Annotated in this window: 47 protein-coding genes, 1 pseudogene and 2 riboswitches (1 of these 50 only partly in view); of the genes and pseudogenes, 15 read left to right on the top strand and 33 right to left on the bottom strand. The window is 53.2% G+C overall.

Going from position 1 to position 49,868, the window contains the following annotated elements; all coding sequences use genetic code 11:
* Positions 1-104: 104 nt before the first annotated feature.
* From J2Z49_RS07895 to J2Z49_RS07840, 12 genes are all read right to left on the bottom strand, one after another.
* A complete protein-coding gene (locus J2Z49_RS07895) occupies positions 105-1,337 on the bottom strand; it encodes a PucR family transcriptional regulator (RefSeq protein ID WP_307401738.1) in 1,233 nt (410 codons plus the stop codon).
* A gap of 121 nt (positions 1,338-1,458) precedes the next feature.
* Positions 1,459-3,201 carry a hydantoinase B/oxoprolinase family protein gene (locus tag J2Z49_RS07890; RefSeq protein WP_307401735.1) on the bottom strand — a complete coding sequence of 581 codons (1,743 nt, stop codon included), beginning with the start codon at positions 3,199-3,201 and terminating at the stop codon, positions 1,459-1,461.
* Positions 3,202-3,205: 4 nt separating this feature from the next.
* The gene (locus J2Z49_RS07885; protein ID WP_307401733.1) at positions 3,206-5,260 is read right to left on the bottom strand and encodes a hydantoinase/oxoprolinase family protein; all 2,055 of its coding nucleotides are present in this window, start codon (positions 5,258-5,260) and stop codon (positions 3,206-3,208) included.
* Between the two features lie 18 nt (positions 5,261-5,278).
* Positions 5,279-5,629, bottom strand: coding sequence for a cupin domain-containing protein (locus J2Z49_RS07880; RefSeq protein ID WP_307401732.1), 351 nt, complete (start codon positions 5,627-5,629; stop codon positions 5,279-5,281).
* Between the two features lie 28 nt (positions 5,630-5,657).
* Positions 5,658-6,749, bottom strand: coding sequence for a M24 family metallopeptidase (locus J2Z49_RS07875; protein ID WP_307401730.1), 1,092 nt, complete (start codon positions 6,747-6,749; stop codon positions 5,658-5,660).
* A gap of 127 nt (positions 6,750-6,876) precedes the next feature.
* A complete protein-coding gene (locus J2Z49_RS07870; RefSeq protein ID WP_307401727.1) occupies positions 6,877-7,662 on the bottom strand; it encodes an aspartate/glutamate racemase family protein in 786 nt (261 codons plus the stop codon).
* 73 nt (positions 7,663-7,735) lie between these two features.
* Positions 7,736-8,731 (bottom strand): ABC transporter ATP-binding protein, encoded by a 996-nt coding sequence (locus J2Z49_RS07865; RefSeq protein ID WP_307401725.1) that lies wholly within the window; start codon positions 8,729-8,731, stop codon positions 7,736-7,738.
* A gap of 14 nt (positions 8,732-8,745) precedes the next feature.
* Positions 8,746-9,720: an ABC transporter ATP-binding protein gene (locus tag J2Z49_RS07860; RefSeq protein WP_307401722.1), complete on the bottom strand. Its 975-nt coding sequence runs from the start codon at positions 9,718-9,720 to the stop codon at positions 8,746-8,748.
* A complete protein-coding gene (locus J2Z49_RS07855) occupies positions 9,713-10,630 on the bottom strand; it encodes an ABC transporter permease (protein WP_307401720.1) in 918 nt (305 codons plus the stop codon). Before J2Z49_RS07855 ends, J2Z49_RS07860 begins: the two co-directional genes overlap by 8 nt.
* Positions 10,630-11,652, bottom strand: a complete 1,023-nt coding sequence (locus tag J2Z49_RS07850; protein ID WP_307401717.1) for an ABC transporter permease — start codon at positions 11,650-11,652, stop codon at positions 10,630-10,632. Before J2Z49_RS07850 ends, J2Z49_RS07855 begins: the two co-directional genes overlap by 1 nt.
* Before the next feature lie 295 nt (positions 11,653-11,947).
* Positions 11,948-13,633: an ABC transporter substrate-binding protein gene (locus tag J2Z49_RS07845; RefSeq protein WP_307401715.1), complete on the bottom strand. Its 1,686-nt coding sequence runs from the start codon at positions 13,631-13,633 to the stop codon at positions 11,948-11,950.
* 528 nt (positions 13,634-14,161) lie between these two features.
* Complete coding sequence (locus J2Z49_RS07840) at positions 14,162-14,668, bottom strand: YhcN/YlaJ family sporulation lipoprotein (RefSeq protein ID WP_307401713.1); 507 nt, start codon at positions 14,666-14,668, stop codon at positions 14,162-14,164.
* 231 nt (positions 14,669-14,899) lie between these two features.
* Here J2Z49_RS07840 and J2Z49_RS07835 point away from each other — a divergent pair, with 231 nt between their 5' ends.
* The gene (locus J2Z49_RS07835) at positions 14,900-15,487 is read left to right on the top strand and encodes a UbiX family flavin prenyltransferase (RefSeq protein ID WP_307401711.1); all 588 of its coding nucleotides are present in this window, start codon (positions 14,900-14,902) and stop codon (positions 15,485-15,487) included.
* On the opposite strand, the gene mgtE is transcribed toward J2Z49_RS07835, so the two are convergent.
* From mgtE to yqfC, 10 genes are all read right to left on the bottom strand, one after another.
* Positions 15,471-16,823, bottom strand: a complete 1,353-nt coding sequence (mgtE, locus tag J2Z49_RS07830) for a magnesium transporter (RefSeq protein ID WP_307401707.1) — start codon at positions 16,821-16,823, stop codon at positions 15,471-15,473. The genes J2Z49_RS07835 and mgtE overlap by 17 nt on opposite strands.
* Positions 16,824-17,089: 266 nt before the next feature.
* Positions 17,090-18,052 (bottom strand): magnesium transporter CorA family protein, encoded by a 963-nt coding sequence (locus J2Z49_RS07825; RefSeq protein WP_307401704.1) that lies wholly within the window; start codon positions 18,050-18,052, stop codon positions 17,090-17,092.
* Positions 18,053-18,501: 449 nt separating this feature from the next.
* Entirely contained in the window at positions 18,502-19,407 is a 906-nt protein-coding gene (era, locus tag J2Z49_RS07820; protein ID WP_307401701.1) for a GTPase Era, read from the bottom strand.
* Between the two features lie 18 nt (positions 19,408-19,425).
* Positions 19,426-19,905 carry a cytidine deaminase gene (cdd, locus tag J2Z49_RS07815; RefSeq protein WP_307401698.1) on the bottom strand — a complete coding sequence of 160 codons (480 nt, stop codon included), beginning with the start codon at positions 19,903-19,905 and terminating at the stop codon, positions 19,426-19,428.
* Between the two features lies 1 nt (position 19,906).
* Positions 19,907-20,302 (bottom strand): diacylglycerol kinase family protein, encoded by a 396-nt coding sequence (locus tag J2Z49_RS07810; RefSeq protein WP_307401756.1) that lies wholly within the window; start codon positions 20,300-20,302, stop codon positions 19,907-19,909.
* A gap of 48 nt (positions 20,303-20,350) precedes the next feature.
* Positions 20,351-20,821, bottom strand: a complete 471-nt coding sequence (ybeY, locus tag J2Z49_RS07805; protein WP_307401695.1) for an rRNA maturation RNase YbeY — start codon at positions 20,819-20,821, stop codon at positions 20,351-20,353.
* Positions 20,775-22,961: an HD family phosphohydrolase gene (locus J2Z49_RS07800; protein ID WP_307401691.1), complete on the bottom strand. Its 2,187-nt coding sequence runs from the start codon at positions 22,959-22,961 to the stop codon at positions 20,775-20,777. The genes ybeY and J2Z49_RS07800 overlap by 47 nt, the downstream gene beginning before the upstream one ends.
* 27 nt (positions 22,962-22,988) lie before the next feature.
* Positions 22,989-23,945 (bottom strand): PhoH family protein, encoded by a 957-nt coding sequence (locus tag J2Z49_RS07795; protein WP_307401688.1) that lies wholly within the window; start codon positions 23,943-23,945, stop codon positions 22,989-22,991.
* 46 nt (positions 23,946-23,991) lie between these two features.
* Entirely contained in the window at positions 23,992-25,290 is a 1,299-nt protein-coding gene (gene yqfD, locus J2Z49_RS07790) for a sporulation protein YqfD (protein ID WP_307401685.1), read from the bottom strand.
* Between the two features lie 386 nt (positions 25,291-25,676).
* Positions 25,677-25,946 (bottom strand): sporulation protein YqfC, encoded by a 270-nt coding sequence (yqfC, locus tag J2Z49_RS07785; RefSeq protein ID WP_013823673.1) that lies wholly within the window; start codon positions 25,944-25,946, stop codon positions 25,677-25,679.
* A gap of 239 nt (positions 25,947-26,185) precedes the next feature.
* Between yqfC and selD the strand changes: the two genes are divergently transcribed.
* The 14 genes and pseudogenes from selD to J2Z49_RS07715 all read left to right on the top strand — a co-directional run bounded on the left by selD (position 26,186) and on the right by J2Z49_RS07715 (position 40,491).
* A complete protein-coding gene (gene selD / locus J2Z49_RS07780; protein ID WP_307401682.1) occupies positions 26,186-27,226 on the top strand; it encodes a selenide, water dikinase SelD in 1,041 nt (346 codons plus the stop codon).
* 19 nt (positions 27,227-27,245) lie between these two features.
* Positions 27,246-27,863: a sulfurtransferase-like selenium metabolism protein YedF gene (gene yedF / locus J2Z49_RS07775; RefSeq protein ID WP_307401679.1), complete on the top strand. Its 618-nt coding sequence runs from the start codon at positions 27,246-27,248 to the stop codon at positions 27,861-27,863.
* Between the two features lie 317 nt (positions 27,864-28,180).
* The gene (locus tag J2Z49_RS07770) at positions 28,181-28,453 is read left to right on the top strand and encodes a metal-sensitive transcriptional regulator (RefSeq protein ID WP_307401753.1); all 273 of its coding nucleotides are present in this window, start codon (positions 28,181-28,183) and stop codon (positions 28,451-28,453) included.
* 321 nt (positions 28,454-28,774) lie between these two features.
* Positions 28,775-31,279: a heavy metal translocating P-type ATPase gene (locus J2Z49_RS07765; RefSeq protein WP_307401676.1), complete on the top strand. Its 2,505-nt coding sequence runs from the start codon at positions 28,775-28,777 to the stop codon at positions 31,277-31,279.
* A 152-nt stretch (positions 31,280-31,431) separates the two neighbouring features.
* Positions 31,432-31,635, top strand: coding sequence for a hypothetical protein (locus J2Z49_RS07760; protein WP_307401673.1), 204 nt, complete (start codon positions 31,432-31,434; stop codon positions 31,633-31,635).
* Positions 31,636-31,651: 16 nt separating this feature from the next.
* A complete protein-coding gene (locus J2Z49_RS07755; protein WP_307401752.1) occupies positions 31,652-32,401 on the top strand; it encodes a heparan-alpha-glucosaminide N-acetyltransferase in 750 nt (249 codons plus the stop codon).
* 81 nt (positions 32,402-32,482) lie between these two features.
* Positions 32,483-32,546, top strand: a riboswitch (Fluoride riboswitch).
* Between the two features lie 62 nt (positions 32,547-32,608).
* Entirely contained in the window at positions 32,609-33,781 is a 1,173-nt protein-coding gene (locus J2Z49_RS07750; RefSeq protein ID WP_307401670.1) for a cation:proton antiporter, read from the top strand.
* A 126-nt stretch (positions 33,782-33,907) separates the two neighbouring features.
* Positions 33,908-34,339, top strand: coding sequence for a universal stress protein (locus J2Z49_RS07745; protein WP_121450671.1), 432 nt, complete (start codon positions 33,908-33,910; stop codon positions 34,337-34,339).
* Positions 34,340-34,348: 9 nt separating this feature from the next.
* Positions 34,349-34,410, top strand: a riboswitch (Fluoride riboswitch).
* An 82-nt stretch (positions 34,411-34,492) separates the two neighbouring features.
* Positions 34,493-36,265 (top strand): dynamin family protein, encoded by a 1,773-nt coding sequence (locus J2Z49_RS07740; protein WP_307401665.1) that lies wholly within the window; start codon positions 34,493-34,495, stop codon positions 36,263-36,265.
* 136 nt (positions 36,266-36,401) lie between these two features.
* A complete protein-coding gene (locus J2Z49_RS07735) occupies positions 36,402-36,875 on the top strand; it encodes a HEAT repeat domain-containing protein (RefSeq protein ID WP_307401663.1) in 474 nt (157 codons plus the stop codon).
* 84 nt (positions 36,876-36,959) lie between these two features.
* The gene (locus J2Z49_RS07730; RefSeq protein WP_307401661.1) at positions 36,960-37,523 is read left to right on the top strand and encodes a class I adenylate-forming enzyme family protein; all 564 of its coding nucleotides are present in this window, start codon (positions 36,960-36,962) and stop codon (positions 37,521-37,523) included.
* A gap of 132 nt (positions 37,524-37,655) precedes the next feature.
* Positions 37,656-37,952: pseudogene (locus J2Z49_RS14850) on the top strand (acyl-CoA thioesterase); the annotation flags it as partial.
* A gap of 49 nt (positions 37,953-38,001) precedes the next feature.
* Positions 38,002-38,769 carry a beta-ketoacyl-[acyl-carrier-protein] synthase family protein gene (locus J2Z49_RS07720; protein ID WP_307401655.1) on the top strand — a complete coding sequence of 256 codons (768 nt, stop codon included), beginning with the start codon at positions 38,002-38,004 and terminating at the stop codon, positions 38,767-38,769.
* Between the two features lie 522 nt (positions 38,770-39,291).
* Positions 39,292-40,491 carry an MFS transporter gene (locus tag J2Z49_RS07715; protein ID WP_307401651.1) on the top strand — a complete coding sequence of 400 codons (1,200 nt, stop codon included), beginning with the start codon at positions 39,292-39,294 and terminating at the stop codon, positions 40,489-40,491.
* 37 nt (positions 40,492-40,528) lie between these two features.
* Here J2Z49_RS07715 and J2Z49_RS07710 read toward each other — a convergent pair whose 3' ends face one another.
* The 11 genes from J2Z49_RS07710 to dnaK all read right to left on the bottom strand — a co-directional run.
* On the bottom strand, positions 40,529-41,083 hold the full coding sequence (locus tag J2Z49_RS07710; protein WP_207543833.1) for a Chromate resistance protein ChrB: 555 nt from the start codon (positions 41,081-41,083) through the stop codon (positions 40,529-40,531).
* A gap of 45 nt (positions 41,084-41,128) precedes the next feature.
* Positions 41,129-41,860: a chromosomal replication initiator protein DnaA gene (locus J2Z49_RS07705; protein WP_307401647.1), complete on the bottom strand. Its 732-nt coding sequence runs from the start codon at positions 41,858-41,860 to the stop codon at positions 41,129-41,131.
* Positions 41,861-41,863: 3 nt separating this feature from the next.
* Positions 41,864-42,880, bottom strand: coding sequence for a flotillin-like protein FloA (gene floA, locus J2Z49_RS07700; RefSeq protein ID WP_307401645.1), 1,017 nt, complete (start codon positions 42,878-42,880; stop codon positions 41,864-41,866).
* A gap of 123 nt (positions 42,881-43,003) precedes the next feature.
* Positions 43,004-43,636 carry an NfeD family protein gene (locus tag J2Z49_RS07695; protein ID WP_307401642.1) on the bottom strand — a complete coding sequence of 211 codons (633 nt, stop codon included), beginning with the start codon at positions 43,634-43,636 and terminating at the stop codon, positions 43,004-43,006.
* A gap of 41 nt (positions 43,637-43,677) precedes the next feature.
* The gene (rpsU, locus tag J2Z49_RS07690; protein ID WP_013823688.1) at positions 43,678-43,854 is read right to left on the bottom strand and encodes a 30S ribosomal protein S21; all 177 of its coding nucleotides are present in this window, start codon (positions 43,852-43,854) and stop codon (positions 43,678-43,680) included.
* A gap of 115 nt (positions 43,855-43,969) precedes the next feature.
* A complete protein-coding gene (locus J2Z49_RS07685) occupies positions 43,970-44,314 on the bottom strand; it encodes a histidine triad nucleotide-binding protein (protein WP_307401750.1) in 345 nt (114 codons plus the stop codon).
* A gap of 77 nt (positions 44,315-44,391) precedes the next feature.
* Positions 44,392-45,729, bottom strand: coding sequence for a tRNA (N(6)-L-threonylcarbamoyladenosine(37)-C(2))-methylthiotransferase MtaB (mtaB, locus tag J2Z49_RS07680; protein WP_307401637.1), 1,338 nt, complete (start codon positions 45,727-45,729; stop codon positions 44,392-44,394).
* Complete coding sequence (locus J2Z49_RS07675) at positions 45,726-46,487, bottom strand: 16S rRNA (uracil(1498)-N(3))-methyltransferase (protein ID WP_307401747.1); 762 nt, start codon at positions 46,485-46,487, stop codon at positions 45,726-45,728. The genes mtaB and J2Z49_RS07675 overlap by 4 nt, the downstream gene beginning before the upstream one ends.
* A complete protein-coding gene (prmA, locus tag J2Z49_RS07670) occupies positions 46,484-47,410 on the bottom strand; it encodes a 50S ribosomal protein L11 methyltransferase (RefSeq protein ID WP_307401634.1) in 927 nt (308 codons plus the stop codon). The genes J2Z49_RS07675 and prmA overlap by 4 nt, the downstream gene beginning before the upstream one ends.
* Positions 47,411-47,426: 16 nt before the next feature.
* Entirely contained in the window at positions 47,427-48,563 is a 1,137-nt protein-coding gene (dnaJ, locus tag J2Z49_RS07665) for a molecular chaperone DnaJ (RefSeq protein WP_307401633.1), read from the bottom strand.
* Between the two features lie 174 nt (positions 48,564-48,737).
* Positions 48,738-49,868: the 3' portion of a molecular chaperone DnaK gene (dnaK, locus tag J2Z49_RS07660; RefSeq protein ID WP_307401630.1), read on the bottom strand. Its footprint extends 696 nt past the window's final position; 1,131 of the gene's 1,827 nt are visible here — the last part of the coding sequence; its start codon lies beyond the right edge, outside the window — the gene reads right to left on this strand; the stop codon is at positions 48,738-48,740.

The following is a 49,868-nucleotide window of genomic DNA, read 5'->3' as shown; positions in this document are numbered from 1 at the left end:
AGATATTATACCATGTTAAGGCAGGTTAGAAAAACTAAATATTTACAGACGTGGCACTACACTTTCGCAATTTTTAAGTATTCCGCTAACTAAGACCCTTGATTTTACTGGGTTTCCAGCTTCGTTGGAAATGTATGGGGCGCTAAAGTTTCAAACTTGAGCCTAACTTCCCCGGCTATATGCGGCAAAACGATTATACCGTCGCTTTTAGGAATGACAATGCTTTTTTTACTCCGGGACATGGCAGATACTTCCACGATTTTGCATAACCGGTTCTTGAGTTCCTGAAAAAGAACCTCCCCTTCTTCCAAATAGTAATCTTCAAAGCGGTCAATAGCCACAACCATAACCGCCCGTTTCCCCTTTAGTTCAAAACCCAGGTGTTGAGCACGCTGGATAATGATTTCTTCAGAATCATAATGCCTGTTAAGTAAGTCTTCCCAAAACTCCATGGTTAACTTCTCTTCCGCTCTTTTGATTGCCCTTCGCTTCGATTCCTCCAGAGCAATTGCTGTGGCAGCATGAGTCAAGGCCACGGTTGATACATCGAACTCCTGATCCGTACTGCCGCCTGCCAGGGTAACCACATACCCGTATAGCTCCTGGCCGACCGCCACCCTGGTTAATAACAACTGCACATTAGGGATAGAGGTCGGCCTATGGTATGTCCTGACTCCCAGGTTTCCTTCCTGAAGGGACCCCTCATCAGTAGAAATAGATGAATGCAGCTGTCTCAAAACACTCAGGGCCTCCTGGGTAAAATTGCCAGCCGAAATTTTATTATTGCCTACCAGGGCCAAAACATTCAAAGTACTATCGGTAATCATAACCGGCTTGTTTGTTATTTTCTGTAATGATAGGGCTATTTTTTCAAAGCCCCCTCCGGTCAAAAGGATATCCGTCAAATAAGTATTTATCTGCAACGACTTTTCAAGCAAAAGCTTTTGCTTGTTAAGTATAGCACCCATGACAACGGAAAATACGGTGCTATAGGGTATGCTTCTGGGCAGGACAAGGACGGGAAGATTCATTTCTTCCGCAAGCTGATAGGCATAATCATCCATGGCTACTTCCAGGTTATGGCCCGGGTGCACTGCCAGGGCGGTCACACCTGCTCTGCTCAAGTCCCTTATGAGATCATAAACCTGCTCCCTGGTTGGGAAAGCACCCAGTGTAGTCAGGAAAAGCTCCCCCCCGCGTACCCAATCTTGATAGCGGGTTACTTCCAGCACGCTTACTGTTTCAATAATTTTGGCTAAACCGTTACGCCCCGCTTTAAGTATGACACCGTGGCCTTTTAACAGCTCCAGGGCCTCGTTGACAGTTATACCCTTCATTTGATTTCACTCCTGTCCGCCTCTTATTTATTAATTCTTGATTTATAAGTTTAACCCCTCCCCATGGGATAGAAAAGTTAAAAACAATAAGTGCGGCACCGGTGGCCGCACCTCATACCCTTTAATTCTGCCTGCTCATTTCTTCCCGCAGTTTCTCTGTTTTCCCCCGGTCAATTTCCAATGTCACCGGATCGATGATCACACCGTATTCCCTGGCTGCCGTTTCAATGGTAATGTATTCGTCTTTGACGTCCTGCCATACTTTTTCCACCGGACGCGCCAGGGGATCTCCATAACCACCGCCACAACCGCTAATAAATCTTACTAAATCACCTTTACGCATGGGATAATTGGAGAAAGTGGCACCTATAATGGGTTCTGAACCATCTGCAGGATGGATTTCCACCACATTGGGCGAGCCATCCTTTCCTCCGGCAAATCCCCAAGGTGGAATCCTGTGTCTGCTGACAATAGTTGTCAATTCGGCATTCGAGTTGAGCAAGCGGTAATCCCTGATCAACCCGCAACCACCTCTAAATTTACCGGCACCGGTACTGAGATTAAAAGCATATTGTTCGACTATAATGGGATACTTGTACTCCGCAACCTCAACAGGAATCATATACGTTTCTCCATCGGCGATGGCTACCAGACCGTTTTCACCGTCTTTGTTGTATCCGGCACCCCATCCTCCGGCCTGGGGTTCACACAGGACAAAGGGTTGCCCGGTATCATCTTCGATTCCGGCCAGGATGGTACCGATAATGCTTAAAAAGTGACCGGCCGTTATTCTCTCCGGTATCACCGGGGCCAGCGCCTTCGCCACCAGGTCTGTAATATGAGACAAAGCCTCCCAGTTGGTGGAAACCGGGGCCGGTCGCACGGCGGCAAAAACGCTGCCTTCACGCACAATTACTTTTAACGGGGAATAAAAACCTTCGTTGGGCTCGGCGTCTGGATTCAGCAGGGCATGGTAAATAATTCTTCCGGCAGAGTAGGCCCCAAATCTGGTACAGTTGATGGGAGCGGCAATCTGGTCCCCCGACTCCGTTAAGTCCACCACAAAATTGTCATCTGTAATGGTTACCTTAACTTTGATATAAACATCACCCAGACCGTTGGCATTGGCATCAATATAGCTTTCCGCTTCAAAGGTGCCCTTGGGCATTTTAGCCAGCTCTTTAAGAGCCAGCTTTCTGCCGTTCTCCAGCAATGTCTCTATACTTTCCATGACAGCGTCTTTACCATACTTGTCAAACAGCTCAAGCACCCTTTTTTCTGCGATACGCAGGGAAGCCGTCTGAGCATATAAATCGCCCAGAGTCATGTCGGGAGTACGACAATTGGCAGCAATCATATCCCTGACTGCCTCGTTTAATTTTCCTTCCTCATAAATTTTAATTACCGGGAATTGCAAGCCCTCCTGATAGATCTCGGTGGCATTTGTAGACCAGCTGCCCAGGTTTTTGCCGCCAATTTCATTCCAGTGCCCTTTATTGGCAGCAAACGCCACCAGTTCCCCGTCGTAAAAAATGGGTAAAACAGCTGATACGTCGCACAGGTGGGTGCCGCTGCCGGTAAAGGGATCATTGGTAAGAATGATATCCCCCGGCTTCAAATTCTCCAGGCCAAACTTTTCCAGCGTTGAGATCACCGAATAGGTAATTGCTCCCAAAAAACCGGTCACCCCGTTGGCCTGGGCGATGAGATTTCCTCGGGCATCGGTCAGACCACAGGCATAGTCAAGCACTTCGTAGATGATGGTACTCTGGCTGGTACGGCCCCAGGTCAGAAACATTTCTTCCGCTGCCGCAATCAAACCCTGAGCAATATTCTCCCTGGTGAATGGATCTACTTTTGCCATAAGTCTACACCCCCGTATAAATGATCAGGTTGCCGTAATCGTCTACTTCCAGCGTTTGACCGGGGTAAAGGATGGTTACCGACTTGGGTTCTTCTATGGCAGCCGGCCCCTGGATTTTATGACCCGGCCCCAGCATGCCCCTGGCGTATACCTTGCTCATCAACCGGCCGTGCTCATCAAAGTCGATAACCCTTTCTCCTTTAAGGGCATCATGCAAGGAACCGGCAGGAGGCATTTTCTTTATCTCCGGCTTTTTAACCATTCCAAAAGCGGTCAAGTTGAAATTGACAAACTCGGCCGGAGCATAATCCAGGCTAAAGGTGTATTGCTGATGATGGTTGCGATCAAAGGCCTTCCTGATGGTAATCAGGTCTTCTTCTCGAATAATGCCGTTACCAACCGGGGTCCTGACTGTGTGTTCCTGGCCAATATAGCGCAAATCGGCAGTCCTGACAAACACAATGTCCTCTGGGGATATACCCTGCTTTTCATAAACGGCCAGAGCCTCTTGTTCCATTTCCTGGTAAATAGCGTTCACTCTACCCAGGTCGCATCCGATCACAGGCATAATCTGGGTTTGAATGAAATCCTGCCTCAGGTCGGTCATCAACATTCCCCAGGCTGAGAAGGTAGCGGGCATATTTGGAACAATGAGCTTGCCTACCTTTAACTCGGCAGCCAGGAACGGGCCGTGAACCGCCCCGTTTCCGCCCATGGCCACCATAACAAAGTCCCTGGGATCATAACCCCTGCGCACGGAGATGAGCTTTAAGGCGTTCAGCATATTGTTATTGGCTGTTTTAATCACACCCAGCGCAGCTTCCTCAATGCTTATACCAAAGTGTCTGGCAATGGGTTCCATGGCCTTCCGGGCCAGGTCGAGGCTGACTTTAAACTCGCCACCGAGGAAGCTGTTGGGATCAATCCGACCGGCAATTAAATTGGCATCGGTTAATGTGGGCTCTGTTCCACCCAGACCGTAACAGACCGGGCCGGGGTCCGCTCCGGCGCTCTGGGGCCCCACTTTCAGCACCCCTACATCGTCTATCCAGGCGATGCTTCCCCCGCCGGCGCCAATCTCGATAATGTCCACAATGGGAGTTTTTACCGGATACCCGGCAAATTTGGGAGTCCATTCCAGCTTGTAATCGGTGGTAATCTTGACCTCGCCCCTGCTGATCAAGGAGGTCTTGGCCGTGGTACCCCCAATATCAAAAGTAATTAAATTGTCCTCGCCAATAATTTTGCCCAGGGCGGCAGCACCGATTACTCCTCCTACTGGTCCCGACTCGATCAGGGTGATGGGCACTTCCTTGGACCGGGCAAAAGTGGCCGTTCCCCCGTTGGAAAGCATGGCGTGGGGTTCTACCTTGAGCCCCATTTCTTCCAAACGTTCCTGCAGGGTATCAAGGTACCTGGTGGCCGCCGGTTTTACATAGGCATTGAGTACGGTTGTACTGGTCCGCTCATACTCGCGCCATTCCTTAATTAAATCTGACGAAATGGTGATCTCCACCCCTGGCAATTCCCTGGCCAGAATACGGCCGACCAGCCGCTCGTGTTCCGGATTGGCATAGGAATGTAAAAGGCACACTGCTACCGCTGCAACGCCTTCTTTCTTGATCTTTTTGGCTATTTCCACCACTTCTTCTTCCGATACACTTTTCAGCACCTCGCCTTTATAGTTAAGGCGCTCGTCCACCTCAAACCGCAGGTGTCTGGGAACAAAAGGACGGGGCTTTTTATAAAAGTAATTATATAAATCAGGCCGGTTGGCCCTGCCGATTTCCAATACGTCCCTGAACCCTTTAGTGGTGACCAGAGCCGTTTTGGCCCCTTTTCTCTCCGTAACGGCATTAATTACCACGGTGGTACCATGTACAAAGTATACGGTTTGCGCTAAATCAATACCGGTTTTCTCAATGGCATTGATTACCCCGTTAGCAAAGTTTTCCGGAGTCGTGTGGGCTTTTTCATCAATTACCTGACCGGTTTCTTCATTCAAGCATACAAAGTCGGTGAAGGTTCCTCCAATGTCGATTGCTATTCTTAGACTCATGAACAACCCTCCAGGCCTCTAGTTTTCGGGTACTGTGTGCGGGGTAACAAACCACAAAATTTTTGCTTCCCCCTGGGATATATTGGTGCTGGCATGGGGCTTGTTTCCGGGCATAAACACCAGATCTCCCTCTTCCACTATTTCACTACCGGTATCAGTATCCACCCGGATTTTCCCGGCAAGGATATAGGAAACCTCCTCGGAGGCGTGCCAGGAATAGCCTGATGCCGGCAACCTTTGACCCGGTTTCAACACTGCCATTCCCACCTGGCAGTTTTTTGCGCCGTGCTCCCTTCCGGAAATCAAGAGTTTCAACGGGCAACTTTCACTAACGGCAGCGCAAAACTGCTCCTTCTTTACAACCTTCAACACGACACCTCCTTTCAATGGACAGACCTTATATTTCGAGCAGTTCCCTGGAAAAATTATTCAAGCGGATCGGACCGTCACTGGTTACGGCCACAATATCTTCAATGCGCACGCCCAGTTTTCCGGGCAGGTAGATCCCCGGTTCCACGCTAAAAACCATTCCCTGCCGGAGGGGAGTGGTGTTTCCTTCAACCAGGTAGGGATCCTCATGACAATCCAGGCCAATGCCGTGACCGGTCCGGTGAATGAAGTAGTCCCCGTAGCCTGCACGGGAGATTAAGCCCCGGGCAGCCCTGTCTACATCCCCGCAGGGAACACCTTCCCTGGCCGACTGAAAGCCCAGCTCATTGGCCTCCTGCACCAAGCGGTAAACCTCTTTTCCCTCCGGGGTGGCCTTACCCAGGCAAAATGTACGGGTAATATCCGAACAGTACCCCCCCACCACCGCACCGAAATCCAGGACGATAAAATCACCCTTTTGCAGTTTTCGATCGCCGGTGATGTGATGCGGCAAAGAACCGTTAGGGCCTGAAGCTACAATGGGCTTAAAGGAAATATCTTCAGCGCCCAACGCCTTAATGGTGTTCTCAATAAATAGGGCCAGTTCTTTCTCCGTAACACCTTCCCTGATTTCTTTCAGCACTTCACCCATTACCCGGTCCGCTAGCTTTCCTGCCTGCTCCAGCAGGGCCAGCTCTGTTTCGTCTTTGCAAACACGCACCTCTGACATGACATCCCGGGCGGCCACGAATTGAAAGCCGGAGAAAGCCCGCATAATGCTCAAGAAATGGCCCGCCCACATTTTTTCATCTACCGCAACCCGCCCTTGTTTTGTGGTTACCGCCGCCATGACCAGTTCCACCGGGTCCTGGTGATCGGGCCAGGTAAGCAAGCGGTAATGCCCATGGATCTTGGCGGCATATTCTTTATACATCTCAGGCAAAACCAACGTTAAGGGACCTTCCGCCGGCAATACGGTAACCTGAAGGCGTTCATCGGCTACTGTTTTCAACCCCGTCAGGTAAAACATATTGGCGGTGGGAGCCAGAACCAGGTAGTCAATGCCTTTCCGGCCCATTAATTGCTGTACCCTGGCCACCCTTTTCGAAAATACATCCATATTCAAACCTCCCTTCACGGGAAGGAACTCAGACGCTTCTATAATCAGTACACCACCCGGCTGCAAACCAAACTAACACCGGGCCAGGATCTCTTTAACGCTTAATGCTGAAGTGTAAAAAAACGATCTACTTCTTTTCGCTCCAGAGCCCTGCCATGGCGTACTGCTCATCCAGCCGCCACTCCCTTATCTCACGGGCGGGTGGAGTTTCATAGCCCCCCACCTTACTGGTCACCCACCCGAAACGGTCTCTTAAGTCAACCAAAAACTCGGCATGTTTGAATGGTGCCAGCACCACATCAATAACGGGTACTCCCACCATTTCCTGGAGTTCCCTGTAGAAACCAAACTGCATGGTGCAACCTAAAACAATCGTTTCCGCCCTATCCTCTTCCACGGCCTTTCGTGCTTCCTCCACCAGCCGGTTTCTGGTACGGTATTCATCGGCGTGAAAATCCAGCACCCCCAGTTCCAGGGACCGGAATGAGGCCAGTTTTTCGCCGTAGCCGTATTTCAAAACATTGCGCCGCATGGCAGGAATCCACTTTTTCCTGCCCACAATAATCGAAAAGGAATCACCCAGCACACTGGCCAGTTGTAGAGAGGACTCGGCCGGGGCCGTTACTACCATCCGTTCGCAAATCTCACGGGCCTCCTCCAGGAAAGGATCATAGAAGCATCCAATCACTGCCGCGTCGTAACCGTCCTTTTCAGCCCATTTAATGGTGTTAAGCAAATCCACTCCAATTAAAGCCTCGTAGTAGTGATACTCCAGGTGGTGGGGACCTTTTTGGAGAGAGATAACGTCCACTATTGTGGATTCGCTCCTGGCCTCTTCCAGGTAATCTTTTATCGCACTATCCCAATTATTGTGGCCAACAGGATTAATAAACAGGATTCGTTTCTTACTCACGGATTAAATTCCCTCCAAAAATTAGTTTCCCGGTAATGCAAACCAGATAAAATCTAGAAAAATCTCACTACCTTCAAGCAACGTTAACACCGGCAGTCTTTTGATAAGCATGACAGCGCACCAGGTGACCGGGAGACACCTCCAACATTACGGGGTCTTCCCGGAAACACAACTCAGTCTTTTCCGGACACCGGAGGTGGAAGCTGCAGCCGGGCGGCACATTTACCGGAGAAGGTATCTCACCGGTAGAGATGACCTTTTTAGGCTTCAGTGCCTCCTCCTCTTCGGAAACCACCGGAATAGAGGAAAGAAGCATTCTGGTATAGGGGTGAAGGGGATTTCTAAAGAATTCAACGGTATCGGCCATTTCGCAAATTTTCCCCAGGTACATAATGGCCACCCTTGTGGCAATGTTTCGCATCAAGCTTAAATCATGGGTAATAAATAAATAAGTTAGTTGCTTTTCCTGCTGTAATTTTAAAAGCATATTAATTATTTTAGCCTGAATGGAAACATCCAGGGCAGAGGTTGGTTCGTCCAGAATTATGAACGTGGGATCGGTAGCGAGGGCACGGGCAATGGATACCATCTGTCTTTCCCCGCCGCCCATGGAAGCAGGAGACTTATACATGTAATTAGGCGATAACTCCACCATCTGCAGGATTTGCGTGATCTTCCTCTCCATCTCTTCTCTCTTGACAATCTTATGTACCCGCAAGGGCAGCTCCAGAATTTGACGGATGTTATGAGACGGGTTCAAGGAAGAACCGGGGTCCTGGAAAACTATCTGCAAATCTTTTTTTAAGGAAAGAGGGCGTTTGTCACTACTCATACTGATATCCCGGCCCTGAAAAATGATCTGTCCACCGGTAGGCTTATACATGCCCATGACCGTGTAGGCCAGGGTACTTTTACCCGAACCCGATTCTCCCACCAGGCCCATGATTTCCCCTCTGTGGATGGTTAAGTCAACCCCGTCCACGGCCTTCACATAAACGGGCTTACCTTTTGATTTTTGCACCGGAAAGTACATTTTCAAATTGTTAATGGTCATGATGGGTGCATTCATGATTTCTCATCTCCTTATACCTGAAAACAGGCTACCTGGTGGCCGTCTCCCAGGTCTCTGAGAAGGGGCTTTTCTTCCCTGCACCTCTGTACAGCCCGGGGACAGCGAGGGTGAAAACGGCACCCACCGGGAGGGCGCAGGTAATCGGGTATACGACCATAGATGCCTTCGGCCACACCGCCGCCCGTAAGCCTGGGCACGGACGACAGCAGGCCAAGGGTATAAGGGTGAAGGGGGTTGGCAAAGAGAACGCTGGTCCGGGCCACTTCGACAATATTCCCGGCATACATGACGTAAATGCGGTCTGTTAACTCACGAGCGACTCCAAGGGAGTGGGTGATCATAATCAAAGACATTCCTTTCTTTTCAACCAGCCCCCTCAGGAGCCTGTGCACCTGGTCCTGAATAGTTACATCCAGGGAGGTTCCCGGTTCATCTGCAATCAGTAATTCACGGGCTGTAACTATGGCCATGGCTATACAAATTCGCTGTTTCATTCCCCCGCTCAACTGGTTCGGGTAGCAGTTCAGGATCCGCTCGGGATCAGGAATATACACCTCCTTTATTGCCTGAATGGCCAGCCTTTTAATGTTATCCTTCCTGCTCTCTTCTTTGCTCAAGCCGGAATATTTGATCACATCAAACATTTGGGTCCCCACGGTAAAAACCGGATTTAGTGCAGCCGCCGGTTCCTGAAAAATCATGGAAATGCCTCTGGTACGCACCTGCTGGAGTTCCCGGGGTTTCATTTTAAGTATGTCATTTCCATGGTACAGGATCTGACCTTCAGGTATGTGCGCCTGTCCCTCGGGAAGTATTCTTAATACTGATCGCATGGTAGTCGTCTTTCCACAACCGGCTTCACCCACCAGTCCCACTTTTTCACCTTTGTATACGTGCAGGTTTACGCCATCCAGGACCCTGGAGTAACCGCCATAAGTGCGGTACCAAACATGAAGGTTCTTAATTTCTAAAACAGGGTTACTCATGGTCATGTTCCCCCTTGGCCAGCATATCCCGGACTCCGTCACCCAGCAGGTTGAAACCTAAAATCATTACTGCGATGGCCAGGGATGGGAAGACAGTCATCCACCAGAGATCGGGCATGTACCGGGTTCCATCGGAGACCATCTGGCCCAGAGCCGGGGTGGGTGGCTGTTCGCCCAAACCGACAAAGCTCAAAGCTGCCCCGATTAAAATCACCCAGCCCACATCCAGGGCCATCTTGGTAAAAATTGGAGAAAGGCAGTTGGGCAGGATCTCGCGAAAAAGGATGTGGAACTTGCTGGCCCCAATTAGTTCGGCTGCCGTTACAAAGTATTCGTTGCGCAGGGAAGTAGCCATGCCATAAACCAGCCGGGTGTACCACGGCCACCACATGACCGTAATGGCAATCATGGCATTGGTGAGGTTCGGCTCTAAAACTGCGGCAATAGCCAGGGCCAGCAACAGGGGAGGTACCGACAGGAAAATGTCGGTGACGCGCATTATGATGGTATCCAGTAAACTTCCCTTGTAATAGCCGGCCAGCAAACCTAAAAAAACACCAACCGGAACAGCAATGGCCAGCACCAGTACCGCCATTAACAACGCCCCCCGGAAGGCAAAGATGATCCTGGACAGGATATCACGCCCGAAAATGTCGGTTCCAAACAGGTGGGTGGCGGAAGGAGCAAGGCTGGCATTGCCATAGTCTACGAATTTTCCGGCATGTTCCGGGTAAGGAGTAATATAAGGTGCCAGAACAGCCGCCATTACAATGGCCAGCACGATTACCAGGCCAGCCACAGATAATTTATTACGAGAAAACTTATACCATTTTTTTCTAAACCCCTCTTTAAACCTGGCTGCAAAAGATGGAACATTTATATCTGAAGCGGGTTGCAAGTTGACATTCATCAAAGTTTTCCTCCCAGCCTGATGCGTGGATCGAGATAAGCAACTATAAGGTCCACCAGTATATTTACCAGGACAAAGATTAAGCCAAATACGATAATTACCGCCGAAATAGCATTTAGATCCTTTCGAAGCATGGCCTCCATGCCATAGCGGGAAATCCCCGGCCAGTTGAAGATTACTTCGACCAGAAAGGCATTCCCCATCAAGGAAGCGATATCCAGGCCCATTACGGAAACAGCCGGTATCAGGGATGGTTTCAATAGATATTTACCCATAATGATGTGGTTTGGAATTCCGTATCCCACCGCCGCCGCCACGTAGTCTTTCCCCATGTTGTCGGTCATGGCAGATCTGATAATCCGGGCTTCCTGAAATATAGGACCGATAGCCAGGGCCAGTGCCGGCAGGAACAGGTGTTTGAGAGCATCCCAAAAAACCGGAAAGTCACCGGTGAGCAGGCTGTCAATAGTGAGCAAGCCTGTAATGGATACGGGTGGTTGCACTCCGGCACTAAGACGGCCCAGAGCAGGTATCACCGGCCAGAGATAGCCAAATATGAGCACGAATAACACGGCCAGCACGAATGACGGCACGGCAACCCCCGTATACGCCATAATCCTGATCACGCTATCTACCCATTTATCTTTGTACCTGGCCGCCAGGGTGCCGAACAATATGGAAAAGACAATCACAAATATGGCCGATACCATGACCAGTTCCATGGTTGCCGGAAGAAATTCCATGATATCTTCCAGTACCCCGCGTTTGGTTACCAGTGACCTGCCCAGGTCACCGGTGGCAACCCCTTTAATCCAGTAATAGTATTGAGCTACCAGGGGTTTATCCAGGTGCATTTCCTCCCGCAACGCATCCACCGCAAACTGGGGTGCTCTCGGCCCCAAAGCCATTCTAGCCGGATCGCCGGGCACGACGCGGGCAATAATGAAAATTACAATCGAAAGCCCGACCAGCACAAAAATGGAAAGTAAGAGCCTTCTCAAAAGATATGAGTGCAATTTCATAAATTACCCCCTAACGGCAGTACAATATCCGTGACCGAGATTATGTCAATCCAGTGTAAGCATGCATAATGAACCTGAAGTCCTTGATGAGTACTTCCAACCAAAATTTTGCTTCAAGTTTTTCCCGGGCAGGCAATGGATTGAAAATGCTGGCTACAGCCATCAATCAATAATACAAATGGTGTGGTGGCCCTCCCCATCCAGATAGCTAAGGGGCGCCACCACCCGTTAGCAACAGAATCAACTTGCAACAATAAACAGGCACAATTTATCTGGCTTCAAAGCTTGATTTAATTTATTTAGGAACCTTGTTGGGGTATACCTTGAATTCGCGGAAATAAAACATGTAGCCCATCACAGAAGTGACCGGTTTACCCTGCTTGATTAAATCGGCCGCCGGCCATACTACATATTCTTCCTGATAAGCTCTTTTCTCGGCCTGGTCAAATGCCCAAATAGTTGGGGCCAGGTCTACAATTTTTTCCTGAATAGCCCTGTATTTTTCAAAGCGCTTGTTGGTGTCCAGAGTGCTGATGGCATCCTCAATGGCGGCGTCTATCTCGGCATTCTTTAACCACTCACACTGCTCCCAGGTTCCGGTGGATTTGGAGTGGTAGCGTGATTCCAGGATGGAACCGGCCTCACTGTAATGCGGGGAAACAAATACGGTGCTGGCATTAGGCGTATTCTCAGGCTTCGCTACCTGATCCACAAATGACAGCCAGGGAACCTTGACTACGTTAACCTTTATCCCCAGTTCTGCTGCGTTTGACTGTAAGAGCAGGGCAATTTTTTCTTCATCAGGAACCTCTGCTACCCATGCCAGTTCAACAGGATATTCATCCAGCCTGCTGGCATATTTTGACTTGGCTAATTCTGCCCTGGCCTTCTCCAGATTCCGTTCATATGGCGTCAGGTTGGGATTGAATCCGGGCAGAACGGAGGAAACCGGCCCTTTTGCCTTCCTGGAACCAGGAAACAGCTTATCAACCACGGTGTCGTAGTCAAATGCATAGGCCAGGGCCTTCCGGAAATGCACATCATCGGTTGGCGCCTTTTTAGTGTTGAACATGATATTCAGTATGGTACCGGTAAAAGCGGCATTAACGCCTACACCGGGAATCCGATCCAGGGCTTCCAGGGCTTCTTTAGTTTGCCACTGGTCTGTTATTTCCAATTCCCTGCGGGTCATAAGCGTACGGATTGTCGATGGTGAAGTGGTGCCAATAATCTTAAACGAATCCGGTGCGTCCTGATCCCACCCGCCCCAGTAATGATCAAATTTGACGGCATAAAGGTGCTCCTGTTTCTTCAGCTCTTTGACCATATAGGGGCCGCTACCGGCATCATTGGTAATTAGCCAGTCCTTACCATAGTCGCCCATCTTCCCGTAAGGACCGGGCTTGATATTGGCCATTACTTGATCTTTATTTAAGATGTACAGCCTCACCAGGGTGGAAAGGAACGGGCCAAATGTCTTTTTCAAAGTGAATTGTACCGTGTAATTATCCAGGGCCTTGACTTCTTTCACGACGTCGGTGAAGAGATAACCGTAACCTTCACCCAGGGTAAGCATTCTTTGCATGGAGAAAACCACGTCTTCCGCCGTCAGTTCGTCCCCATTGTGGAATTTCACACCATGTCTTAAATTGAAGGTCCATGTAAGACCATCGCTACTGGTTTTCCAATCAGTAGCCAGCCAGGGTTTTAACGTACCATCATGGCTGGGAAAGACCAGCGTATCGTAAAGATTGGCCAGTGCAATAGAACTGGCGTAGTCGGACCCCACTCCCGGATCAATATTGGGTACGTTGGCCTCCGAGATTCTAATGATCTTCTCCCGGGCACTCTGCTGGCTGTCGGGAGCACCTTTTTGACTTCCGGTCTTACCACCGCCACAGCCAGCCAACAGCATGGCAACCAGAAGTACCAGTATGCCCGGTATTACCAGTTTTTTTCTTAACCTGGCCCAATTTTTCATTGAAAGTTCTCCTCCTGGTTTTATAAAATCTTTAATAGCCTCCCTTTCCCTGCCCCTTACCGTGCAGCGAAAATATATGGGCAGCCGTATCCCTGGTTAACCCACCATCACCCCCCATTTCCGGTTTAAGCACTGACTATGTAAAAACAACAGGGAAGTTATAACGTCTCAAGCATAAAAGAAAAATGTCTTCCCGCATCACAACCCAACTAACTGGTTTTTACCGAAGTAATAGTCTTACTATTCAAAATAAGTAGAAAAGTTGTCAAGCTAAAACTTTTAGACATAATCAGACATTATGTCTATAATATATTCTAAGCTTGGGTCCCGGCTCCTTTGTGGGTAAGGGACAAATGCTTGGCTTTGATTTTGTTCTTTTTCAACAATTCATCCGGAGGTTTCTCTAAGAAAAAAACCCTCAAATCAGAGGGTTTCCATTTGGATAAAAAAATTTAGGGTTATAGGAGTAACAAAGGCCTTCGCAGGGCCAATGAAAATCCCAAATAGTGTTAAAGGCGTTTCAAATCATTACCTGGTGGTGGGCGTAATGCGGCGCAGGATTTCCTGAATCTCCCGGTTGAAGCTGGCTACAGGAGTACCCCGGCTGATGCCTTCAGCCACTCTGCGGATGCGGGTAACTGTATCCGGATCGGTAGTTACCCGCACGGTAGCTACGCGTTTATCCGCCGCCCTAATCTTCCGGGCCACTTCATCCTTAATAGCCGCTGTGCGCCCCCTCTCTACCCCGCTTTTAATATCGAGCCCCACAATGGCCGTGTTCCCGGTCAGGACGACCGTGGCCGATTTTACGCCGGGTACTTTCTCGGCTTCAGCCGCCAGCTTTGTGGCCAGCCGGTGGGCTTCCGCCGGCGTGGTGGGTAAGGGCCGGGGGGCCGGTGCCGCCTGACCGGGGGCTGTTGGAGCAGGTCCCGGCGCAGCCGGAGATGGCGGGGCGGGTTTACGGGCTACCGTGCAGCCGGATACCAGCATCAGCGCCAGGGATATTATGGAAAACCAGACGGGCCATTTTCTCATTGGCTCACCTCCATTTCCATACGTATTTACCGCCATTTTTTAATATTTACCGGCGGCATACCTCCTATGCTGTAAAATAATGTCACCGGTTGCCATTGGCTGACTGGCTAAAGGTAAACGAGGGATGGACCGGCATACCCTCCTTGCATTAGTGGTCCATATTGAACAATTACCGGTGTTAGGATAAAATAAAGCAAACGAAACATATACTTAAAAGGGACGGTAAAAAAGTTGCGTATTATAGTAGCCATAACCGGTGCATCGGGAGCGATTTACGGCATAACCCTGCTGGACCAATTAAAGCTCTCAGGGATTGAAACCCACCTTATTTTGAGCCCCTGGGCGGCAAAAACCATCACCCTGGAAACCCGGTGGACACCGGAGCAGGTCATGGCATTGGCCAGCTACTCTTACGCGGCCAATGACCTGGCTGCACCGGTAGCCAGCGGGTCTTTTGTGCACCAGGGTATGATCATTGCCCCCTGCAGTATGAAAACCCTGGCATCTATAGCATTGGGTTACAGCGACAACCTGATCACCCGGGCCGCCGACGTGACCATAAAAGAAAGGCGTCCCCTGATCTTGATGACCAGGGAGACGCCTTTAAATGCCATCCATCTTGAAAACATGCTCAAACTGGCCCGGCTCGGGGTAGTCATCATGCCCCCGGTGCCATCCTTTTACCAGCACCCGGAAACCATCGAAGACCTGGTCCTGCAAACAACAGGGCGGGTACTGGATCTTTTAGGTATTGAAAATAACCTGGTAAAAAGATGGGGAGCAATAGGAACCGGGCCATTGTTTACCGGATCAGAATAAGGGTTGCCAGGGTGAAATAAATAAACATACTGCTAACGTCCATCAAGGTAGTAATGAAAGGTCCCGAGGCCAGGGCCGGATCTACCCCGATGCGGTTGATAATCACCGGCACAAAACTGCCCAGGATGGTGGAAACGGTGATACTCACGGCCAGTGCCCCGCCCACAACCAGACCAAGGGAGGGAGAACCCTGCCACACAAAAGCAAAGGATCCCACAACCAGACCGCAAACCAGGCCCACCCACATCCCCACCTGGGCTTCTTTCCAGATCACCTTTAAAATTTGACCGGGATCTACCTCTCCGGTGGCAATTCCTCTTACCACCACAGCCAGGGACTGGGTGGCCGCATTGCCCGTACCTCCGGCTATGGCTGTCATAAAAAAAGCCAGGGCCGTTAAATGTTGCAGGATTTCGGAAAAGCCCTCGATTACATGACCGGCCACCAGCTCTCCGAAAAGCAAACCCACCAACCAGGGCAAACGCCGCAGTGCCCGCTTCACAGGGCTGGCGTCAGGGTCTTCCCCTTCACTATCAATAGTGGCAGCCATACGCATCATGTCCTCGGTAGCTTCCCGTTCAATAACATCCAGAACATCATCAACCGTCACAATACCAAGCAGTTCACCAGCATCGCTAACCACAGGCACAGCCAGAAAGTCGTATTTCGCCACCAGGCGGGCCACCTCTTCCTGGTCGGTACGCACATTCACGCTGATTACCTTGCGCCGCATGATGTCCTCAATACACATATTGGGCGCTGCCAGGATAAGCTCCCTTAAGGAAAGCACTCCCACCAGGTGGTTTTGATCGTCCACTACATAAACGTAATAAACCGTCTCGGCATCAGGTGCGTTTTCACGCAGCACTTCAATAGCTTGCCCGGCGGTGATATCCTTTTGAATGGCCACATATTCCGTGGTCATAATCCCGCCGGCGGTTTCCTCGCCGTAGGTCAATAGCTCTTTGACGTCCCGGGCCTCATGTGCCTCCATAAGACCCAGCAGTTTTTGCCTCAGATCCCCGGGCAGGTCCCCCAGCAGGTCTGCCGCATCGTCGGTAAACATGGCACTTAGTATATCGGCCGTGCGTTGTAAACCCAGGCATTCCATCAGGGTGGGCAACTTTTCCCGGTCCAGCTCAAAAACTACCTGGGCAGCCCTGTCCGGTTCCATGACCCGCAATACCTTGACCTGCTGGCCCAAACTAATGTCCGGAAGCACTTCGGCAATGTCCGCCGGGTGTAAGTCTTTCAAACACTGACGCAACCTGTCGGTAGATCCTTCCTCAAGACAGGAAAGGATTGCCCGGCGTACTTCTTCTCGAACTCTGGACATCCAGGCCACCTCCTTTTTTCAGGGGCAGCCCACCAACCCTGGAGTGTAGATACCGGGGCCAGCCCCTTTTTATTATTACCACCGGCACCATAGCGGGATCACTGAACATTTACACCCACAGCAATGCCCCAAACAAAAAAGGCCTCCGGTTAAAGAAGGCCAAAAGCCCGATTGGACTTATATCCAAAACTACTTTAACAGATTGTTTCCTGTGCTGTCAAGGTATATTAATGCTCCTCCCGTATCCCGGACCTATAGAAAAAATCTTATAACATATCTCTTTTCCTGAAAATCAACAAAGCAACAATTGAGAAGACAACAGACAAAAGAACTATGCCGGGAAAAGCACCCCTGGAATGCTGAAATGGCAGATCTACGTTCATGCCGTACAAGCTGAACAGCATGGTGGGAATCATTAAAATGATGGTCACTGAAGTTAGAAACTTCATGACCATGTTTTGATTGTTCGAAATTATCGAGGCAAATGCATCCATCGTGCCACTCAGGATCTCAGCATAAATCTCACTCATTTCAATGGCCTGTTTATTTTCGGTGATCACATCTTCCAACAGGTCCTCATCTTCTTCGTACATCTTTATTAAGCCCACGTTCACCTCTAAAGAATCTGGGTCTTTAGCAAGATGTGATTTTAATAGTTTTTCCATAACGATTTCATTTGCCCTTAAAGAGGTTGTAAAATAGACCAGGCTTTTTTCTAAACTAAATAATTTAATTAATTCTTTATTTTGCGTCGAACTGTGCAACCTCTGCTGAATTTCTTCACTTCTTTTGTCGATCTGCCTTAAGTAACGCAGGTAATGGATCGCCGTCTTATAAAAAATCTGCAAGAGAAAGCGCGTTTTTTTAAAGGTATAAAATCCCTTGATACGGCAGGAAGAGAATTCGCTTATAATAGCCAGATCTTCCAGGCAAACAGTAATAATAATGTTTTCTGTAATAATGATTCCTAAAGGAATTGTGTCATAAATATTATCCCTAATAATAGGCACCCTGATAATAATCAGCACACAGCCTTCCTCAACCTCGATACGGGAGCTTTCTTCTTCATCAAGAGGGTACTCTAAAAAGTCCACCGGCAGGGTAAGCTGGTGAACGACCTCTTCTATTTCTTCTCTGGTAGGGTTGACTAAGTTAATCCAACTCCCCTTCTCTCCCAGCACATTGCTTTCTACCAGCGCCTCTCCCACACTTTTATATACTTTGAGCATATCTTCCCACCCCTGTTGTTGAGCTTTATCCTGTTCCGATGTCTCATTCGGATTTTACACAGGCACAAAGAACACATGTTGGCAACCATTATCTCGAGTTTTTCCTCAATGCTCACCAGGGGTGCAGCAAAGCACTGGGGCAGTTCCCCAAAATCCCGTTCCGGGCGGTAATAAGCCGGGCGCCGTAAAGTCCCCGGGTCACTGACATCCAGGCCACCTCCTTTTTTCAGGGGCGGCCCACCATCCCTGGAGCGTGGATACCTGGGCCAGTCCCTGCTTGTTTTAGTATGAACTTGTGCCTACTAGGGTCGCCGTCCACAGTACCACCTCCGGGAATTTTTTTTGCAAAATGAAAAGGGCCTTCACTTACGTGAGGAAGCCCGAAAACCTTAGCTGGCTTTCCAGCCAACATTACTTTATCAGAACCTTTCTTGTACTGTCAAGGAAAATTAATCCCTGTCGGTGTAACCAAAGTTCCGCAGGTACAGGTCCTGGTTACGCCAGTCTTCCTTGACCTTGACCCACAGATCCAGGTATATTTTTGACCCCAGGAGAAGTTCCATTTCTTCCCTGGCCAGCCGGCCGATCTCTTTGAGCATCCGTCCCCCCTTGCCAATTAATATGGCCTTATGCGATTCCTTTTCGGTATAGATGACCGCCCGTACATAGAGCAGCTGGTCCGATCGCGGCTCTACCTCCTCCACCACCACGGTTACCCCGTGGGGTACTTCCTGGGCGGTCAGGTGCAGCACCTTTTCCCGGATCAGTTCGGCCATAATAAACTGTTCCGGCCGGTCCGTGACCATATTGTCGGGATAATACTTGGGTCCAGAGGGTAAGTAGGAAACCACCAGCTCAACCAGGCGGTCCAGGTTTTCCGGTTTGAGAGCGGAAACGGGGATAATCTCGGCAAAATTGTATTTCTGTGAAAAAACGTCGATCAGGGGCAGCAATTCCGCCTTGTTGTCCAGCAAATCTATTTTATTAATGACCAGAATTACCGGAGTGGTTACCTCGCGGAGCTGGTTGATTATGTACTCGTCCCCCGGCCCCGGCAACTGGGGTTCAACCAGGAAGAGGATTACGTCCACTTCCCGCAGGGCGCCCAGGGCCACTTCCACCATATATTCACCCAGCTTGTGCCTGGGCTTGTGAATTCCCGGCGTATCCAGAAAGATGATCTGGGCATCATCACGGGTAATGATTGAATGGATTTTATGCCGGGTGGTCTGGGGCTTATCGGACATAATGGCCACCTTATGCCCCACCAGCTGGTTTAAAAGGGTGGACTTCCCGACATTGGGGCGGCCAATTATGGCCACAAAACCCGACTTAAATTTCTCCTGTTCCACCATTTTCCTCCTTTCAGCCCTTTACCTGTCTACCGGCTCCACAACACGAACAGGATTGGGGCGTGGGCTGCCTTCAATTTTACCGGCTTCCCCCGCTTTTAACTTAAAGCTCAGGGGCAGCAGTTCAGCAAGCGTTTTTACTATATATTCACCATGGTGGTTACACATATAAACTTTGATTTCGTTTCCGAATTCAGCCAGCACCTGCCGGCAGGCGCCGCAGGGCGTGCAGTAATCCTCGCTGTCGGAAATCACCGCCAGGGCGGCAAAATGCCTTTCCCCGTTGCTTACTGCTTTAAAAAGGGCTACCCGCTCGGCGCAAACGGTTAAACCGTAGGAGGCATTTTCAATGTTACATCCGGTATACAATCTTCCTTCCGAAGTTAGTATAGCTGCCCCTACCCGGAAACCGGAATATGGGGCGTAGGCCCTTTCCCGGGAAGCCCGGGCCGTATTAATGAGCTTTTCCACAGGAAACTGCATCACCGGCAGGTCAATCAAATTAATTTACACCTCCCAAGGAACGCGCCCAGTAGCGAACGAAGGCATGCAGGTAAGGGTAAAACACCAAAAGGCCTACAACCATCGAGTTTAAGGCAGCCAGAAGTACGGCCCCGGCGGCAACATCCTTGGCTACCCTGGCCAGGGGATGGTATTTATCGGTATAGAGATTGACCACGGTCTCTACGGCAGTATTGAACATCTCAGCGATTACAACCAGGGCAATGGCAAAGAGAATAAAGACAAAATCCCTTACTCCCACCCCCAACAGCAGGGCAAGGGCCACTACCACCAGGGCGGCACCAAAGTGAAAGCGCATGTTGGGCTGTGTGCGCAGGGCATACACCAGGCCGGACAGGGCATAACCAAGGCTATTTCTGAAATTGTCCCTGGCCATCAAAACGTCACATCCTGTAACCACAAGCTATTCTAAGGGGCGGTGCTCTTAATGGCCCTCCTGCCTGCCCAAACCCAGCCGGCCGAGAACGGCCTCCTCCTTTTCCCGCATTGCCCGGCCCCCTTCCTCCGTCTGGTGATCGTATCCCAGGAGATGCAGCACACCGTGGGCCACCAGAAAAGCCACTTCCCGCTCAAAGCTGTGCCCGTACTCCTCACTTTGCCGGCGCGCCGTTTCCAGGGAAATCACCACATCCCCCAGTAAGGTTTCTTCCCCCGCGTCGGGCATCGGTTCTCCTTCCTGCAGGGCAAAGGATAGCACATCGGTAGGCCTGTCCACCCCACGGTATTCACGGTTTAACCGGTGGATATACTCGTCGTCCACAAACACCAGGCTTACTTCGGCGTCCCCGGGGCCGCCGGCTGAAGAGAGAGCTTCCCCGGCCACCTTTACCACCAGGTCAATAAGCCGCTCATCCACCGGCACTTTTTCTTGCAGGTTGTTTACGAGAACCGGCACTTTTGTTTCTTCTCCTTTCCATTTCCTTACTCAGGTCGGGATATTCGATGCGGGTGTGAAATATTCCGCCCAGTACCTGCAAAAAAGCTTCCGCAATTTTATCCAGATCCTTAAAGGTCAGGTCGCTTTCATCCAGCTGGCCGTCCATGAGCTTATCCTTGATAATTTTGCGTACCATCCCCTCAACGCGACCGGGGGTACGGTTTTGCAGGGAACGGACCGCCGCCTCCACCGAATCGGCCAGCATGACAATGGCCGCCTCTTTGGTTTGGGGCTTGGGCCCATCATAACGGTATTCGTCCTCATTAACATTTTCCGGATGGCTGTTCTCCAGGGCCTTGTGATAAAAGTAAGAACAGAGCCCGCTGCCATGGTGCTGCTCAATAATATCAATAATGGCCTGGGGCAGCTTGTACTCACGGGCCATTTCCACCCCGTCCTTGACGTGGGAGGTCAAAATCAGAGTGCTCAGGGATGGAGCAATTTTATCGTGGGGGTTCTCACCGTTCAACTGGTTTTCAATAAAGAAGTAGGGCCGTTTAATTTTGCCGATATCATGATAATATGCGCCCACACGCACCAAAAGGGTCTCCCCGCCCACGGCCTCGGCTGCGGCCTCCGCCAGGTTGGCCACAATAATGCTGTGGTGATAGGTCCCCGGTGCCTCCGTGAGCAAGCGCCGCAGCGGAGGATTGCTGGGATGGGACAGCTCCAAAAGATGGACTGCCGAGGTAATTCCAAAGGCACTTTCAAGGTAAGGAAGGGCACCAATGGTTAGAATGGAAGACAAAATACCGTTAATCAGGCCAAAACCCACGCCGGAAGTAATCACAAGGCCCCAGGGCGTGTTGCCTAAAAGGCCCATGATCAGAATCACAACGATGTTGGCGGCGCTGGTGTAAACACCGGCCCGGGCCAGATCGCCCCGCTGGCTGAGTTTACTGACGCTGTAAACTCCCACGAACCCCCCCACCAGGGCTACCAGTCCGAAACGGACCTGTCCATCAATCATCAGGGTCACCAGGAAACTCATTACCGCCACCACCAGCATGGCCAGGCGCGTGTCAAGCAAAATGGCAATAAGCATCCCGGCGGCGGCAATGGGGGTCATATAACCCACGAGGTTGCCCAGCTCGGGCCAGTAGGGAATATTGATGGCCGTAATGGCCTTGCCCACGGCCAGTACCACCACGACAACGATACCCAGCAGGTATAAGTGACCGGCATGTTCGTAAATCTCCCGGTTCTGCTGGTAGAGATAGAGCAGTACCACCACCATCAAGAGGGCCACCAGCAAAGCACTGCCCAGCAATATGCGCCAGGGGAGGCCGGTCCGGGTGAGGCCAAGGGCTTCCAGCTTGGCCAGGTGTTCCTTTGTAATCACATCCCCAACCCGGATGATGATCTCGTTTTGCCTGATGGTCACCATCTGGGGCGGCACCGTGGCCATAGCCGCCTCTTTTAAGAGGCGGGTTTTTTCCGCATTGAAGAAGCTGTTCGGCCGCAGGTAATAACGGATTAAGCCCTGGGCCAGTTCCTGGTAGGGTTTGCTTAAACCCCAGCGGGCCACCTGGTCGGCCAGACTTGTCTTTTTGACCTCCAACTTGTCCGGCGTAATACCTTCCTCGCTATCCAGAGCCTGGGCCACCAGGCCGTTTACACTCCGTTCCACCTGCTCCAGGGTGCGGGGAGCGGGCCTGGAAAGGGCCACCAGGGTTTCCCGGGACAAAGTAAAGGGCAGCACTCCCCGCAGGCGGGTTACGCGGGCTTCCTCATCGGCCCTGGTATCCGCCTGCACCTCGCGGATCCCCTGAATGGCGGTGGAAATATCCCGCTGGACCGCCGCACTTACCAGGGGATCCCGGTCGTACTGGTCACGCACTGCCGCGGCTGCCTGGCGGCGCATTTCCTCGGTTTTGGCCTTATCTTCAAAAATAATACTGCGGGGGGCAGTAATCTGTATCGGGGAAACCTGTCCCTCCCGCAAATTAACCCGTTGGGGAACAAATTCAATGGAAATGAGAATGGTAATGAGCAAAAAAAAGATGACCGCGGCTGCGCTCCGGCGCACCCTGCGCCGTCCCATTAACGGAACCAGCCGGTAAACAACCTGTTTTTTAATTGTGGCCAGAGGGAGCATCAAATTCACTCCTCTTGCGCCACCAACCTATGACCCTTCCTCGTAGGCCCTGATGATTTCCTGAACCAGCGGGTGACGGACTATATCCTCCCCCGTCAGGTAACAAAAGGCAATACCGTTTACCCGGGCCAAAACCCTCTGGGCATGGACCAGGCCGGAAACCTGCCCCTTGGGCAGGTCGATCTGGGTAATGTCTCCGGTAATTACGGCCTTGGAACCAAAACCCAGGCGGGTCAAAAACATTTTCATCTGCTGGTCGGTGGTGTTTTGCGCCTCGTCAAGAATGATAAAGGCGTCATCCAGTGTCCTCCCCCGCATGTAAGCCAGGGGAGCAATTTCAATAACATGCCTTTCCAGGTATTTTTGGGTATTTTCCACACCAAGTACATCGTAAAGGCTGTCGTAAAGAGGACGCAGGTAAGGATCTACTTTTTCCTGCAGGTCCCCCGGCAGAAAACCGAGCTTTTCCCCGGCTTCCACAGCCGGCCTGGTTAGTACCAAACGGTTGACTTCCTTGTTGCGCAACGCGCGAATGGCCATTACCACGGCCAGGTAGGTCTTCCCCGTTCCCGCGGGGCCGATGGCAAAAACAATGTCGTGCTTGCGAATGGCTTCGATGTACTGTTTCTGTCCCAGCGTCTTGGGCTTAACCTGTTTCCCCCGGGCGGTAACCAGGGTCACCTCCCGCGCCAGGTGGGACAGGGCTTCCTGCATACCCGCCCGCACGGCCTTAATGGCGTAGTTAATTTCGTGTAAAGTTAAACGGTTACCCGCCCGGTAAAAGTCCTGTAACTGATTGAAAACCTCCCGGGCCTGGGCAACCTGTTCGGGCGGGCCGATAATAATCACTTCCTCGCCCCGGGTTACTACCCTTATGCCCAGGGCCCGTTCCATTAAAGCCAGATGTTCATCGTGACGCCCGAAAATCTCAGCCGCTGTGGCAATGTTGTCCAGGATCACCCTGGCTTCAGTGTGTTCGCCCAACTTATCCCTCCAACTCCCTCTTGTTTCTATAGCTAGAAAAGACCTGTTATGGCTGGGAAGGGGGTGAAGCCGCCGGTGCCTGATTTTGAGACTCTTCCCCCGGGGTAAAGGGTTGTTCGGTACCGATTTCCTCAAGGCTCTCCACAAAGGCTTTGACCCGCACCAGGCTCTCCGGCTCTTTCACCACCAGCTCATCCAGTTGCTTGTGGACTATCCTGGCTCCTCGAGGCAACTGCTTTTGTATTGCCTGTAACGCCCTTTCCCCGGCCAGGCGGCGGGCTTCGGCCCGGTCCCTGACCAACCGGTAGCTTTCCACTTCACGGTTTTTACTGATAACAAGTTCGACAGGCAACTGTAGATTCCTCCATGGAGGAGGCTTTTTCACACTGGTCTCGGTTTGATAATGCAAAAAGGGTATTTTCTGGGGACCTGCTAAAATTATTTCCCTGCTTTTGATTTTCATACAAACCCTGGTAACCTGGCGACCGGTAAAGCGTTCTCCGTTTTCAACCAGAGGAGCTTCACCGTAACCTTCATACCATACCCGGGCCCTGACGATGCCCGCAGCGTGAACGTACGTGGGCCGGCGAGGGACGGGTTGTTCCCTTTGTGTTTCGGGCACTGGCGGTTGTTCGGGCCCGGGTTCTTCAGGGGGAGGGATAATCCCGGAAATCAAAATTTGACCGGGAACTACCGTATCCCCTTCCTTCACCGCCGCATGGCCGTTAAACACCAGGACCTCTTTAATTAAGCCCGCCTTAATAGCTGTAATATGGGCGGGAGATTGATTTTTCTCCTCGGGAAATGTTTTTTCCACCACTTCAATGGTCACCCTTGTCCCCCTGACATATACGCCGGCCCAGGAAATGGTGGGCAACTTTGTCTTCAAGGCCCTCTCCACCGCGGGGCAATCTAAACGCCATTTGGGCACTCCCCGGTTCAGGCCGGCCGCGGAAGCTACGGATAAGATATCTTTCGTGGGTACCCTGCGATTACCGGTAACCTCGATAGTCCACACAAAGGAGCTTAACAAATACAGTCCAAGGACAAACAGTACGGCGCCAAAAGCCAGTGCCTTGCGCCGGGCCAGGCGCATCCAGAAGAAAGGCAAGCCTACCCGCCGGGTGATGTAAAAGTGGCAGCGGGTGCGCCGCGCTATATGCCTTAAAGGCCGTACGGCATTCAAGCGCACATTGGCCCTCATGATCTGCTCACCGGGCCGGGCAATATCCCAGAGGAAAATACCCCGGGCGGCAGCCATATTAATAAATTTTTCCGGTGCTTCCCCACGAATGGCTATGGTAACATAACCGATAATGAAGTTCATTAATCGAAAAAGAAACATGGCTTGGCCTCCTTATTTTCCTGGGCCATGGGTACGATTTTTACACTGGCCTGTTCCTGTCTTGAAAATAGCACTTGCCTGCCGTTTGCACGCGCTCGCTCCGTTCACCTCGCAGGCCAAACTATCGCTCGACCTCGGGCTCCGGCGGGGTCCCCGGCCCATTCGGCATCCGTGCCTCAGGGGCCGGCTTCGGGCATCCTTGCCCTCAGCCCCGCCTCCGCCCTCGGTCTCGCCAAGTTTGCCCAGCACTCAACAGGCTTTGAATGATGACCGACTAAACACAATCACTTTCGAGTCTGTTGAGTGCTGGGTCAATGTCGCTCGCTTCGTGCATAACGGCGGCCATTTTCATCCTTTGTTGGTGGTGTTAAAAGCGTCATGGGTGTCTATTTAAACGTAATGGTCTTAATCATCCCTTCCACGCAAATCTCGTCGGGGAGAATGTTGCGCAGGATCAATTTCTCTCCGGTAATTTCCAGCTCCCCCTCTTCAATACCAACGCGCACAATTTGGGGGGTATATTCTAAAATGCCACGGTGGTTCTCAATAAAGGCCTGCAGATTTCCCATGAGCACAACGCGGGGAAGGTTCAGCATTACATCGTTGGGGATCTCCAGAAATTCCGATAACCGCTTTTTCCATTCCCGCCAGGCCATCTTCCAATCCCTCCCTGCCAAAATATATGCGCCCGCCACGGGCAAGATAACTTAAGGGCTGAAAAGCCCCGGCGGGTAGCCTACAGGTTATAAAGATCTTCTCTGTGCCACAACCTGCCCATAAAATCTTCTTATCGGGTAAATAAAGGAACCTATCTATTAAAGAACGAAAAAATGATATGCTATCTTGTAAGAAAGGCCGGGGACAAGGAAACTACAAAAGTTAGGGGTGAGTAAATATGGCTGAAAAGATTCGCTTGACCACCCTGGCCAAAGCTGCCGGGTGAGCGGCAAAGGTGGGACCGGCCACCCTGTCGCAGGTACTGCGGCAGTTACCACGCCTTAACAACCCCCATTTGCTGGTTGGGCTGGAAACAACCGACGATGCGGCGGTATACCAGCTCACGGACGACATGGCCATCATTGAGACGGTGGATTTTTTTACCCCGGTGGTGGATGATCCCTACCTCTTTGGCCAGGTGGCCGCAGCCAATGCCTTGAGCGACATTTATGCCATGGGCGGGCGGCCCCTTCTCGCCTTGAATATCGCCTGTTTCCCCACCTGTCTGCCACCGGAAATCCTGGCCGAGATTCTCAAAGGAGGCGCAGATAAGGTAAAGGAAGCCGGAGCCATCATCGCCGGGGGACACACGGTCCAGGATGATGAACCCAAGTACGGGCTGGCCGTCACCGGTTTAGTGCATCCCCAAAGGGTATTGACCAATGCCGGTGCCTTGCCCCAGGATGTTCTGATCCTTACCAAACCCCTGGGTACGGGTATCATCGCCACGGCTGTGAAAGCGGAGCTTGCTCCCCCTGAAGCGCAGGAAGCCGCCCTGGCCAGCATGGTTGCCTTAAACAGGGAAGCAGCCTCGTCCATGCTTTCCGTGGGAGCACATGCCTGTACCGACATCACGGGGTTCGGGTTGCTGGGGCATGCCGCAGAAATGGCCGAAGCCAGCGGGGTAAGCATGGTTTTTGAGTATGACCGGCTGCCTCTTTTACCTAAAACAGTCGAACTGGCCTCCATGGGCCTGATTCCCGGTGGGGCCTATCAGAACCGGGATCACCTGGGTGAAGCGGTTGTATTTGCTAAAAGCCTCTCCCCCGCCCAGCAGGCAACCCTGTTTGATCCCCAAACTTCCGGGGGGTTGCTCATTGCCACCCCACCGGAACGGGCGGACCGCCTCCTGCATGAGCTTCATGCAAACGGGGTAACGGCGGCCCGGGCCATTGGCCGGGTGGTGGAAAGGCAGAACTGGCTAATCCGGGTGGAATAATAAACAAGAGGTGAATGTTATGGTGAAAAAAGAAGTGGACTGCCGTGGGCTGGCCTGCCCCCAGCCGGTGATCAATACCAAGAAAGCACTGGAAGAAATCCCTGCCGGTGAAGTAATCGTCACCGTAGACAACCCGGTGGCCCGGGAAAACGTAACCATGTTTGCCGCCAGCGCCGGCTATCCCGTACAGGTTGCCGAAAAGGAAGGCAACTTTGTAATCACCATAACCAAAGGGGAATCGCCGGAAAAAGCTCCGGACAAGCTCATGGAACCCGTAGCACAAAGCACCGGGGAAACCCGGCCCCTGATCTATTTCTTCACTTCCAACCTGCTGGGGCAGGGCGCTCCCGAACTGGGGGTGACATTGTTGAAAAGTTTATGCGCCACCCTGGCCGAAACCGACCCGCCCCCGGATAAGCTCATTTTTCTAAATACGGGGGTATTCCTGACCTGCACCAGCTCCCCGGTCCTGCAACATTTAAAAAAGATGGCCGAAAAGGGCACGGACATCATCTCCTGCGGCACCTGCCTGGAGTACTACAAGCTAAAGGACAAGCTCCAGGTGGGCCGGGTAAGCAACATGTACGAGATTAACGAAGCCCTGCGCGGTCCTGGAAAGGTGATCACCGTACCGTAAGCGGACGCCATATGGCAGATATTCAGTAAAGGCCGCGTGACGTTTTTAGCACCACCAACGGAAGATGAAAACGGCCGCCGTTTTGCACGAAGCGAGCGACCTTGACCCAGCACTCAACAGACTCGAAAGTGATTGTGTTTAGTCGGTCATCATTCGAAGCCTGTTGAGTGCTGGGCAAACTTAGCGAGACCGAGGGTGGAGGCGGGGCCGAGGGCATGGATGCCCGAGGCCTACAGACCTGCTTGACACCAGCACTCGCCTCTTGATATATTTCTTTATAGGATACCCCAGTAGGGTAGGATGGTGAGTGATTGGGATTGTCCTATGTGGAAAGAAATAAGGAAGACCTCTTAAGCCGCCTCAAAAAAATTGAGGGGCAGATTCGCGGTATTCAAAAGATGATTGAGGAAGACCGCTACTGTGTGGATATCCTCCTGCAGATCAGTGCCACCCGGGCAGCACTGCAAAAGGTCGCCCTCTCCCTTTTGCGGAGTCATACGCGGGGTTGCGTGGCCCGGGCCATCCGCCAGAACCGGGGTGACGAGGCCATCGATGAGCTGATGCAGGTATTGGATCAATTTACCAGATAACCGGCGTCCAGCGCCGGGCAGGAAAGGAGGGTGATTCCCGTGCTCAGAAAACACTACATGCTTCGCCCCGTGGCCCACTGCAAAGAAGGCTGCTGAATACAGTCCCGGGCATGACGGTAAACTGCCCGCGGTAAAAACCCGCCGGCTATACTGCCTGCGGGTTTTTCATTTGTATTTGCCCTGACGGTGGGAAATTCTAAAATCAATGATATTGACTTTTCTAACCGGACATGGTTATGATGAAAGAAGATAAATACCCTACAGGGGTACCGTAGAAGAAAACGGTTTGGGCTGCCAGTCCCGGTATAAGGAGGCAATCAAATGAAACAAACCAGCATCCCCGTAGAAGGCATGACCTGCGCCGCCTGCGTGGCCCGGGTGGAACGGGCCTTAAAAAACACACCAGGGGTAACTGACGCGGTGGTCAACCTGGTCACCGGAAAGGCCAGTGTAGAATATGACCCGGAAAAGGTATCCGTGGAACAGCTGGTCAATACCATCCGGGAACTGGGCTACCAGGTACCTACCGGGGAAATTCACCTGACCGTAAGGGGCATGAGCTGCGCGGCCTGTGTAGCCCGGGTAGAACGGGCACTTTCTGAGCTGCCCGGAGTATTGAATGTAGCCGTAAGCCTTCCCGCGGAAGCCGCCCGGGTAACCTTTTATCCGGGTACGGTAACACCGACCCAAATTAAAGAAGCAATTGCCGGTCTGGGCTACGAGGTGGCCGAAAAGGCCACGGGACAGGAAGCCCTGGACCGGGAGAGGCAGGCCCGCCGGCAGGAAATCCACCGCCAGGCCCGGAACATGTGGGTTGCCTGGCCCCTATCCATCCTGGTAATGCTGGGCATGTTCCGGGACGTGTGGATCTTCCCCCGTTTTGTACCCGAGTTTATGGGCAATACCCTCTTCTTGTGGGCGCTGACCACCCCGGTGGTCTTCATCGCCGGCTGGCAGTTCTTCGTGCACAGCTTCAACGGCTTAAAGAAGGGCGCCACCGATATGAACCTTCTCTATGCCACGGGAATAGGGGCCGCATACATCATTGCCACCATCAATACCCTCTGGCCCGGGGCCGGTTTTGGGGGCAAAGGGGCCACCTTTTTTGAATCGGCCGCCCTGTTAACCGCCTTTATCGTCCTGGGCCGCTACCTGGAAGCCCTCACCCGGGGGCGTGTCTCCGAAGCCATTCGTAAGCTGCTCAACCTGCAGCCCAAAACCGCCCGGGTGATCCGGGAAGGCCGGGAGATGGAAATTGCCGCCCTTGATGTGGTACCCGGCGATGTGGTTGTGGTGCGTCCCGGGGAAAGCATCCCGGTGGACGGAAGGGTAATTGAAGGGCATTCGGCGGTGGATGAGTCCATGATCACCGGGGAAAGTATCCCGGTGGAGAAAAAGCCGGGTGACGAAGTAATTGGAGCCACCATCAACAAAACCGGAACCTTTAAATTTGAGGCCACCAGGGTTGGGCGGGATACGGCCCTGGCCCAGATCATCCGCCTGGTGGAAGATGCCCAGGCCACCAAGGCACCGGTGCAAAGGCTGGCCGACTTCGTGGCCGGGCACTTCATTGCCGGGGTCCACGTGCTGGCGCTGGCCGTTTTCCTCTTCTGGTTTTTCTACGGTTACCATGCCTTTTTCCGGCCGGACAGCCACTTCATCCTCTCACCTTACAGTCTGGCCCAGGTGGGGGTCTTTGGCTTCGCCCTGCTTTTAAGCGTGACCACCCTGGTCATTTCCTGCCCCTGCGCCCTGGGACTGGCCACCCCCAGCGCCATGATGGCCGGGACGGGAAAGGGGGCGGAAAACGGCATTCTCTTCAAGGGAGCCGATGCCGTGGAAGCCACCGCCACCTTGCAGGCGGTGTTGTTTGATAAAACGGGCACCATTACCCGGGGTGAACCTTCCCTTACCGGCGTCATCCCCGCCCCCGGCTTTACGCGGGAGGAACTGCTCAGCCTGGCTGCTGCGGCGGAAAAAAATTCCGAGCACCCCCTGGGTGAAGCCATTGTCCGGGGAGCGGAAAAGGCCGGCGTAGCCGTAGAAGAAGCGGAGGAATTCGAGGCCATCCCCGGCCATGGCATCAAGGCCCGCTACCAGGGCCGCACGATATTGCTGGGCAACCGCCGGCTGATGGAAAGGGAAGGAGTGTCCTTTGAAGCCCTGCTGCCCTTTGTGGAATCCCTGGAGCAGGATGGCAAAACGGCCATGCTTTTAGCGATGGACGGGCAGGCAGCCGGGGTAATCGCAGTGGCCGATACGATAAAGGAAAACGTCCCCCAGGCCATTGCCCGGTTGAAAAAAATGGGCATGCAGGTCATCATGATCACGGGGGATAACCGCCGCACTGCCGAAGCCATAGCCCGCCAGGCGGGTATTGAAAAAGTGCTGGCGGAAGTGCTGCCCCAGGACAAGGCCGAAGAGGTGCGCAAGCTGCAGGCCCGCGGCCTGCGGGTGGCCATGGTGGGAGACGGTATCAACGACGCCCCGGCCCTGGCGGCTGCCGACGTAGGCATGGCCATTGGCACGGGCACAGACATCGCCAAGGAAACGGGCGAGGTAATCCTGATCAAGGCCGACCTGCGGGACGTGGTTTCGGCCATAGAAATAGCCCGGGCGACGATGCGCAAAGTGCGCCAAAACCTGGTGTGGGCCTTTATTTACAACAGCCTGGGCATTCCCATTGCCGCCGGCGTGCTCTACCCCTTTACTGGCCTGATTGTAAGCCCGGAGCTGGCCGCCTTCTTTATGGCTATGAGCTCGGTATCGGTAACCCTGAACACCCTGCTCTTAAAACGTTTTGTCCCCTCCATGAAGAGGGGATAACGCATCCTTGTCGATACCGTCGCAAAACCCCGGGTGCTGTTACCGGCGCTCCGCAAAATCGTTCGCCCTGGACAACGATTGCCTTCGGAATTAACAGAGTGGTTTAACTGGACATTTACGAACTTCAGGAACCGGAAAGGAGTGGAAGTTAGATGAGTGACCCAGCCCGCAAGAGCCTCTTGATCTACACGGGCATCTCCCTGGCCGCCGCCCTTCTCTTTCTTCTGGCCACATATGCCACGGGGATTTCCTACCCGCCCGTGGCCCGCACCGGGGGCGCCGTGTGGGTCTTTATCTTGAGCATGATCATCACCATGCCCATTGTCATCTCGTACATGAACAAAAGGCACATTTGAACGGAGGAATCCGGCCATAAAGCCGACCGCCAGCGCAAGCACAGTAAAAGAAAAAATAAAAGCCAAACCGATCAACCGCATATGGGAAATTGACCTTTTCCGGGGAGTGGCCCTCCTGTTGATGGTGACCTTTCACTTACTTTACGACCTGGCAGAGTTTCACCATCTTCCCCTGGATTACCAGAAGGGATTAATTTACTATACAGGAAAAGGAGCGGCCATTCTCTTCATCCTCATTGCGGGCATAAGCTCTTTCTTCAGCACCAATAACCTGCGGCGGGGTATAAAAATCCTCCTGTGGGGGTTCATCATTTATATAGTTACCGGGGTGGCGCTCCCCGGGAGCAACATCATCTTCGGCATCCTGCAATTCCTGGGGACAAGCATGATCCTGGCCCCCCTTTTCATGGGACTGCCTTCACCGGTTCTAACGGTCCTGGGCGCCCTTATCCTGCTGGCCGGACACTATACCGGCACCCTTACCTGGCCCCACAACTGGCTGGCCTGGCTGGGCCTGGTGAGGGAGGACTTCTTTTCCGTGGACTATTACCCCCTTCTCCCCTGGTTTGGGGTGTTCCTGTGGGGCATGGCCCTGGGGCAAATGTTTTACCCCTCTAAACGAAGCCTTTTTCCCCATTCTCCCCTGCCCTTCCACCCGCTGGGCCGGTCATTACTATTCCTGGGCCGGCATTCGCTGACCATCTACCTGGTACACCAGCCGGTGATTTTATTACTCCTGTACCTGTTTTTCCTGGCTGTAAAATAGCAGAGTGATCCTGTGTCCGTATCAAGTAGTTTCTTATTGACACCTTCTGGCTGAACATGCTAATATACTTTCGTCAGATATATCCAACCAGGCGATGGAGCTCGCCTTAAATTGCCTTTTCCAGGCTAATAGCTCCTACCAGAATCCCGCGGGGTTTCCGGTAGGAGCTTTTATAATGCAATTTAGCGAGAAAAGGAGGTATTTTCTTTGAACACGTGGCTTGTGGCGGCTACCTGGATTGGGCTGGCCCTGGCCGCCGGGTTGATTTCTGTACGTACCGGTATATCTGTGGCCATGGTGGAGATCATGGTGGGGGTAATTGGTGGTAACTACCTTGGGCTGGAGGTAAATACCTGGGTTAATTTCCTGGCCGGGCTGGGTGCCATTGTCCTTACCTTTCTGGCCGGGGCCGAAGTGGATCCGGCGGTGCTGAAAAGCAAGTTCAAGGAAAGCGTTTCCCTGGGTGTGGTAGGTTTTCTTTTCCCCTTCCTGGGGGCTTTTGCCTATGCCTACTACGTGGCCGGGTGGAACCTGCAGGCGGCGCAGATTGCCGGCATCGCCCTTTCCACCACTTCCGTGGCCATAGTTTACGCGGTCATGGTGGAAACTCGCCTGAACGAAACGGAACTGGGGCAAATCATCCTGGCCGCCTGTTTTATTAACGACCTGGGCACGGTGCTGGCCCTGGGTATACTCTTTGCCAACTATGACTACTGGATGCTCATCTTTATTGCGGCCACCGCGATTGTGCTGTTCTTAATGCCCAAAATCACACCCGCCTTTCAGGAGAGATTCGGCCGCCAGGTCAGCCAGATTGAGGTAAAATACGTGCTTTTTGCCCTGCTGTTGCTGGGAGGGCTGGCCGGCAAGGCCAACAGCGAAGCGGTTTTGCCGGCCTACCTGCTGGGCCTGGCCCTGGCGGGTTTCTTTCAGAAGGAAAAAGAACTTTTGCAGCGCATCCGGGCCGCTGCCTTTGCCTTCCTCACCCCCTTTTACTTCCTGAAAGCGGGTTTGTTTGTTTCCCTGCCTGCCGTTGTGGGTTCCTTTGGATTGATCCTGATCTTGCTGATGGTAAAAATGGTAAGCAAATTTATTGGAATATGGCCTCTAACCAGGCTGTTTCGTTATAAGCACCGGGAAGGCATGTACACCACATTGCTCATGTGTACGGGCCTTACCTTTGGCACCATCTCGGCACTTTTCGGGTTGAGCCATAATTTCATCAACCAGCAACAATATACCGTCCTGGTCACGGTGGTGATAGCCAGCGGGGTAATCCCCACCATTATCGCCCAGGCCTTCTTCCGGCCCCGGGTGGAGGCGGCCGAAGCCGGCGATGTAGTTTCCATCTCCGAACGTCGCCCGGTACCGGAGGAGTGAGGACTGTTTTAAGAATCCCCCGAGACACGTTTTCTGGAAGTCCCTGCCGAAAAAGAGGAGTTACTAGCGATTAAGATTATGAAAGCAATTACCCGAAGGACGGGAGACTAACGAAAGGGTGAGATTATGTACCGCAAGATCATGGTGGCCTATGATGGTTCTCCCTACTCCAACAAGGCCCTGTCTGCAGGAATGGAGCTGGCCCGTTGCTGCGGGTGCGAGCTGCACGCGGTTGCCGTGGTAAACCTGCCCGATTATGCGGGCACCGTAGCAGAAGTAGACGACATGGTGACCAGGGCACGGGAATTTTACGAAAAGAAGCTGGGAGATGCGGTTTCCCGAGCAGCCGGCAAAAACGTAAAGCTGACCACGCATTTGATCTTCGGCCACGTGGGAGAAACCATCGTGCGCTATGCCCGGGAGAATAATTTTGATTTGATTGTAGTGGGAACCCACGGCTGGAGCGCCATTCAAAAGCTGGTCATGGGCAGCGTCTCTTCTTATGTAATCCGTCACGCAGCTTGTGATGTACTGGTGGCAAAAGGCAGGGAAGATTAATCCAAGAAACTGCTCCATGGCGATGGAGCTCGCCTGGAACGCCTGGAAAGGCTGATGGCTCCTACCAAAATCCAGTAAGGTGATGGTAGGAGTTTTTGTTCATTTTCCGGCATACTGCTCCCTTAAACACGGAAGCAAAGAGGTGATTGGTTGATGCTGGAATATTTTCGTGAGCAAAAAACACTGCTCATCAATGCGGTCGAACAACTGATCACTCTGGCTGAAGCCGGAGAAAACCGCTTTGCGGTGGACCTGCTCACCGAAAGCCTGGCCCGGGTTGCCTCAGAGACATTCACCCTGGTAGTGATGGGTGAGTTTAAGCGGGGCAAGTCAACCCTGATCAATGCCCTTGTGGGAACGCGCATCCTGCCTACCGCCATCGTACCTCTTACAGCGATCCCCACCTTTATACGCCATGGCACGGAACCGCAGGCAACGGTCGTGTTCCTGGACGGACGAAGCGTAAAAGTACCCGTTGGAGCTATCGTGCAGTACGTAACGGAAAAAGAAAACCCCCGTAACATTAAAAAAGTGCGCGAAGTGGAGGTTATCTATCCCGCCCCTTTCCTGGCCGAAGGAATTATCCTGGTAGATACCCCGGGAGTTGGTTCGGCCTACACCCACAATACCGAAGCAGCTTACGGCTACCTGCCCCGGGCCGACGCAGCGCTTTTTGTTATTTCAGTAGATGCACCACTGGGCAAGGGAGAACTTGATTACCTGCGCGACGTCCGGCATCACGTGCATAAGCTCATATTTGTGCTCAACAAAATTGACATTGTCAGTCCGCATGACCTGGCGGAAGCTTTAGACTTCACCCGCAGGATGCTGCAGGAACAACTTCAGACTCAGGACATTTTACTGGTCCCGCTTTCAGCCCGCCTGGCCCTGGAAGGAAAAGAGCAAAATGATGCAGAACGGCTGGAAACAAGCCGGATGACGGAACTGGAGAACCTGATAAACGAGCTGATCAGGCGCCAGAAGGGAGCGCTCATTATTTCGGCCACGGCCTCGCGGGCGCTGCGCATCCTGAACGAACTGGAGCTGGGCCTGGAGCTCTGGCGGCGCGGTATGGAAGATTCCCTGGAAGAACTGGAAAGAAAGATTACCGCCTTTGAAGCAGAACTGGCCCATCTGGAGCAGGAACGGGAAGACAGCATCTACTTGCTTTACCGGGAGGTGGATAAGCTGGCCGCCAGGGTGGCGGAAGACATGGAAGCTTTTGAACGCCGCGTGTTTCCTCAACTGGCCGGACAGCTGGAGGATTTTATTGAGGAAAATTACCCCAGGCATTCGGTGAAAGAAACTGCCAGCCTGGCCCAGGATTACATCAAGAAGATCATCCTGGGTGTGCTTGAAGAACAAAGGGAACGCGAAAAAGAAATAATGCAGCAGGAATTCGCCCGGGTGGCAGGACGGTTTTTCCGGCGCATCGAAGATATAGTAGACCGTTTGATGGCTGCCTCGGCAGAAATTTTCCAGGTAGAAGTACACAAAACGGCTTATAAAGACTATATTCTGGGCGATCGCTATTTCTACTTCCACTTTTACGAACACCCCACCTTTATTCCCGCTTTTGAAGAATTGACCGTAGCATCTCTTTTACCAAAGGCATTGCTTAAGAAACACATACTTACCAAAACCCGTGCCAGTTTGGCGGAGCTTTTGAACCGCAACTGTGGGAGGGTGCGGGCCGACCTGGTGGAGAGTTTAAAGGAAAAAGTACGCCAGGTGGCAGGTGAGCTGAGGTTGCGCTCGGACGCTGTTGCCTTCAGCCTTAAAAACGCTTTGCAAAAAGCCCTTGAGGAAAAGAAAGCCAGTGTCGCCGAACAAGAAAAATCCCGTGCCAAATGCGAAGAGGAAAAGCAGAAGTTCTTTATTTTAAGGCAAAACCTGGAAAGCCTTTTGAAACTGGAAAATGCTTGAAGAAGGCCCGGTTAGGAACGCGGGAGGTCACCGGCCCGTTTCCGGTCTGGTTGCCAGTGCAACGGCTTGTGGGCCTGGCTTCAGGTGCAGGATTCGTCAACAACCTGCTTTTGCCGGTAGAATGGAGGAATTCGCCATGGAGTCGACAGAAAGCTACGTGGAAAAACTGATCGCCTCCCTCAGACATGAAGATCCCGCCATCCGGCGAAGGGCGGCCTGGCTGCTGGGAAAATTGAAAGAAAAATCGGCTGTCTTGCCGCTCCTCCATTGCCTTATGGAAAACGGCAACGATCCTTACATTTTGGCCGATGCGGCTCTTGCCCTGGGAGAAATCGGTGATAGGCAGGCGACGGCGCATCTAATATTTTTATTACAACACAATTCGTTTCTGCCGGCCCGTCTGGCAGCCGTCGAAGCACTGGGCAGGCTGGGCGGCAACCGGGCCAGGGAGGCCCTCACCGAAGCTCTGAAGGACCAAAATCAGGTAGTGCGTATAGCCGCCGCAGAGGCGCTGCACGCCCTGGATTTTAAGGATTCGGTAAGAAGTAATGAAAAAGTGGCTCGTGACTCTCCGGAAAAGAGTCAATTCTATACGGGGAGGTTAGAATGATGAACCGGGGAGACTACACTTACGACATACGTATGTTCAAAGATATCTTTGAATATGAATTTACCTACCTGAACGGCTTTCGCGGTGGTAAAAATCTACCCTGACCGCCGGGCCGAATCGGATGACTACGTTGCCAAGGACAACAGGGAGATCGGTGAAATCATAGTAAAGGCGCCGGCCAAAACCACATATAGTTATGTGAATAACCCGGCGGAAAGCGAACGGGTTTTTTACAAGGGCTGGATTTACATCGGTGATCCAGGCACCTGGGATGAAAATGAATACATCACCGTGGTGGGAAGAAAAGACGATATGATCATCTCGGCGGGTGAGAACATTTACCCGGATCAGGTAGAGGAAGTGATTAACGAACATCCCAAAGTAAAGGAATCGGTGGTGATCGGAGTTCCCGATGAAATCCGCGGGGAAGCCGTCGTAGCCTATGTCATCAAAGCGGACCCCTCCCTCACTGCCAGAGAACTGGACGAGCACTGCCGTAATCATCCCATGCTGGCCATGTACAAAAAACCTCGTTATTACAGATTTGTGGAGGAGATACCCTACACAGCCACGGGGAAAAAGATACGTTACAAAGTAAAAGAGCAGGCGATCAGGGATCAACAGGCGGGTCTGCTGGAACGGGCCTGACCGGCGGCGGATGGGGGGTAGAACTCAACTTGTTTTAACACCTCGCTTTTCGCTGGTACGATTCCGCATAAAACCAGTGCCAGTGAAAACGCAAGAAAATTATAACGGTTTAATTTAGTGAGGGGGGTTCTAATGAGCAACCGGTATCCCTTTTGCCGCCTTGAAATGGAGGTTGGCTGGGGTGACTGCGACGCCGCCGGCATTGCTTACTACGCCCAATACTTTGACTGGTTTTCCAACGGTCGCATTCAGCTTTTCAAAAAATACGGCTTGCCCTATATGACCCTTTTTCATCGGCAAAACATCAATATGGTGGCTCTTGAGGCCGGTTGCCGGTATAAAAAGTCGCTACGGCCGGAGGAGATAATCATTCTGGAAACCGTCCTGGTCACTTTAACCCGGACGAGAATCGGATTTAAATATAAAATACTCAAAAAAGACGGGGTGCTGGCCGCCGAGGGTTTTACCACCCACGCTTATGTGGATGAGCGGGGAAAGCCTTTTGGCGGATGCTGTGGGTACCGCACTCATGCTTTTGCAACGCGGAGAAGCCGACGTTATGGTCGCCGTAGGGGCGGAGTCCATCATCTGTCCCCTGGTCATAGCCGGCCTTCATGCCGCCAGAGCCATCTCCACCCGCAACGACGTTCCGGAGAAGGCCAGCCGTCCTTTTGACCGCCGTCGGGACGGATTGGTGATGGGAGAAGGAGCTGGCGCATTGATTCTGGAAACCCTTTCTCACGCTGAGCGCCGGGGCGCACGGATCAGGGCGGAATTAATCGGTTACGCCAACTCTGGCGACGGTTACCATACCACGGCGCCCGAACCCGGCGGGCGGGGAGAAATCCTGTGCATGCGTAAGGCCCTGGAAAGGGCGGGCTTGACACCCGGAGACATCGACTATATTAACGCTCACGGAACCTCCACGCCCCTGGGCGACCGGGTGGAAACTCTGGCCATTAAGGCTGTCTTTGGTTCCCGTGCTTCTCAGATTCCCATTAGCTCCACGAAGGGAGCCACGGGGCACCTGATGGGAGCCGGTGGCATAACCGGGTTAATAGCCTGTATCAAAGCCATCGAAGAAGGAATCGTACCGCCTACCATCAATTACGAAGAGCCGGATCCGGATTGTGACCTGGATTATGTGCCTAATATACCTCGCCGGACAAGAGTGAGGGTGGCCATGTCCAATTCCTTCGGATTTGGAGGGCAGAATGCCTGCCTGGTGGTGCGGGAATTTAGATGAGCCGGGTATCTGCCGGCAACCTGGTATTTGTGAGTTCACTTTTTCCACCGGAAGGCATTCTTCCGAAAGCTGAATTGGGTGCACTGAAAAACCAGGATTGTGAGTGCAACATTATTTAAGGTACTTTTGGTGAAGCGAGGTAAATTTATCCCAAATCCCCCGCCGAAGCTCCGGGGGATTTTATTTGCCCAAAGCAAGCGGATCTTTTCCAAAAGACACCCCATCGACAATTTCATAAAGGCACGGTACGGCAACCTCGTATCTGTCCCCGGTTTTCAGAGGTTTGAATATAAAAAAGTATTGATCTATTAAACCACCATGGTTATAATCTAGATATAAATATAGTTATAATCTAAATGTAACAGCAGTTATATTTTTGGTCATTTTATCTCTCTGCTCTGTTAAAAGAAGGGAGTGTTATATGGTGTAAAGTGGTTGATTTAATTTTTCCCCGCCTGGATACCATTCAAGTTACAGATGGTTGTATCTACTGGAGGAGCAAACAGGAAAGGAGGACTCCTGATGGAATCTCATGGAGAAAAGAAAATGAATCACACCACTCGGAGAGCATTCAAATTTATCATCCTGCTAGGAATCGTTAGCCTCTTTTCAGACATGACCTATGAAGGTGCCCGCAGCATTACCGGTCCTTTCCTGGCAGTGCTGGGGGCCACCGGAACAATCGTTGGTTTCGTTGCCGGACTGGGAGAACTGCTGGGTTACGGTGTGCGGCTGTTTTCCGGTTATATAAGCGATCGTACGGGGAGATACTGGCCGATTACAATACTGGGGTATTTTCTCAACCTCCTGGCGGTTCCTTTTCTGGCCCTGGCAGGTAACTGGCCGGTGGCAGCAGGTTTAATGATTACGGAAAGAGTGGGGAAGGCCATCCGTACTCCCGCCCGTGATGCCATGCTTTCTTACGCCACTTCGGAAGTTGGGAGAGGACGGGGATTTGGCCTTCACGAAGCTCTGGATCAAATTGGCGCCATTACCGGTCCTTTAATTGTGGCCCTGGTGTTATACTTTTTAAAAGGCAATTATAAAGCAGGATTTGCCGTTTTACTGGTGCCGGCTTCCGTTGCGCTAATAATCCTCATCGCTGCCAGGATTTTATATCCGGTCCCGCGAGAGCTGGAAGCAACGCCAATCATGGCGGTAGACAAAGGTTTACCGTCAAAATTCTGGCTTTACCTGGCTGCCGTCGCCCTCATAGCGGCCGGCTATGTTGATTATCCTTTAATTGCCTTCCACCTGGGTAAGACTTCTCTGATTTCGCCCGAATGGCTTCCAATACTTTATGCCATAGCAATGGCAGCCGATGCCCTGGCGGCTTTAATTTTTGGATACTTGTTTGACCGTACCGGAATCAATATTCTGGTCATAGCTGTACTGGTTTCATCCTCATTTGCACCCTTAGTGTTTTTGGGGGACTTTATAACAGTTGTAACAGGGATGGTAATCTGGGGTATTGGTATGGGGGCACAGGAATCGGTTTTAAGGGCAGCCATTGCCGGTATGATCCCTCCTGATAGGCGCGGTACTGCCTACGGGGTGTTCAACACCGGGTACGGCCTGTTCTGGTTCCTGGGCAGCGCCCTGATGGGGATTTTGTATGACCTGTCGGTAGGGTATGTGGTGGCATTTTCGGTGATAGTTCAGTTACTGGCAGTACCAATTATGCTTTATCTGGGAAAACGCAACAATTTAAAAGCAATATGAAATTCCAGTAAAATCCCAAAAATTTTTCTCAAATTTATCAGGATTCCATACACTCAGGTTTTTTATGCATGGAATCTTCGCATACAAAAACCCGATCGGCAAATTCATCCAGACGCGTACGGCACTCCTGTAATAGTTCCTTTGTCTTTTCTGCCAGGCTGGCCTGGAAGAAGTCCCTTTCCATAACCTTTTTCATCCATTTTTCCAGCTTGGCCAGATCTTCTTCGTTTTCTTCCAGTTCGGCGTAAGTAAAGTGCCGGCTTTCAGTTTCCATCTCTATTTCCTTGAAAAAATCTTCGCAACGGTCGATGATTTCCGCATATTCCTCGTCCCTGGCCGCATTGAAGAGTTCTATCAGGTTCTGTTCGCCAACGAGCAGCGTACCTTTGATTAAAAAGGATTCCCCTCCGCAATCCTCAATCTCTTTGCGCAATTGTCTGAACTGCCTTTCGGTGTCACGTCCGTAAGGCAAAACACAGACCCCGTTCTGCAGGTATATTGCTCCCAGGGACTTGATCCGCCGCCAGACTGCCGCCCTGTAACGGGACGGTTCTGGCGGCAACTTATAAACAAGTACAAGCCACTCCTGCACGTCATAGTACCTCCTCAATTGCAGCTTGATTTTGCCATGATGTTCCTACCGCGTCCCTCTCCTTCTCCGGACCTGCCGGCCACCGCGGGAATTCAGCACTTCAGACAGGATTACCGCCGCAGCCAGGTTGCGTCTCGAAAGCAGGGGACATTGCACCGGCCGGGGGCAGAATCCCCGGGTTTCCGGAAAAACCTGGTCCGCACCTTCAACTCCAGGCACGTTTTGTACGGAACGTTCCCGGTAAGCTTCACGCTTCGTTTCAGCCATCCGTTCCGGTTTATGTTCTAAAGCGGGGCCGGGGCAGCACTCCTGTTGCTCCCGCCGGAACACACCAGCAGGTGCTTTGCGAACCTTTTCCCCGTTCACCTGGCCGGGCGGATCCCCTTCCCGCCTGCTCCAGGGGCCGGGAAGCGGTCCTTCCTCCTGCCGGTTCCACGGGCCGGGAAGGGGAACATCCTCCGGGTCAGTTTCCCGGCGGTCCCATGGACCTGGCAGGGGCAAGTCAGTCTCTTCCGGCCTGCGGCTCCACGGACCGGGCAGGGGTAGATCCGCTTCTTCCTGTCGACGGCTCCAGGGTCCCGGTAAAGGCAAATCTTCCTCCTCCCCGTAATTCCCTGGTTCCCTTAAGGAACCATCCTGCGGTTTTTCCCGCGCATCCGGCTGCGGAAAGGGAGGAATGGGGCCCCCGGGATAACGCCGGCCGGACCTAGCGCGCTCCCTGGCAAAGAGTGTCCAGAAAATGAACAGGAGAAAAGCCCAGAAAATGAGCGCTTCCATGGGTTAGCGTTCCTTTCCCCTCATGGAGGACTCGCCGGGCTCACCCGGCTCGCCGCCCATCCTGGCCAGACCCTCGCGCATACGGGTATCGGCCAGCAGGTTTTGCATGTTGTAGTAATCCATGACACCCAGTTTGCCCTGGCGCAAAGCCTCGGCCATGGCCCGGGGCACTTCCGCTTCCGCTTCCACCACCCGGGCGCGCATTTCCTCCACCATGGCCCGCATCTCCTGCTCTTTGGCCACGGCCATGGCCCGCCGCTCCTCTGCCTTGGCCTGGGCAATGCGCTTGTCGGCTTCCGCCTGGTCGATTTGCAACTGGGCGCCGATGTTCCGCCCCACATCCACGTCGGCAATATCAATGGAAAGGATTTCGAAAGCCGTACCGGCATCCAGGCCCTTCTCCAGCACGGTCCGGGAAATGGAGTCCGGGTTTTCCAGCACGTGCTTGTGGCTTTCGGCGCTGCCCACTGTAGTCACCACCCCCTCGCCAACCCGGGCCAGGATGGTTTCCTCGCCGGCACCACCCACCAGGCGGTCGATATTGGCCCGCACCGTGACCCGGGCGATGACCTTGACCTCAATGCCGTCCTTGGCCACGGCAGACACCACGGGGGTTTGAATCACCTTGGGGTTGACGCTCATCTGCACCGCTTCCAGGACATTGCGCCCGGCCAGATCGATGGCCGCGGCCCGCTCAAAGGTGAGGGGAATGTCGGCCCGCTCGGCGGCAATGAGGGCATCCACCACCCGGTCCACATTACCCCCGGCGAGGTAATGGGCCTCCAGCTGGTTTACGGTTACATTGAGGCCGGCTTTATCGGCCTTAATCAACGGGCCGACAATTTTTGCCGGCGGGACGCGCCGCAGGCGCATGCCCACCAGGGTGAAAATGCCGATTTTTACTCCTGCGGCCAGGGCGGAAATCCACAGGCCTACGGGGATAAAACTGAAAATCACAGCCACGCCAATTAAAATGAGCAGGAAGAAAATGATTGTGGAAAGTCCAAGCAGAGTAAACATCCGACACCTCCTGCAGTGAATTAATTAAAAGCGCAGTATGGTAACCGGCTCCGGCCACTTCTGTCCTTGAAGTGAAGAAACACTACCTGCCATCCCGGCTTATATTTAGCTTGTGCAATACAGCTAAATGTAGTCTGCCCGGCGTACCACCACCCGGCTCCCTTCCACCCGCACCACCTGTACCTTCGCCCCGGCTGGGATGTATTCCCCGCCGGTAACCACATCCAGCCGCAAGCCGGCAATTTCCGCCGTCCCCGCGGGCCGCAGGGGGGTTAACGCCACCCCCGTAAGGTCCACCAGGTGCCCCAGGTCCACCTGCCCGGCCACATAGCCCTCATGTTTCTCCAGCCTTGTACCCAGGGTTAAACGCTGCCAGAGGTTCAGCCGGGACATAAATTTAAGCCCCAGGGAAAATACCACTATCGTGAGGGCCAGGGCCACCACCAGCGCAGCCGTGGCCTGGGTAAAATCCACCGCCAGCAACAATACCCCCCACGCCAGGAGAATGATCCCGGTCATCCCCGCCACGCCAAAGCCCGGAACGACGAAAATTTCCAGCACCAGGGCAATAAAGCCCAGCAAAAAAGCCAGTACCGAGAGCCAGGTTAAAAGTTGACCAGGCATAATCTTTGGTTCACCCCCCCATCCGTTAAAATCCCCGGGGAGATCCGCAACGCCGGGACGGCAGCCGTAGAAGGTGTAAAAATGCCCGGCGCGCTTTAATCCAGCACCGGGCTTCTCCTGCTGACGCCACACGTGCGCGGTGAATTTTCGTTTCCGCCGGCCCGGCCAGGCAATTAACGGTACTTACGCCTTCTGGCCGCTTCGGATTTTTTCTTGCGCCGCACACTGGGTTTTTCGTAATGTTCATGCCGTCTTGCTTCGGCTAAGACGCCAGCTTTCTGACAGGAACGCTTGAAGCGACGGAGGGCGCTATCCAGGGTTTCATTCTTGCCAACACGTACTTCTGGCACTGCTCTTTTCCCTCCCTCCGCCAGGCTGTAAGGCTGTTCATATAAGTGCAAAGACCCCCAACCCAAAATTGCAAAATACCCTGTTATTATAGCTCGCTTTCTACAGTTGCGTCAACTAGCCCGGTGGCCACTGCAGCGCTCTACCCCCCAGCAAATGATAATGAATATGGAAAATTAGCTGGCCGGCATCTTCCTTGCAATTGCTGACCAACCGAAACCCCTTTTCTTCCAGGTTCAACTGCTGAGCAACCCGGGCTGCCGCCAGCTGAACGCGTCCGATTATGGAAACGTCTTCATCCGCCAGGTCGAAGAAGGTGGGGATATGTTTTTTCGGAATGAGCAAGAGGTGGACGGGAGCCGCCGGGTGGATGTCCTTAAAGGCCATCACATGTTCATCCTCATAAACGATCTCGGCGGGAATCTCCTTTTTCACGATCTTGCAGAAAATGCAATCCTGCATCATGCCACCTCCCTCCCGTAACATAGTAACAACGGTTTTTTATTCAACATTGAAGGAATTAAATCCTGCCGGTAAACTTAAATTATGATCCCTTTTAAATCCGTCCCCTCTACCCCCTCCACCCGCACCGGTACCAGCTCGCCCACAAAATTTTCCCGGGCCGGGAAAATTACCCGCAGGTAATTATCGGTAAGACCGGCAAAGAAACCTGCTTTTTCTGGCAACTCTTCTTCCACCAGCACCTGGACTTCCCGGCCAATATGTTTGGCGGCAAAGGAACGGGCCAGCTCATCTCCCAGCGCAATCATCCGGCGGCTTCGCGCCTCCTTCACCGGGGCACTGATCTGGTCGGGAAAGGAGGCCGCGGCTGTACCCTGCCGGGGGGAATACTTGAAAACATGCAGCCGGGCAAAAGCCATCTCGCGCACAAAATTAAACGTATTTTCAAACTGGCCATCGCTTTCCCCGGGGAAACCAACAATAACGTCGGTGGTAATGGCTATGCCGGGCACGCGCCCCCTCACTTTTTGAACCAGCTCACGAAACCAGGCCGTGGTATAGTGACGGCGCATACGGGCCAGGACCGTATCATCGCCGCTTTGCAGGGGGATATGCAGGTGGCGGCAGACATTGGGCCTGGTAGCCATTATATCCACCAGTTTATCTGTAATGTCCACCGGTTCCACCGAACTGAGGCGCAGGCGCACCAATCCCGGAATTTCAGCCAGGCATTCCACCAGGCCGGCCAGGTCCGGGCCGCCGGGCCGGTCCTGGCCGTAGGCCCCGGTATGAATGCCGGTGAGCACCAGTTCCTTAAAGCCCCCGGCTACCAGCCTCCTGGCTTCGGCCAGGACATTTTCCGGATCCCGGCTGCGCAGCGGCCCCCGGGCATAGGGAATAATGCAGTAGGCGCAATAATTATTGCACCCTTCCTGGATTTTTAAAAAGGCCCGCACGCGGGAGGGTAGCGCCGGTACGGGCAGTTCCTCGTAATCCTGGTCAGCAAAAACATCCCGTACCACGGCCAGCGGCCCTTCCTTACGGCTTTCCAGTTCCTCCACCAGATCCACAATGCGGGATTTGTCCCTTGTCCCCACCACCAGGTCCACGCCGGGGATGGAGAGCACCTCTTCCGGCGAGGTCTGGGCGTAACAGCCGGTTACCACCACACGGGCATGGGGGTTGTTTCGCGTGGCCCGCCGGATAAGCTGCCTTGACTTGCGGTCCCCCAGGTGGGTAACCGTACAGGTGTTGATGACATAAATGTCCGCCGGTTCGCTGAAGTCCACCACTTTATAGCCCCGCTCCCGGAACAGGGTGGCCAGGGCCGCCGACTCATATTGATTAACCTTGCATCCCAGGGTGGTCACGGCTACAGTCCTGGGCACGTCTTTCACCCCCACGGTTGGTTTCACCGGTCGCTACCTGCTGGATACCCGCCCAGGTCCCCCAGCTCATAAAGAACCATAGTCAGTGTGGCCAGTCCCGCCGTTTCCGTGCGCAGGATTCGCGGGCCCAGGGAAACGGAAAGTACGCCCCTTTCCCTGGCCATGGCCACTTCCCCGGCAGCAAACCCGCCCTCAGGACCGATAAAGATAAACACTTCCCCGCAGGACTGCCCTCTAAGAGCTGCTTTCAGGGAAAACTCCCGTTCCTCCTCCCAGGGCATCAGGGCCAGGGCACCCGGGGATATAAGGTCAAGCACTGCCGCCAGATCCATAACCTCGGTGACCCGGGGCACTATTGCCCGGCGGGACTGCTTGGCCGCTTCCAGCGCTATCCGCTGCCAGCGCTGCTGGCGTTCCCGGGCCTTGGCCGGGGTAAGCCGGACCACGGAACGGCGACAGGCTAAAGGAACCACACAGGATACGCCGAGCTCGGTGCTCTTTTGTATAATTATGTCCATTTTGTCGCCCTTGGAAAGCCCCTGGACCAGGGTCACCTTCAGGGGAGCTTCTCCCCCGGGGATAAATTGCTCCAGGATCACCCCTTCAACGGTAGTTCCGGTGGTGCCGGTCAACCTCACCCGGTACCCCTTGCCCCGCCCGTCCATAACCGTGATCACGTCCCCGGGTGCAAGGCGCAACACCCGGGAAATATGCACCACATCGGGCCCGGTAATGGTCACCCGATCCCCGGTAATCTGCTCCGGGGAAACAAAGAAATAACCTATGGCCGGCACCCCCCACGGGCCAGCAGGGCATGCCACTCGCCACTGCAGCGCCGGTCTATAATCTCAAAACCGTGAGAATGCATGGCGCCAGCGACATCCTGCTCCCGCCCCCTGATGATACCCGAAGCAATAAAGAGGCCGGCGGGTTTTAGAATCTTACGCGCCTGGAGGGCGAGGCGAATAATCACATCGGCCACGATATTGGCCACCACCACATCCACGGGGCCTTCCATACCGGCCAGTAAATCGCCGCACATGACCTCCACCAGGTCCTGCACCCGGTTTTGCTCTACATTTTGCCGGGCGGCCGCCACGGCCACCGGGTCGTTGTCCACCGCCACCACCCGGCGGGCACCCAGCAGGGCGGCGGCAATGGCCAGGATGCCCGAACCGGTGCCCACATCCACCACCACTTCACCGCCGACCAGGACATCCTCCAGCAGGGAAAGACAAAGGCGCGTGCTGGGGTGGGTGCCGCAACCAAAGGCCATCCCCGGATCCATTTCAATCACTACCTGGCCCGGGAGGGCCCGGTACTCTTCCCAGGCGGGTTTCACCACCAGTTTCCTGCCCACACAAACGGGCTTATAGTATGCCTTCCAGGAACCGGCCCAATCCTCTTCTTTCATTTTTCTGGTGTTTAAGGTGAATGCCGTCTCACCGGCCAGAGTCGCCAACCGCTCTTTCAGGGCGGCCAAACGGGCGTCCAGATTTTCATCCACGGGCAGGTAAGCCTTCACCACCGGCTCCCGCGGCAGGGATAGAGGGTCCAGAGCCACCTCATCCTGCGGTCCCTGTAAATACAAAGAAAAGAGGGCGGGGTCTTCAATGGCCACCCCGCCGGTACCCAGCTCAATAAACATATTGCTTACCGCCTCAACCCACTCGTCAGGCGTGGTGACGGCAATTTCCAACCACTGCAAATTAACCGGCCTCCCATTAACCCATAAAGGCGTCCCTTACTTTATCAAAGAAACCCTTTTCCACCCCGGCCGGGTTCTCCCCGCTCAACCGGGCAAACTGGCGTAACAGCTTCTTCTGTTCCTCGGTAAGCCTGGTGGGAACCATCACCTTGACCCGTACCAGCTGGTCACCCCGCCCGTACCCGCTCAGGTCGGGAATACCCTTGCCCCGCAGGCGGAAGACGGTGCCGTGCTGGGTGCCCTCGGGAATACGTATGGTTGCCTTGCCTTCAAGGGTGGGTACTTCCACCTCATCTCCCAGGGCAGCCTGGGCAAAGGAAATGGGCAGTTCCATGATCACGTCATTGCCCTCACGTTTAAAGATCTTGTGAGGCCGGACGCGAATGTAAATATACAGGTCTCCCGGCGGTCCACCCCTTAAGCCGGCCTCTCCCTCACCGGCTACCCGCAGCCTCGTCCCGTCGTCCACACCGGCGGGGATCTTGATGTTGATGGTGCGGGTGCGGCGAACCTGCCCGCTGCCGTGACAGTTGGCGCAGGGCTTTTCGATAATGCGGCCTGCACCGCGGCAACGGTCGCAGGTGCGGGATTGTAAAATACGCCCGAAGGGTGTGCTCTGGGCAAATTGAATCTGCCCGGAGCCCCCGCACACGGGACAGGTCACAGGACGGGTCCCGGGAGCGGCCCCGGTACCGTCACAGGTGCTGCATGGCTCCATGCGGGGTACCCGGATATCCTTCTCCAGGCCAAAGGCGGCCTCTTTAAAGGAAAGCTCCAGATCCACCCGGATGTCATCGCCTTTTTCTGGACCGCGCCTGTGCCGGGTGGACCCGCCAAAGAACATGTCGAAAATATCCCCCAGGCCGCCAAAATCGCTACCAAAGCCGCCAAAACCGCCAAACCCCTCGAACCCGCCAAATCCTTGATTACCGGTGGCGGCATGGCCAAAGCGGTCATACTGAGCCCTTTTCTCCGGGTCGCTCAAAACTTCGTAGGCTTCAGTTATTTCCTTAAATTTGGCCTCCGCATCCTTATCGTTGGGATTGGCGTCGGGGTGGTACTGCCGGGCCAGCTTGCGGTAGGCTTTTTTGATTTCCTCCTGCGTGGCGTCCCGGGATATTCCCAGGATTTCGTAGTAGTCACGCTTTGCCATGGCGTTACCACCACCTGACTATACCTTCTTGTATTGCCAAACGCCTCCTGGTAACAATGCAAACCTGGCCGGCAGTCGTCTTCATAAACCACCGGCCAGAAGAAATCGCACAACAAATTGCGACGCGAAAGCACATCCGCTAGTATTATACAATATTGCTGCGGCTACTGCCAATTACTTCTGATCGTCTTTGACTTCGTAATCAGCATCCACCACTTTTTCGCCCCCGGAACCGGTAGCGCCGCCACCGCCGGCCTGGGCCTGCTGGGCATGCTGCTGGTAAAGAAGGGCGGACAATTCATAAAGGGGCTTGGTCAGTTCATCGATGCGGGATTTGATGAGCTGCATGTCCTTTCCGCCCAGGGCTTCTTTCAGCCTTTCCACGGCCTTCTTCACTTCTTCCACCCTGGCCTTGTCGGCCTTGTCTCCCAGGTCCTTAATGGTTTTTTCCGCCTGGTAAATCATGCTGTCCGCCTGGTTACGCAGTTCCGCCTCTTCTTTTCGCTTGCGGTCTTCCTCGGCATGTCTTTCCGCATCTTTAACCATGCGCTGGATTTCTTCTTCCGAGAGCCGGGAAGTGCCGCTGATAGTAATGCTCTGGGCCTTGCCGGTGGCCAGATCCTTGGCGGAAACGTTGACAATGCCGTTTACGTCGATATCAAACTTAACTTCAATTTGCGGCACTCCCCGTGGTGCCGGGGGAATACCGGTAAGGGTAAACCGTCCCAGGGTCTTGTTGTCGGCCGCCATCGGGCGTTCGCCCTGGAGCACATGGATTTCCACCGTAGTCTGGCCGTCGGCGGCGGTGGTGAAGATCTGGCTCTTGGAAGTGGGAATGGTGGTATTCCGCTCAATGATCTTGGTAAAGACGCCGCCCAGGGTTTCAATGCCCAGGGAGAGGGGCGTTACGTCCAGAAGCAGCACGTCCTTGACCTCGCCGGCCAGCACTGCGGCCTGAATGGCCGCCCCAATGGCCACACACTCGTCCGGGTTGATCCCCTTGTAGGGCTCTTTGCCCAGGAACTTGCGAATGGCTTCCTGGACTGCCGGAATCCGGGTGGAACCGCCCACCAGGATCACCTTGTGGATGTCCTTGGGCTCCAGGCCGGCGTCCGCCAGGGCCTGCCGGGTCGGGCCCATGGTCATTTCCACCAGGTCGGCGGTCAGTTCTTCAAACTTGGCCCGGGTAAGGGTCACGTCCAGGTGCTTGGGACCACTGGCATCGGCGGAAATAAAGGGCAGGTTGATATTGGTGGTGGTGACACTGCTCAGTTCAATTTTGGCCTTCTCGGCAGCTTCCTTCAG

This window comes from Desulfofundulus luciae, assembly GCF_030813795.1.
Lineage (GTDB): Bacteria > Bacillota > Desulfotomaculia > Desulfotomaculales > Desulfovirgulaceae > Desulfofundulus > Desulfofundulus luciae.
This window is presented reverse-complemented; position numbering and strand designations above follow the sequence as displayed.

What these genes read in the sequence shown, in the direction of transcription:
- J2Z49_RS07800 (WP_307401691.1), bottom strand. Translation starts at nt 22,961, where the DNA reads ATGCTCCCTCTGGCCACAATTAAAAAACAGGTTGTTTACCGGCTGGTT.
- J2Z49_RS07685 (WP_307401750.1), bottom strand. Translation starts at nt 44,314, where the DNA reads ATGCAGGATTGCATTTTCTGCAAGATCGTGAAAAAGGAGATTCCCGCC.
- era (WP_307401701.1), bottom strand. Translation starts at nt 19,407, where the DNA reads ATGGTGGAACAGGAGAAATTTAAGTCGGGTTTTGTGGCCATAATTGGC.
- J2Z49_RS07745 (WP_121450671.1), top strand. Translation starts at nt 33,908, where the DNA reads ATGTACCGCAAGATCATGGTGGCCTATGATGGTTCTCCCTACTCCAAC.
- mgtE (WP_307401707.1), bottom strand. Translation starts at nt 16,823, where the DNA reads ATGTCCAGAGTTCGAGAAGAAGTACGCCGGGCAATCCTTTCCTGTCTT.
- J2Z49_RS07895 (WP_307401738.1), bottom strand. Translation starts at nt 1,337, where the DNA reads ATGAAGGGTATAACTGTCAACGAGGCCCTGGAGCTGTTAAAAGGCCAC.
- J2Z49_RS07860 (WP_307401722.1), bottom strand. Translation starts at nt 9,720, where the DNA reads ATGAGTAACCCTGTTTTAGAAATTAAGAACCTTCATGTTTGGTACCGC.
- J2Z49_RS07850 (WP_307401717.1), bottom strand. Translation starts at nt 11,652, where the DNA reads ATGAAATTGCACTCATATCTTTTGAGAAGGCTCTTACTTTCCATTTTT.
- J2Z49_RS07720 (WP_307401655.1), top strand. Translation starts at nt 38,002, where the DNA reads ATGTGGATGAGCGGGGAAAGCCTTTTGGCGGATGCTGTGGGTACCGCA.
- J2Z49_RS07890 (WP_307401735.1), bottom strand. Translation starts at nt 3,201, where the DNA reads ATGGCAAAAGTAGATCCATTCACCAGGGAGAATATTGCTCAGGGTTTG.
- J2Z49_RS07825 (WP_307401704.1), bottom strand. Translation starts at nt 18,052, where the DNA reads ATGCTCAAAGTATATAAAAGTGTGGGAGAGGCGCTGGTAGAAAGCAAT.
- yqfD (WP_307401685.1), bottom strand. Translation starts at nt 25,290, where the DNA reads ATGTTTCTTTTTCGATTAATGAACTTCATTATCGGTTATGTTACCATA.
- J2Z49_RS07760 (WP_307401673.1), top strand. Translation starts at nt 31,432, where the DNA reads ATGAGTGACCCAGCCCGCAAGAGCCTCTTGATCTACACGGGCATCTCC.
- J2Z49_RS07840 (WP_307401713.1), bottom strand. Translation starts at nt 14,668, where the DNA reads ATGAGAAAATGGCCCGTCTGGTTTTCCATAATATCCCTGGCGCTGATG.
- J2Z49_RS07735 (WP_307401663.1), top strand. Translation starts at nt 36,402, where the DNA reads ATGGAGTCGACAGAAAGCTACGTGGAAAAACTGATCGCCTCCCTCAGA.
- J2Z49_RS07765 (WP_307401676.1), top strand. Translation starts at nt 28,775, where the DNA reads ATGAAACAAACCAGCATCCCCGTAGAAGGCATGACCTGCGCCGCCTGC.
- floA (WP_307401645.1), bottom strand. Translation starts at nt 42,880, where the DNA reads ATGTTTACTCTGCTTGGACTTTCCACAATCATTTTCTTCCTGCTCATT.
- J2Z49_RS07865 (WP_307401725.1), bottom strand. Translation starts at nt 8,731, where the DNA reads ATGAATGCACCCATCATGACCATTAACAATTTGAAAATGTACTTTCCG.
- J2Z49_RS07845 (WP_307401715.1), bottom strand. Translation starts at nt 13,633, where the DNA reads ATGAAAAATTGGGCCAGGTTAAGAAAAAAACTGGTAATACCGGGCATA.
- J2Z49_RS07715 (WP_307401651.1), top strand. Translation starts at nt 39,292, where the DNA reads ATGGAATCTCATGGAGAAAAGAAAATGAATCACACCACTCGGAGAGCA.
- J2Z49_RS07810 (WP_307401756.1), bottom strand. Translation starts at nt 20,302, where the DNA reads ATGGCCAGGGACAATTTCAGAAATAGCCTTGGTTATGCCCTGTCCGGC.
- yqfC (WP_013823673.1), bottom strand. Translation starts at nt 25,946, where the DNA reads ATGGCCTGGCGGGAATGGAAAAAGCGGTTATCGGAATTTCTGGAGATC.
- dnaJ (WP_307401633.1), bottom strand. Translation starts at nt 48,563, where the DNA reads ATGGCAAAGCGTGACTACTACGAAATCCTGGGAATATCCCGGGACGCC.
- J2Z49_RS07885 (WP_307401733.1), bottom strand. Translation starts at nt 5,260, where the DNA reads ATGAGTCTAAGAATAGCAATCGACATTGGAGGAACCTTCACCGACTTT.
- J2Z49_RS07740 (WP_307401665.1), top strand. Translation starts at nt 34,493, where the DNA reads ATGCTGGAATATTTTCGTGAGCAAAAAACACTGCTCATCAATGCGGTC.
- yedF (WP_307401679.1), top strand. Translation starts at nt 27,246, where the DNA reads ATGGTGAAAAAAGAAGTGGACTGCCGTGGGCTGGCCTGCCCCCAGCCG.
- J2Z49_RS07705 (WP_307401647.1), bottom strand. Translation starts at nt 41,860, where the DNA reads ATGGAAGCGCTCATTTTCTGGGCTTTTCTCCTGTTCATTTTCTGGACA.
- J2Z49_RS07875 (WP_307401730.1), bottom strand. Translation starts at nt 6,749, where the DNA reads ATGGATGTATTTTCGAAAAGGGTGGCCAGGGTACAGCAATTAATGGGC.
- J2Z49_RS07855 (WP_307401720.1), bottom strand. Translation starts at nt 10,630, where the DNA reads ATGAATGTCAACTTGCAACCCGCTTCAGATATAAATGTTCCATCTTTT.